The sequence below is a fragment of the Kribbella swartbergensis genome, assembly GCF_054784135.1.
In genome coordinates, this window is sequence record NZ_BAAGPM010000018.1 from 1 (window position 1) to 57,330 (window position 57,330).

Here is a 57,330-nt window from a genome sequence, read left to right on the forward strand (position 1 = left end):
CACCCACCCACCGCACCACCCACCCACCCACCGCACCACCCACCCACCGCACCACCCACCCACCGCACCGCCCACGTTCCGGGGAGTGGGGGTGGGGTGGGCTTTAGAGTTGGTGGATGGTGGTCTTTGGTGGGGTGCTTGGGCTGATTGGGTTGGCGGCCCTGGTGTTTCGGGATGCTGATGTTGCGGGGTTGCCGGCCGTCGGTGTCGGTGTGGGGCTGGTGGTCGTGGGTGCGGCGGTGGCAGGGCTGGGCGTCGTACGGCGGCGGAGGTTGCGACGGAGGCGGCTCGAGCGGGGGGAGCCGGAGCCGATCGGGGATGTGTTCGAGCGGGCTCGGGCGTTGCCGCGGCTGATGCGGGCCGCGCGGGCAGGGACGTATCCGGGGTTGCCCAAGAGCCGGATGGCGCTCTGGGGGCTGGCCGTGGTGTACCTGGTGTCGCCGATCGACATCCTGCCGGAGCTGCTGCCGATCCTCGGGGTGGCCGACGACGCCGGGGTGGCGGTCTGGCTGCTCACGAGCGTGTCGACGGCGACGGGTTTGTACCTTCGCCATGAGCGTGATCAGTTGACCGACCGGCCGAAGTAGCAAGCCAGTCGGCGATGTCCGCGGCGGCTTCGTCGGGGTGCTCCCAGGCGAAGAGCTGCAGCGGATCGGTGGGAGGTCCCGGCTCGGCGAGGCGGGTGGCGGCGGCGAGAAGCCGGCGGGCGGACGTCAGCACGAGCTCGGCCTGGGCGACGGCCTCGGCCGGGTCGTGGAGGGTGACCGCCGACCGGGCGAGGTCGGCGACTTCACAGGCCTGGTACGCCATCGCGACCTGAGCACGGTTCACCGGAACGCCCGCACGAAGAAGACCACTGTCATCAGCACCGCCGTCGTGAGGACGAGGGCGCGCAGGACTGTGGCGGGGAGGCGACGGACCAGATGTGCGCCGAGGTACCCGCCGAGTACGGCGCCGGCGAGCAGCGCGGTGAGCTCCAGCGGCTGCTCCAGTACGTCGGCCGCGAAGAGGAAGATGACCGCGGCGGTGAGGTACACGGCCGCGACCTGGATCACCCGCAGCGGGTTGCCCCTCGCCGGGTCGAGTGACGTGGTCGCGGTCCAGAACGCCAGCATCATCAGCCCGACCGCGCCACCGAAGTACCCGCCGTAGATCGCGAGGACGAACTGTCCGGTCAGAATCACCGCCGGCCCGGGCGTGCCGAGCCGCAGCGCCCGGCTGAGCCGCCGGCCGAACGCGAGCACGATCGTCGCGAACGCCAGCAACCACGGCAGTGCCGCGTCGAAAGATGCCGAGGGCAACCACAACAGCAACCCGGCGCCGAGTGCCCCGCCGGCCACACTGGCCAGGGTGAGCCGGAATGTCGACGGCCGCTGGAAGGCGTGGACGTCTCGCCGGTAGACCCACGCGCTGGTTGCGTTGCCGGGCAGCAGGGCGACCGTCGAGGTCGCGTTCGCGGTGACCGGTGGCATGCCGCCGGCGACCAGCGCGGACAGTGCCACGAAGCTCCCGCCGCCGCCGACCGCGTTGAGCGCGCCGGCCGCGACACCGGCCAGGAGGATCATCAGCACGCTTCGAGCATCACGGCTCGGCCGGCACTCCACAATGCGCGATCCCCGTAGTCAGCCTAAGGCTGAGGCGTAGGCTGGAGCTCATGCGGTACGACCTGGACGACCTCCGGCTGTTCACACACGTCGCAGCAGAAGGCTCGATCACCGCCGGAGCCCGGGTGATGCACCTGAGTCTGCCTTCGGCCAGTGCGCGGGTCAGAGCTCTCGAAGCGCAGGCCGGCGTACCGCTGCTGATCCGCGAACGCCGCGGTGTCCGGCTCACCCCCGCGGGCGCCACCCTGGCTCGCCACGCTCGCGATGTCCTGGCCGAAACCACCCGGCTGGACAGCGCCGTCGCGTCGTACGCCGTCTCCCGGACCGCGCCGATCCGCCTGGTCGCCGGCGGCTCCGCGATGCACCAACTCGTCCCGGCCGCGCTCGCCACGTTCCTGCGCGACCATCCCGAGTACGACGTCAACGTCAGCGAACGCCGGACGATCCGCAGCGTGCGCCTGCTCGCCGCGGGCGAGGCCGATCTGGGTGTCATCCTCGACGACGAACCCACGGATCTGCGGACCGAACCGCTCGCCGACGACTCGCTGGTCGTGATCGGTCAGGCCGGCGGCGTCCTGTCCGGCCGTACCTCGATCGCGTACGCCGAAGTCGCCGAGCATCCCCTGGTCGGTCTCGACCGCGCGTCACCGCTGAGCCAATGGATGGACGACCGCCTCGGTCCGCACGCCCCGGCGCCTCGTTACCGCACCCTCGTCCCGACCCTGCACACCCTGATCACGCTCGCCACCGCGGGCGCCGGTCTCGCGATCGTCCCGCGTCGTGCGGTCGACGCCAACACCGCCGTCGAGATCTGCCCACTCCAGGACTCCTGGTCCACCCGGGCGCATCTGGTCTGTTACTCCGCGACCGCCGCGGAATCCGCCCACCTGCTGGCCGCGCACCTCCACGCGGCGGCTAGCGTGCGGGTATGAACCCTGACGAGGCCGTACCGCTGCAGGCGTTCAGTGCGCTGCTCCACAGCGACAATGTCGCGACTGTCTGCCGGGCGCTGAACATGTACCAGGTGGCCGCGTCGTACACGCGGTTGTCGGGCGGCAACCCGCTGGAGCCGCTCGGCGGTGAGGTGCGGCAGGTCGCACGGCAGGTGCTCTCGCGGCCGCCCCTGACAGGTCACGAGGAACTCCGGGCTGCGTTCGATCACCTGAGCGCACTCAACGTGCTCACGAGTCTGGCCGAAGCCGAGGACGCGGAGTTGATCGCGGAGGTGCTCGAGGCCACCGACGACGCGGACGTCCGTGCGACGGCCCTGCTCGCGGCGGCCGCCGTACCTGCAGCCGACGGGCGATTGCTTCAGGTGCTGGACGCGATGGCGCTGGACGAGTCTCTTGACGAGCGGGACCGAGGCCGTGCGCATGCTGTCCGCGAAAAGCTGACGGGTTCGTAGCCCGGCTCGGATAGCGTGCAGGCATGCGTGCACTGACAGTGGAAGAGGCCCGGCAACGGGCGGCAGACCTCGCAGTCCGGTCGTACCAGGTCGACTTCGACCTGACCGGGACCGGCGAGACGTTCGTCACGACGAGCCGGATCCGGTTCGCGGCGACGAGTGACTCGACCTGGGTGGACGTGAAGCCCGACCGGCTGCTCGCGATCGAGTTGAACGGCGCCGCGCTGGACGCCGGTCTGCTGGCGGAGGGCCGGTTTCCACTGACCGGGCTGCAGGCCGAGAACGAGGTCGTGGTGACCGGGGAGTTCAGGTACTCCGTGGACGGCGAGGGCCTGGTCCGATCCGTCGACGCGGCCGACGGGCGGGTCTACACCTACGGGATGTCGTCGCTGGAGTCCGCGCCGCGGTACTTCCCGTGTTTCGACCAGCCCGACCTGAAGGCGCCGTACACGGTGACGGTGAGGGCTCCTGAGGACTGGGTGGTGCTGGGCAACGGCGCCGCGACCAAGGTCGGCCCGGGGGAGTGGGAGCTGGCCGAGACCAAGCCGCTGGCGTCGTACTTCGTCACGATCGTCGCCGGCCCGTACCACCTGATCAGGAGCGAGTACGACGGCATCCCGCTGGGGCTCGCCTGCCGGCAGTCGCTCGCGGAGCACCTGGATCGGGACGCCGAGGACCTGTTCCGCACCACCGGGCAGGCGTTCGACGAGTACCACCGGCTGTTCCGGCAGCGGTACATGTTCGGCGAGTACTGGCAGGTGTTCGTCCCGGACTTCAACCTGGGCGCGATGGAGAACCCGGGCTGCGTGACGTTTGCGGACCACCTGGTCTTCCGCAGCAAGGTGACCGAGGCCGAGCGCAGTACGCGGGCCCGGATCGTGGTGCACGAGATGGCGCACATGTGGTTCGGCGACCTGGTCACGATGAAGTGGTGGAACGACATGTGGCTGAACGAGTCGTTCGCCGAGTACATGGCCCACCGGGTGTCCGAGGACGCGACCGACTACCGCGGCAGCTGGACCGACTTCGCCTTCGTCCGCCGGTGGTGGGGAATGCAGACGGACCAGAGCAGCTCGACCCACCCGGTGGCGCCGGACAGCCTGAAGGACGCCCGCCAGTCGCTCGACGACTTCGACGGGATCTCGTACGCCAAGGGCGCCGCGGTGCTCAAGCAACTCGCGAAGTACCTCGGTGACGACGTGTTCCTCAAAGGGGTGAACGCCCACCTGGAGGCGCACGAGTACGGGAACGCCGACCTGCTCGAGTTGATCGCCAAACTCACCGAGGCCGGCGCCCGCGACCTGGACAACTGGTCGGAGCAGTGGCTGCGCACCTCGGGCCTGGACACCATCGCGGCCGAACGCACCTCGGCCGGAATCGCCCTGCACCGCAGCAGCCCGGACGCGTCCCGCCGACCGCACAAGCTGAGCGTTCGCGGGTACGACGCCGAGGGCGCGTCCGGCACGGTCGACGTGATGCTCGACGGCGACACCGTGGAAGTTGCCTTGAGCAATGAGGTCGTGGTCCCGGACGCGGACGACGACACCTGGGCGAAGATCCGGCTCGACGCCACCAGCCTGGCGAACCTGCCCGCCGTCCTGCCGAGGATCGCGGACGGCACCACCCGCGCGGTGATCTGGAACTCGGTCCGTGACGCCACCGCGCACGCCGAGCTCGACCCGCGGCAGGCGCTGAGCCTGTTCGCCACCGCGATCCAGCACGAGGACAGCGACATCGCCGTCGGCTCGCTGGTCCGCTGGCTGGAGGAGCGGGTGCTCGGCGGCTACCTGTCGTACGACGAGTCCCGCGCGGTCGTCGCCGATGCCCTGGGCAACAAGCTGGCGACCACGGACCCCGGCAGCAGCCTGCAGCTGGCGACGGTACGCGGCTTCATCGCGACCACGAACGACGCGGACCTGCTCAGCGCCTGGCTCGACGGCGAACAGCTCCCGCCGGGCCTGGAGATCGACGCGGATCTGCGCTGGGCCCTGGTGCTGCGGCTCGTCCGGCTGAACGTGTTCGGCGCGGTGGAGATCGACGCGGAGCTGGCCCGGGACACCTCGACCGAGGGGGTCAACCACGCGGCCCGGTGCCGGTCCGCACTGCCGGCCGGGAAGGAAGCCGCCTGGACCCGGATCATGACCGATCCGACCATCGGGGTGAAGGAACTGCTGGCCGTGGCGGAGGGTTTCTGGCATCCCGGCCAGGCCGACGTCACCGCGCCGTACGTGGAGCGCTTCTTCACCGACATCCACCGGACGGCGCAGATCAGGTCGGGCATGGTGGTGTCGCTCACCGTGCAGCGGATCGTGCCGGAGTTCGTGATCGAGCCCGGCGTACTGGCCCGGGCCGAGGCGCTGGCCGCGGACGAGACCGTCGCCCCGGGCATCCGCCGGCAGACGGCCAACTTCGCCGACAACCTGCGCAAGGCCGTCGCGGTACGCCGTACTTTCGGTTAGTCCGCGAGTCCGGTCAGCGGACCGTCAGCCGCTCGGCCACCGCTTTGCGGGCCTGGTGGATCCGGGCCTTGACCGTTCCCAGCGGTACGTCGAGTTCGTCGGCGATCTCGGCGTACGACAGCGCCCCGAGGTCGCGCAGGACCAGCGGCTGCACCAGTTGCGGATGGCTCGACTCCAGCGCCTCGAGGGCTTCCAGCAGGTCGAGCCGGGAGCCGGCGATCACCGAGGTCGTCCTGGGGTCGACCGCCTCCGGCAGGATCTCGGCGGACTGCTCCACCGAGCGCCGCTTGAGTGACCGGTAGGTCTGCCGGGCCTGGTTGGTGGCCACGACGGTGACCCAGCCGGCGAAGCTGCCGGTGCCCTTGAAGGTGTGGATCTTGTTCGCCACCTGGAGCAGGGTGTCCTGGACCGCCTCCTCGGCGTCCTCGTGGTACGGCAGGAACTTGGCCACCCGCCGCTGCACCTGCGGACGGATCGCCTGCAGGAGTTCCGGCACCACGGACTGGTCCCCCGCCGCGGCCCGGGCGGCGAGTTGCTCCAGGTCCTCGTTCATGCTCCCCCAGGGTGGTTGTTCGCCTGACTGCTGGGCTGTGGTCGACAATAGCCCGGATGGATGTCATCGGCAGGTACCGGCTGCAGGACAAGATCGGCGCGGGCGCGTTCGCGACCGTCTGGCGTGGGTACGACGACGACCTCGACGTTGACGTGGCGGTCAAGGTGCTCGCGGACAACTGGGCGTCGCGCGCCGACGTCCGGGAGCGGTTCCTGTCCGAGGCCCGGTTGATGCGCCGGATCGCCAGCGACCGGGTGGTCCGCGTGTTCGACGTCGGCAAGCTGCCCGACGGTCGCCCGTACTTCGTGATGGACTACGTCGGCGGCGGCACCCTGGCCGAAGTCCTGCGCCACGGCCCGCTGGACCCGGCCGACGCGTTGTGGTGGGGTGCGGACCTGGCCCGGGCGGTCGCCGCGCTGCACAGCGAGGGTGTCGTCCACCGCGACGTCACGCCGGCCAACCTGCTGCTCCGGCCGAACCAGAGTGACGAGGACGGCGGCGGGACGCACCGGATCGTGCTGGCCGACCTCGGTCTGGCGAAGCGCGCCGCCGAGGCGTCCGGACTGACGCAGGCCGTCGGTACGCCGGCGTACATGGCGCCCGAGCAGGGTCGTGGCGACGGTGGTTTCGACGAGCGGGCCGACATCTACGCGGTCGGCGCGGTGACCTACGCGCTGCTGACCGGGCATCCGCCCTACTCCGTGGGTTCGATCACCGACGTTCTCAACCGCGACCCGGACCTGCCGCCGCCGAGCCTGCGCCCGCTGCTGCACGACTCGGTCGGGCAACTGGACGACATCTTCGCTCGCGCGCTGGCGTACCACGCGGCCGACCGCTGGGAGCGTGCCGACACCCTCGCCGAGCGGCTGGAGGCCGAGGCCTACCGGTTGGAGCAGGAGGCGCCGCTGCGCGCGCTGGAACGAACCCAGATCAGCGACGACGACGACCTGCCGACCACCGTCGCCACCGACCCTCCGGTACGACGAAGCCGCCGAGGCCGAGCGTGGTTCCTGCTGTCCCTGCCGCTCGTCTTCGTCTTGGCCGGGGTGGGTGGCTGGTTCCTGTTCGGACGGTGAGACGGGTAGACGTGTGGAGCCATCTGACTGCTTAGAGTAGCTATATGGCTACTCACCGCAGTCTCCTGGTTCTCGCGGTCGCCGTACTGCCGCTGCTGGTTGCGACCGCGGCCGAGGCGGCGCCACCGACCGCGAGCTACGCCTGCCGGGCAGACACCAAGTTCGGCCGGCATCTGCTGTCGCTGCGCCAGGTGGTCGACGCGAAGGCACCGGCCACCGTGCCGCCGAACACGCGGTTCACCATCGCCGTCGACCTCAAGCCGGGATCCCTGCCCGGTGAGGTCAAGGGTTTCACGCTGAAGGAGGTCCGGGACCTGTCGTTGCGGGTGCCGATCCCGGCCAACTCGTCGTACGTGAGCGCCGGACTCACCGGCGGTTCGGGTCTCAACTCCACACCGACCGTGCACCTCGAGCGCGGGGTCGTCGTGATCAAGGTGGCCGGGCCGATCCCCGGTGGTGCCGCCTACCAGCTTCCTTCGCTGTCCGTCCGGCTGAAGTCCGGCCGCCGCGGCTCGGTCATCGAGACCAGGCTCAAGGGCACGAGCTACGACGACCCCGGTCTGACGCTGCAGGCCAAGATCAAGTGGAAGTTCGTCACCATCACTGCCCCCGTCTCCTGCTACCCCGACCCGAACCCGGCGTTGACTCGAACTGTTGTCCGCTAGCGCACCGGATCAGTAGGTGACGGTGATCTTCTGGGCGGCCGGGTCGATGCGCACCTGGCCGCCGTACGGGAGCACGAGTTGCGGGTCGGTGTGACCGATGTCGAGGCCTTTGACGACGACGGCGGACGGGTTGTACTCGGCGAGGGCCCGGTCGACCGCGAGATACTGCCCGGTGACGTAGGCGACGGCCTCGTCCGGGGTGGTCCGCTGCGTGAGCGACCACGACTTCGGACGGCCCCACAGGACCGCGTCGAAGCGCTCGAGCAGCCCGCGTTCACCGAAGTTCCGCAGGATCCGGTAGACCTGTTCCGAGGTCGGCATCTCCTCGCTGGTCTCCAGGAAGAGCACGCCGTCGTACGACTCCACCGGCAGCATCCAGCGGTTCGCGGCCAGCTGCCAGTCGAGGATCTCCAGGCAGCCGCCCCACAGCCGCCCGCTGACCGGTCGTGAGCCGCTCCAGGTCCACCCGGAGCCGGGGAACAGCGGCGGCTCGGTCTCGAGGCTCGCCGGATCCGACCAGTCGCGGTCGTGGTCGGTCCAGCCCTCGGCCGGGGTCAGCTCGAAGTCGCCGGGCGTGAACAGCGCGGCCCGCAGCGAACGCTCGCTGTCCGGGTGCATCGCGCCGCCGCGACCGAACTGCACCATCACGCTACCGCCGTGGTACGCCGGAAGACCCAGCGAGTACAGGAAGTTGAGCAGGTTCGTGTTGTCGCTGTAGCCGAAGAAGGGCTTCGGGTTGGTCCGGAACACGTCGGGTTCGAGGTGCTTCAGGACGGTGAGCTGGTCGTCGCCGCCGATGGTCGCGATCACCGCGCGGATGGACGGATCCGACCAGGCCGCGTGCAGGTCGGCCGCCCGCTGCTCCGGCGTCGTGCCGAGCTTGCGCGTCGTCGGGTACTCCACCGGCTCGAGCCCGAAGTCGCGCAGCCGCCGCAGGCCGAGTTGGTACGGCGCCGGGAAGAGTTCCGGCAACCCACCGGACGGTGAGACGATCGCCACCCGGTCACCGGGCTGGACCATTCAGACTCCGATCGGGTGCCAGACGGTCTTCAGTTCCAGGTACTGCGTCAGGCGGGACAGCCCCGGAGACTCCGACCAGTCCTCCTCGGCGGGACGGCGTACCCGCTTGAGGTTCTCCGCCGCGGCGGCCTCCAGGTCACGGGCCTCGTCCGGGTCCTCGATACCGCACAGGTCGATCGCGTTGACGTCGAGGTGCGACGCCAGCCACGGGCCGATCTCGGACGCGGATCCGGTCAGGATGTTCACCACCCCGCCCGGCAGGTCGGACGTCGCCATCACCTCGCCCAGCGTGACAGCGGGTAACGGACGCTCGTACGACGAGACCGCGACGACCGTGTTGCCGGAGACGATCGCGGGGGCGATCACACTGGTCAGCCCGAGCAGGCTGGAGTCCTGCGGCGCCAGCACCGCGACCACTCCGGTTGCCTCAGGCAACGAGAAGTCGAAGTACGGGCCGGCCACCGGGTTGCTGGATCCGACCACCTGGGCCAGCTTGTCGGCCCAGCCGGCGTACCAGACCCAGCGGTCGATCGACGCGTCCACGATCGCGCGGGCCTTCGACGCCGACAGGCCCTCCGACGAGGCGACCTCGGCGGTGAACTGCTCGTGCCGGCCCTCCATCACCTCGGCGATCCGGTAGAGCACCTGGCCGCGGTTGTACGCCGTCTTGCCGGACCAGCCGGGGAACGCCTTGCGGGCCGCGACCACCGCGTCCCGGGCGTCCTTGCGGGAGGCCTGCGACGCGTTGGCCAGGAACTTGCCCTTGGCATCGGTCACGACGTACGACCGGCCGGACTCGCTGCGCGGGAAGGCGCCGCCGATGTAGAGCTTGTAGGTCTTGCGCACCTCGAGCCTCGGGCTCTGCTTGGGGGTCGAGTCCTTAGTGGGCAAGGTAGGCCTCCAGACCGTGGCGACCGCCCTCGCGGCCGTAGCCCGACTCCTTGTACCCGCCGAACGGCGAGGTCGGGTCGAAGCGGTTGAACGTGTTCGCCCAGACCACGCCGGCGCGCAACTGGTTCGCCATCCACAGGATCCGGGAGCCCTTCTCGGTCCAGATCCCGGCGGACAGCCCGAACGGGGTGTTGTTCGCCTTCTCCACCGCCTCGGCCGGGGTGCGGAAGGTGAGCACCGACAGCACCGGGCCGAAGATCTCCTCACGGGCGATCCGGTGCGCCTGCGACACCCCGGTGAACACGGTCGGCGGGAACCAGTAGCCCTGCGCCGGCAGCTCGCACTCCGGCGACCAGCGCTCGGAGCCCTCGTCCTCGCCGATCTGGGACAGCTCGCGGATCTTGGCCAGCTGGGCCGAGGAGTTGATCGCGCCGATGTCGGTGTTCTTGTCCAGCGGGTCGCCGACCCGCAGCGTGCTCATCCGCCGCTTCAGCCGCGCCAGCACCTCGTCGTACACGCTCTCCTGGACCAGCAGCCGCGAACCCGCGCAGCAGACGTGGCCCTGGTTGAAGAAGATGCCGTTGACGATGCCCTCGATGGTCTGGTCGATCGGCGCGTCCTCGAAGACGATGTTCGCGGCCTTGCCGCCGAGTTCCAGGGTCACCTTCTTGTCCGACCCGGCGACCGCCTTGGCGATCGACCGGCCGACCTCGGTCGAGCCGGTGAACGCGACCTTGTCCACGTCCGGGTGCTCGACCAGCGCCTGACCGGTCCGGCCGGCGCCGGTGACGATGTTCACCACACCGGGCGGCAGGTCGGCCTGCTGGCAGATCTCCGCGAACGCGAGCGCGGTCAGCGGCGTGGTCTCGGCCGGCTTGAGGACGACGGTGTTGCCGGCCGCGAGCGCGGGAGCGATCTTCCACGCCAGCATCAGCATCGGGAAGTTCCACGGGATCACCTGGCCGGCGACCCCCAGCGGCCGCGGGTCCGCGCCGGCACCGGCGTACTCGAGCTTGTCCGCCCAGCCCGCGTAGTAGAAGAAGTGCGCGGCCACCAGCGGGATGTCGACGTCCCGCGACTCGCGGATCGGCTTGCCGTTGTCGAGCGACTCCAGCACCGCCAGCTCACGTGAGCGCTCCTGGATCAGCCGTGCGATCCGGAACAGGTACTTCGCCCGGTCCCGGCCGGCCATCGGCCCCCAGACCTTCTCGAAGGCCTTGCGGGCGGCGCGGACCGCCTTGTCGACGTCGGCCGGGCCGGCCTCGCTGACCTCCGCGAGCACCTCCTCCGACGCCGGGCTGACGGTCTTGAACGGCTTGCCGTCCGTCGCCTCGACGAAGGCCCCGTTGACGAAGAGCCCGTACGACGACTTGATGTCGACGATGGCCCGCGATTCCGGGGCCGGTGCGTACTCGAATCTGCTCATGCTCAGTCCAGCGTGAAGTAGTCGGGTCCGGGGTAGTGCCCGGTGGCCAGCTTGGTGCGTTGCATCAGCAGGTCGTTCAGCAGACTGGAGGCGCCGAAGCGGAACAGCTCCGGATCCAGCCAGTCGGGTCCGGCCGTCTCGTTGACCGTCACCAGGTACTTGATCGCGTCCTTCGCGGTCCGGATGCCGCCGGCCGGCTTGACGCCGATGTGCAGGCCGGTGTCCTCGTGGTAGTCGCGGACCGCCTCGAGCATCACCAGCGTCACCGGCAGCGTCGCCGCGGGCGACACCTTGCCGGTCGAGGTCTTGATGAAGTCGGCGCCGGCCAGCATCGCCAGCCAGGACGCCCGCCGGACGTTGTCGTAGGTGACCAGCTCGCCGGTCTCCAGGATCACCTTCAGGTGCGCGTCGCCGGCCGCCTCACGGATCGCGGCGATCTCGTCGAAGACCAGACCGTACCGCCCGGACAGGAAGGCGCCACGGTCGATCACCATGTCGACCTCGTCGGCCCCCGCGGCGACCGCGTCCTTGGTGTCCTGGACCTTGATCGCCAGGCTGGAACGCCCGCTGGGGAAGGCGGTCGCGACGCTGGCCACGTTGATCCCCGAGCCCTGCAACTCGTGCTTGGCGGTGGCGACCAGGTCCGGGTACACACAGACCGCCGCCACCTGGGGCGCGCTCGGGTCGGCCGGATCGGGGCGCTTCGCCTTCGCGCACAGTGCCCGCACCTTGCCGGGAGTGTCCTGGCCCTCCAGCGTGGTCAGGTCGATCATCCGGATCGCCAGGTCGAGTGCGTACGCCTTGGCGGTGGTCTTGATCGACCGGGTGGCCAGGGTGGCGGCCCGGGCCTCGGCGCCGACCTGGTCGACGCCCGGCAGGCCGAGCAGGAACCGGCGCAGCCGGTCCTCGGACGAGGTCACGTCGGCCAACGAGTCGACGCCGCTGTCGAGTGTGGTCACGTCCGGCAGTCTAAGCCGTGTCCGCCGTGGGCAGGTCACGATCCGTACCTTCGCGGTGGGCCGGTGACCGATAGCCGGTTACGTTGTGCTGGTGAAGCAGAAGTCACCCGAGAGTGAGCAGTATCAGTCCGCCTCGAACCGGATCACCGGTGTGGTCGTGCTCGTGATCGGCCTGGCCGGGCTGCTCGACATCCTGCTGGAGTGGCGCACGCTCACCGGGCTGATGGTCGCCTGCATCATCGGCATCCTGATGGTGCTGGCGTACGTCGGGCTGATCCGGCCGTCGGTCACCCTCAGTCCCGAGCACATCGTGCTGCGTAACCACCTGCGCGACCACACCATCCCGTGGGCCAAGGTGACCGGCGTCGACGTCACCGACATCCTGCGCGTGCACACCGAGGACAGCCGCTTCCGCGCACCCGGCGTCCAACTCGTCATGCGCGACCTGCGGAAGCAGCGGGTCGGCGGCCGCAAGCTCTCACCCGAGAGCTCGATCTCCCGGGCCGAGTTCGTGGTCAACCGGGTCGAGACCCACATGGACCAGTACGGCGAGAGGGCCGACGGCGAGGTGGTCACCACCTGGGCCCGTCCCGAGCTGGCCGTCATCGGCGCGCTGGCGGTCGTCGCCGCACTGACCGCGCTGTTGCGCTGACGGCCGATGCCCTCCCTGTCCCGCCGGGTCCTGCTCCGCACCGGCGTGGCCGCCACGATCACCGGAGCCGCTGTGGTGGCCGGGGTGGAGACCGGAGTGATCCCCGGTCGGGCCCGGATGCACGACGTACTCGGGCTGACCGGTCCGGACGGGGTCGTGCCGGACGTACCGGCCGGGCCGATCGAGTCGGGCACGTTCGAGTCGTTCGGCCGCCGTACGACGGTCGGCTACAGCATCATCTATCCGCACGGCTTCGGCCCGGCCGCTGAGCTTCCGGTCGTCCTCGTCCTGCACGGGCGGGGCGGCGACCACACGTCCGCCGTCAACGACCTCGGCATCGACCGCTACCTGACGGCTGCCGTGCAGTCGGGTACGCCGCCTTTCGCGCTGGCGACTGTGGACGGCGGCCGGGACACCTATTGGCATCGCCGGGCCGGTGGCGAGGATCCCGGGTTCATGCTCGACCAGGAATTCCTGCCCCTGCTGGCCGAACGCGGTCTGAACACCGAGCGGTACGCCTTGCTCGGCTGGTCGATGGGCGGGTACGGCGCTCTGCTCTGGGTCGCGCTGCACTACTGGCAGCGACGCGTCCGGCCGGCGACGCGCGCGGTCGCGGTCGGAGCGCTCAGCCCGGCACTGTGGCGGCGTTTCGAGGACACCACGCCCGGCGCGTTCGACGATGCCCGCGACTTCGAGGAGAGCCAGGTGTTCGGCCGCCGGAGCGGGTTCCGGGATGTTGCCGTGCGCATCGACTGCGGACGGGACGACCCGTTCGCGGAGGCCGCCGCGGAACTGCGCGCGGAGCTGAGGGCCGCGGGCGGCACCCAGTTGGGAGCGCACACCGCCGGCTACTGGCGGCGCATGCTCCCCGACCACCTCGGGTTCCTCGGCGGGAAAGTGTCGGGCTGACGGGAACTGCGGTGTGAATCACGGCGTCAGAGCCCGTGTCCAGCCCGGGATGAACCCCAGGTCGCCCAGGATTGGCTCCGGAAGTTTCCCAGACAACGAGAGTGGAGCACATGGTCAACCTCTCCCGCACCAAGCTGCGTGGCCTGGCGGGCGTCGCCGCCCTGGCCGGCTTCGCAGTCGCGGCGCTGCCCGCTGCCCAGGCCGCGCCGACCGCCGGCACCGCCACCCCGCCGGCACCGGTCATCGGCAAGGCCGCCGAGGCCGTGACCTCGGTGCAGGGCACCGAGACGGCGACGTATTCGACGGCTGCCTACAACAGCCGGACGGCGTACCAGACGGTCCGCTACAACAGGCTCTACAGCACCCCGCCGATCACGCCGTCCAAGTGCCGGGAGGTCAACGTCTCGCTGCGGACGACGGCGGGCGTGCAGTCCTACGTGACCCAGCTCTGGAACTGCATGTACGCCGCCTGGGCCGTGCCGCTGAAGTCGGCCGGTGCGGCGTACAAGGTGAAGCCGACGCTGATCGTGCACAACTACAGCAAGGTCAACACCCACTGCGGCGTGATCAACGGCGCGACCGCGTACTACTGCGGGTACAAGAACGGCCAGATCTACATCCCGGCCTTCGTGATCTCGAACCTCTGGAAGCAGAGCCCGACCTACGCCCGGGCCTACGCGACCAATGTCGTGGCGCACGAGTACGGCCACCACGTCCAGTACCTGACCGGCATCCTGAACGCGTCCTGGTGGCGCCAGCGGGCCTTCACCACCAACAGCGCCCGGCTGGAGGAGAGCCGCCGCCGTGAGCTGCAGGCGTCCTGCCTGGGCTCGGCGTACATCGGCGCGAACAAGCGCTACTACCCGATGAGCGGCGGTCTCTACACCCAGTGGAAGTACCTGGTGGAGCACTCCGGCGACCAGCCGGGCTACCCGCGCGACCACGGTTCGATGGCGAACCACGGCTGGTGGTCCCACACCGGCTTCTACGCGGCCAGCTCGAAGACCTACGCGGGCCGCTGCAACACCTGGAACGCGGCGTCCAGCCGGGTCTCCTGACCCCGGTCCGGCCTGAAAAGCCGGCCCAGCCGACGTAACCCGGCCGCCCGGTACGCGTTGCCGTACCGGGCGGCCGGTGCGTTTTTGCCGACACGTACACGATCTGCGATCGTGTGGTTACTTGTTTCGGGTCCGCACGCCTTACAGTTCTGAGTCGAGCGTCGAACGGCAGGAGTCAAGGACAGTGAACTACGACGAGTTCAACACCGAGTACGCCAAGGTGCTGGACAAGATCAAGAGCGGCAGGTGCGGCTGGTCGGAGCTGTCCGGGCACGTCACCCGGCTGCGTCAGGCGACCGTGGGGATCACGGATCCGATCGAGCGGACCCAGATCGACCACGACCTGGCCGCGCTGAGCCAGATGGTCGACATGTCCCGGCGGACCAACGACAAGGAGGACGTCTGGACGGTCACGTCCGAGGCGATTCGCCAGGCCAGCAGCCAGGAGGGCACGGTCGCGGACCGGATCGCCCGGATCGAGGCGAGCATCAACGAGATCACCAGCCTCGCCAACCGGAACCCGGACGAGCGTGACGCGCTGATGCAGTCGGCCAGCACGCTGCGCATCCTGCACTCGTCGCTGCAGGCGTCGCTGCGCGCCGAAGAAGCCGAAGCCGCAGCAGTTCGCTGAGGCCCGCCGGGGGAGCGACCCGCCAGGTGCTCCCGCGTCATCCGAACGTCAGCCGCCGACCCGAAGGTCGAGCGGCTGACGTTTCGTGCGTTCAGAGACCGCCTAGATGCCCAGCGCGGCCGACAGGGACTGCTTGACGGCGGCCAGATCCTCGGCAGCCTGCGTGCGCGCGGCGGCGACGTCCGAGCCGGTCACCGGGACGACCACCTCGAGGTAGCACTTCAGCTTGGGCTCGGTCCCGGACGGCCGCACCACCACGCGGGCACCGTCGGACAGCGTGTAGCGCAGACCGTCGGTCGGGGGCAGCGTCGCCGAGCCTTCACTGAGGTCGTCCACCCGCTCGACGGCATGACTGCCCAGCGCCGTCGGGGGAGTCGCCCGCAGTCGTGCCATCGCGGTCTTGATCAGCGACAGGTCCTCCACCCGGACGGACAGCTGGTCGGTGGCGTGCAGGCCGTGCTTCATCGCCAGGTCGTCGAGAAGGTCCAGCAGCGTGCGTCCTTCGGACTTCGCCTCGGCGGCCATCTGCAGCACCCGGACCAGCGTCGAGACGCCGTCCTTGTCCTTCACCGCCACCGGGTCGACGCAGTACCCGAGCGCCTCCTCGTAGCCGTACACCAGCCGCGGAACGCGTCCGATCCACTTGAAGCCCGTGAGCGTCTCGACGTACTCGACGCCGTACGACGCCGCGATCTTGCCGAGCACGGACGACGACACGATCGAGCACGCCGCCACCCCGTCGGGCCGTGACGACAGCAGGAACTCGCCGAGCAACCCGCCGAGCTCGTCGCCCCGCAGCATCCGCCAGCCACCGTCGGCCGCGGGATCCGGTACGGCGACCGCACACCGATCCGCATCGGGATCGTTCGCGACCGCGATGTCGGCGTCCATCGACCGGGCCAGCTCGAGTGCCGCGTCGATCGCGCCCGGCTCCTCCGGATTCGGGAACGACACGGTCGGGAAGTCCGGATCAGGGTCCGCCTGCGACGCGACCACGCTGGGTGCGGCGAATCCGGCCCGTGCGACCGCTGCCTCGACCAGCGACCGCCCGACGCCGTGCAGCGGCGTGTAGGCGACCTTCAGGTCCCGCGGCGCGTCGGCAGGCACCAGCTCGGCGATCCGGTCCAGATAGGCGTTGACGAGCTCGTCGCCGATCGTCTGCCAGTCGTCGCCCCGCGGCACCGAGTCCAGCGGCCCGACCGCGGCGATGGCCGCGGCGATCTCCACGTCCGCGGGCGGCACGATCTGCGACCCGTCACCCAGGTACACCTTGTAGCCGTTGTCCTGCGGCGGATTGTGCGACGCCGTCACGACCACACCGGCCACGGCCGTCAGGTGCCTGATCCCGAAGGCGACCACCGGCGTCGGCGCCGGCCGGTCCAGCAGGACGGCGTCCAGGCCGGCGCCGCGCACCACGGCCGCGGTGTCCTGGGCGAACATGTCGGACTTGTGCCGGGCGTCGTACCCGATCAGGACCGGGCCGTCGGTGAGTCCCTTCTCCTTCAGGTACGCGCAGAGGCCGGCGGCCGCGCGGATGACCACGACCCGGTTCATCCGGTTCGGTCCGGCGCCGACGGCTCCGCGCAGGCCCGCCGTACCGAACTCGAGGGTGCCGGCGAAGCGGTCGGCCAGCTCGTCCGTGGCGCCGGTGTCCAGGAGGTGCCGCAGTTCGGCGCGGGTGTCGGGGTCGGGATCTTCGCTCAGCCAGGCAACGGCTGCGGCCCTGAGCCGGACACTGAGGTCATCGTTGACGGTCACCTCCGCACGATAACCGAGCAGGTGAGGCTAGTGACCCGATGAGCGGCAGGGCCGCGCGCGGAGGTCGGCGACGTAGTCGTCGGGGGCGCCCGCGGCCTCGGCCGCCTCGGCCAGGATGCCCAGGTAGCGGGCCGAGGGGAGTCCGCCCTCATAGGCGTTCAGCACGTACATCCAGGCCAGCTGCTCGCCGTCCAGGGTCTGCACCCGGACCTGGATCTTGCTGTAGATGCCCTGGTCGATCCATTCCCACTCGTCCAGCCGCTCGACATCCTTCGGGTGGACGTCGTACAGCGCGACGAAGACCTGGTTGGCCGGGTTCGACGGGTCCTCGACGACGGTGGCCATGGCGCCCTCCCAGCCGAGCTCCTCCCCGCCGAAGGTGAGGCGCCAGCCGGTGAGCCACCCGGTGCCGCGCAGGGGGGAGTACGGGCAGCGCTCGGCCATCAGGTTCGGGTCCAGATTCGCGGCAAACGCGGCGTACAGGCTCACGACGACACAGGATACGGAACAATGGCGTCTCGTGGCGCGAGTTGTGATCATCGGTGGCGGTCCGGGCGGGTACGAAGCGGCCAGTGCGGCCGCCCAGCTGGGCGCGGAGGTGACGGTAGTCGATTCCGACGGGATCGGCGGTTCTGCCGTGCTCACCGACTGCGTACCGAGCAAGACGTTGATCGCCACCGCGGAGGTGATGACCGAGGTCGAGGAGGCGGGCCAGCTCGGTGTCCGGCTCGAGGACGGCGACGACGACCCGGCGAACTCCGTGTGTGTCGATCTCTCCGTCGTCAACCAACGGGTCAAACGGCTCGCCGCGGCCCAGTCCGAGGGCATCGCCCGGCGGCTCGACCGGGACAAGGTGAGGATCATTCAGGGCCGCGGCCGGCTGGACGGGCCGGAGACCGTCGTCGTCGGCGACGAGCGGCTCGACGCGGACGTGGTCCTGATCGCCACCGGTGCGCGGCCGCGGATCCTGAAGGGTTCGGAGCCGGACGGCGAGCGGATCCTGACCTGGGAGCAGGTGTACGAGCTGGACGACCTGCCGGAGCGGCTGATCGTGGTCGGGTCCGGTGTCACCGGCGCGGAGTTCGCCAGCGCGTACGACGCCCTGGGCAGCGACGTCGTCCTGGTGTCGTCGCGGGACCGGGTCCTGCCCGGTGAGGACGCGGACGCGGCCGCCGTCCTGGAGGACGTCTTCAAGCGGCGCGGCCTGACCGTGCTGAGCAGGTCCCGGGCCGAGTCGGTGAAGCGGCGGGGCGACGGGGTCGTGGTGACGCTGACCGACGGCCGGACCGTGGAGGGTTCGCACGCGCTGCTCGCGGTCGGATCGCTGCCGAACACCGACGACATGGGTCTGGTCGAGTCGGGCGTGTCGCTGGGCGACGGCGGCTTCGTCACGGTCGACCGGGTGTCCCGGACGACTGCCCGCGGGGTGTACGCGGCCGGCGACTGCACCGGCGTACTGATGCTCGCCTCGGTCGCGGCCATGCAGGGCCGGATCGCGATGGCGCACGCCCTCGGCGACGCGGTCGCGCCGCTGGACCAGTCGACCGTCTCCGCGAACGTCTTCACCGCCCCGGAGATCGCCACCGTCGGCGTGTCGCAGGCGGTCGTCGACGCCGGCGGTACGACGGCGATCGTGGTGAAGGTGCCGCTGGCCGACAACGCCCGCGCCAAGATGCAGGGCGTCCGGGACGGCTTCGTCAAGCTCTTCTGCCTGCCGAACACCGGCATCGTCGTCGGCGGCGTGGTGGTCGCGCCCCGTGCCAGCGAACTGATCCACCCGATCTCGCTGGCCGTCGGGGCCCGGCTGACGGTCGACCAGATGGCCCAGGCCTTCACCGTCTACCCCTCGGTCTCCGGCTCCATCGCCGAAGCGGCCCGCCGCCTGCACCTGCGGCACTGAGGCGGCGAGGCCCCGGCGACCGGATGGTCACCGGGGCGGCGGGCGTCACTCGCCGAACAGCGGTGCGTTGCCTTCGGCGGTGTCGAGGCCGTAGACGGGGTCCTTGTACGTGCCCGGGACCTTGCCCAGACCCTTGATGACGGTCGACGTGCCGTTGGCATGACCAACGGCGTACAGGTAGGCGGAGCCGGTGTCCTTGTCGATCCCGGTCAGCAGCGTGCTCTGCGCACCGCACTTCTCCGCGACCAGGTGCTCGAAGCCCTGCCAGGTGGACGCGCGGACCTTCTTGACGACGGGCTTCGCCGTGGCGCCGACCGGGATCCGGATCGTGTACAGGGCGCCGCCGCGGGTGTTCGCCAGGAAGGTGTCGTACGTCGCGGTCTCGCTGATCAGCGCCATCGTCTTCACCGCGCTGAAGCCCGGGTAGGAGTTGACCTTCTTGAAGCCGTCGGTCCAGCGGAACAGGACGCCGTCGTTGCGCAGGCCGTACTTGGCGGACCGGATGGTGGGCCCCCAGTAGAACGACTCCTCGAGCGCGATGAAGCCGCCCCACCCGCCGCCGACCCGGGTCACCGTGTTGATCGGCGTACCGTCGGTGTTCTTGCCGTACTGCGCGAAGTACAACGACGAACCCAGCACGACGTAGGCGGAGTCGTAGTACCCGACCGGGTTGAGAATCGTGGTGGTCCAGGTCGTACTGAGCCTGGCGGCGCCGGGAGAGAACATGTGCTGGCCGGTCGACTGCTTGGCGGCCGGCGGCGTCGAGGCGGTCACGACCGCGTGCCCGCGGTCACCGCCGCTGGTGATGGATCCGACCCGCATCTGACAGGCGGCGGTGGTCGCCGCGACCGCCGGCGTACTCGCGGGGACGGTGGCCAAGGTGCCCAGCAGTACGGCGGCCGCCGCGAGCGCGGACGCTCGTGCCCAAGTCATATCGAAGTCCTCTCGGAAGGTGTTGTCGCTCTCCTCGATACGGCCCGGCCCGGAAAGGTTGCGCCCCGGACATGCGAAAGCCCCGGCGACCTGTGTGGTCGCCGGGGCCTTTGACGTGGGTCAGAAGTCGCCGCCGAAGTCTCCGCCGAAGTCCCAGCCGCCGGAGTCGCCGCCGCCGTCGCCCATGTTGAAGTCGCCGCCACCGTCTCCGCCGCCTTCACCACCGGCGTCGGCCTGGCCGGCGTCGTACCCGGCCGCGTAGTCGCCGTACCCGCCGCCGGCGAACATGCCGCCGAGCATGGTGCCGAGGAACATACCGGTCATCACACCGCCGAGCGCGCCGAACATGCCCTGCGCGTACGGCGAGTAGGCCGGGCCGGCCTCCCAGTACGGCACCCGCTGGGGGCCGACCATGACCTTGCGGACGTCCGGCTCGGCACCGGCGCGGACCCGCTCGGCGTCGGCCGCACAGGCCGGCACGTCACGCGGCGCGCCGCCCGGCGGCGCCCAGGTCACGTCCTCGACGGACGGGCCGTGCTGCGGGTTGAAGAAGCAGGACGGCCGGCGCTGCGGCAGCGGCTCGCCGTTCACCCGGGCGCGCACGCAGGCCGCGGCGTAGCGGCCGTCCTCGAGGATCTCGATCACGTGCTTGATCTGCTCGGCCTCGGTGACCTTGCCGACGGCCTCCTTGGCCGACTCGTAGGCGTCCAGGGCGCGCTGGTAGTCCTGCCGGGCCCCGTCGCCGAGGTCCTTGCCGACCATGTCCAGGTCCAGGTCCTGCAGTTCCTCGCCGAACCTGGTGATGTCCTCGTCGGCGGTGCGCTTCACCGACTCGAGCTCAGCGGCGGTGATCTCGTGCTGCTTGCGGGTCTGCAGCTGGGTCCGCCGGTACGACCGGTATGCCAGAACGGCGATCACCACGAGCGCGATGATCAGGATGAGTTCCATGACGGGCCTCTTCTGCCTCTTGGGCTGTGTCGCAGGGCTTTATGCCGAGCCTATCCAATCCCTCAACCCGATGGCGCCACGCAGGGTGACGCCAATCCCGGGAAAGCGGTCACCGACCGCGCATAATCGATTACCGCCGCCCAGCGACCGTTGGACCTCCGCCGGAAGGCAGTGCGATGAGCAAGACCTCCCGACTCCTGACGCTTGCGGTGACGGGGCTCGCCCTCGCCGCTCCCCAGGTCCTGCCGGGTCGGCAGTCCGTCCCTCCCGCCACTCCACCGGTGCCCGATCCGGCCGAGGCGTCGTACCAGGAACTGGCGATCGACGGACCGTCGGTGGCCGCGCGGACGAAACCGTTCGCGATGGTCGGCATCACCTGGCCGTGGAGCGCGCAGCAGGTGTCGGCGAGGGTCCGGGTGCAGCGGGACGGACAGTGGGGCACGTGGGAGACACTTCGGGTCGAGGACGAGCACGCCCCCGACCCGGCGACACCCGAAGGCACCGAACGCTCCGGCACCGAGCCGCTCTGGGTCGGTGCGGCGGAGGGCGTGCAGGCCAGTGTCGTATCCGGCCGCGGTACGCCGATCGCCGATGCGAAGGTCGTGTTGATCCAACCTGGTGTCTTGGCCGCGGACGCCGACGAGCCGGCTGTGCGGAGCGTCGAGCCGGAGGCGACCAGAGCGCCGTACCCGATGCCGGCGATGGTGAGCCGGAAGGCATGGGGTGCCGACGAACGGTTGCGCAGCCACAACGGCAAGGCGTGTGCGCGACCGAAGTACACGACGACCGTGCAGGCGGCGTTCGTCCACCACACCGCCGATCGCAACGACTACACCCGTACGCAGGTCGCGGCGATGGTGCGGGCGATGTACACGTACCACGTGAAGAGCCGGGGCTGGTGCGACCTCGGGTACAACTTCCTCGTCGACCGCTTCGGTCGCGTGTTCGAGGGCCGGTACGGCGGCGCGCAGCTACCCGTGCTCGGCGCGCACACCGGCTCGTTCAACGCGAACTCTTTCGGTGTCGCGCTGATCGGCAACTTCGAGAAGACCGCGCCGACGCAGGCGATGCTGGAGAAGACGGCCCGGGTGATCGCCTGGAAGATGGACGCGAACTACCGGTCACCGCTGGCCACGGTCGTGCTGGCCGGCAGCCGGTTGCCCACGATCTCCGGGCACCGCGACACGAAGGCGACCGCGTGCCCTGGCAACCAGTTGTACGCCAAACTCGGTTGGCTGAAGCAACGGGTCAACGTGCTGATCGGCGGCAGCGTCTCCACGCCGATCTACCGCTTCGCCAAACGCATCGGTTTCCGCACGACAGGTCAGCCGTTCTGGGGTGAGCACCGGACCAGGACCGGTTGGGCGACGTACTTCGCCACCCGTGACGTGTTCCACTCCGTTGCCACCGGCACCCATTCGACCGTCGGCGTGTTCCGGGCCCGGTACCGTCAACTCGGGCCCGACACGATCCTCGGCCTGCCCACCGGTGAATACCGGAACAGCTCGGCCGGTGTGAAGGTGCAGCCGTTCCGCAACGGCGCGCTCTACTGGTCCAAGTCGACCGGCACCCGGCCGGTGGCCGGCCTGATCCATCGCAAGTACGCCGATCTGGGCGCCGAGCGGTCGCGGCTCGGCCTGCCGGTCACCGACATGTACAAGGTCAAGGGCGGTCTGCGGCAGAAGTACCAGCACGGCTGGCTCACGTACAACGCGCACCGCGGCAAGGTCTACGTCCAGTACCGGAGTGCCCGATGAAGAAGCGCGCGATCGCTGCCGTCGTCCTCACGTCCACGCTGGTCAGCGCGACCGCCGAGGCGCGACAGGTCGAGCCCGCCGCCGTACCGGACACCACCATCAGCGGCCGCGGTTTCGGTCACGGTCGCGGAATGTCGCAGTACGGCGCTCAGGGCGCGGCGCTCGCGGGCAGGTCGGTGCAGCAGATCCTCGACTTCTACTACCCCGGGACGACGACCGGCAAGGCGACCGGGAGCATCCGGATCCGGATCAGTGCGGACACCACCGACGGTGTCCGGGTCGGTACGGTCAACCGTCTGAAGGTCCGCGACCTGACCAACGGCAAGGTCTACCCGTTGCCCAAGGCATCGACGCGCGACCAGTGGTCGATCGACCCGTACGGCGACCACGGCACCAAGGTCAGCTCGTTCGACGCGAAGACGCGGAAGTGGACGCTGTGGAAGACGTTCACCGGGATGACGCAGTTCGAAGGCGCGGCGGTGACGGGCCTGATCCTGCCCAGCGGCGCCGTCCGGCGGTATCGCGGCGCACTGCGGGCGATCGACGTACCGGGCGCGCATCTGGACACGGTGAACGTGGTGTCGTTGGAGTACTACCTGCGCGGCGTCGTACCGCGAGAGGCCTTGTCCACTTGGCGTCCGGCGGCGTTGCAGGCCCAGGCTGTTGCCGCGCGCACCTATTCGGTCTTCCACCGGAACCGGGCGACGAAGCGGGCGTACGACCTGTGCGACACCATCTCGTGTCAGGTCTACGGCGGTTACGACTCGGAGAAGGCGTCGACGAACACGGCGATCGCCGCGACCGCGGGGCAGGTCCGGCACTACAAGGGCAAGCCGATCATCGCCGAGTTCTCCTCGTCGAACGGCGGCGCGACCGCGAGCGGGCCGGTCCCGTACCAGGTGACGAAGGTCGACAACTGGGACGCGTACCCGGGCAACGGGAACCCGAACGTGACCTGGACCGTGACCCGGACGGCGGCCGAGGTGCAGTCCGCGTTCGACGTGGGGGCGATCCGGAGCCTGCGGGTGCTCAAGCGCAGCGGCGTCGGGCCGGGCGGCGGCCGGGTGCTCACGGTGGAGGCGGTCGGGTCGAAGGGCCGACGGGTGCTGACCGGCGACCAGGTCCGCGGCCGGCTCCGGCTGCGCTCGTCCTGGTTCGCGTTCGTGCCCAGTCCGCTTGATATACCAAGTGCCCCTGATCAAATCCCCGGTCGCTGAGCCATTGACGCGCTTCCCCTGCGCCGGTTACAACGTGACATCGATGTCAACCGCCACCGCCCAGGAGGAGCAAGGTCGATGCGCAGGAAATTTGGTATATCAACCAGGATCGCGGCCGGTGTGCTGGCGGTCGCCGTACTCGGGACTCTGCACGTGCCGGCGGCCGAGGCCGTGAGCACCCCGGCAGCCCGCGCCAAGGCGTCGTACGAGGCGCTGAACAAGTACTTCGACGCCGGGAACGACCTGCTGCTCGAGGAGTACCCGAACACGCACCCGAACCCGTACGCGTACGTCTGGCCGTACTCGCAGGCGGCGATCGCGGCCGAGAACCTGGCCGGCATCCCCGGCGCCGGCCTGGAGGCCTCGCAGGAGGCCGACCGGCGGATCGCGGCGTACGAGCCGTACTGGAACACGGAGACGACGCCGAAGGGGTACGACTCGTACGTGCGGCCGCCGCTGGGCCACGGCGGTGACAAGTTCTACGACGACAACGAGTGGATCGGCCTGCACCTCGTCCAGCACTACAAGCGGACCGGCGACACCGCGGCGCTGACCCGGGCCCGCGAGATCTTCGACCTCGTCGTGCACGGCTGGGACACCGACCCGACGCACCCGTGCCCCGGCGGGGTCTACTGGACCCAGGCGCCGTGGAGCCAGGACCGCAACACGGTCTCGAACGGCCCGGGTGCGGAACTCGGTGCGCACCTGTACCTGCTCACCAAGAACCGGTCGTACCTGACCTGGGCGTTGCGGATGTACGAGTGGACGCAGAACTGCATGCTCGCGCCGAACGGGCTGTACTGGGACCACATCGACCTGGCCGGCACCATCGAGAAGACCCAGTGGAGCTACAACCAGGGTGTGATGCTCGGCGCCGGCGTACTGTTGTACAAGGCAACGGGTGACCGCCAGTACCTGGAGGACGCCAAGTCGGTGGCGAACGCGTCATTGGCCTTCTACGGTGCCGAGGACCGGTTGTGGAAGCAGCCGACCCGGTTCAACGCGATCTGGTTCAAGAACCTGCTGATCCTCGACTCGGTCGCTCCGGACCACCGCTACAAGCAGACCATGCAGGCGTACGCCGACCGCGCCTGGAACGAGGCCCGCGACCCGGCCACCGGCCTCTACCACTTCGTCGACGGCCCGGTCCAACTCCTCGAACAGGCCGGCATCACCCAGATCCACGCCCTCCTGGCCTGGCCCCGCTCCAAGTACAACCTCCTCGCCTGACCCCACACCACAGGCCCGGTCGCTCCCGCAGGGGGCGACCGGGCATGTGTTTCTTCTCAGGCGGCCGCAGTCGCCGTCTTGATGTTGACCGGGGTGATCGGCGCACCATCCGTCGGCCCGTTCTGCGGGGTGACCCCCGCCTCGGCGACCTTGTCGATCAACTTCAGGCTCGGCTCGTCGATGGTGCCGAACGCGGTGTAATCCGGGCTCAGCCCCGACCCGTCGCCGTACACGATGAAGAACTGACTGCCGTTCGTGTTCGGCCCCGAGTTCGCCATCGCCAGCGTGCCGCGGCCGTACTTCAGCGTCGGGAACACCTCGTCCGCGAAGCTGTACCCCGGCCCGCCGCTCCCGCTCCCGGTCGGGTCGCCGCACTGCAGCACCTGCAGCCCCTCGCCGACGGTCAACCGGTGGCACTTCGTGTTGTCGTAGTACTTCTGCCCGACCAGGCTGAGGAAGTTCTTCACCGCACAGGGCGCGAGCGAGCTGTCCAGGGTGAGCTGCAGGTCGCCGATCGAGGTGTTCAGGCTGACGTTCGACGTACCCGATGCCTTGGTCTTGCCGTCGGCCGGCGGGTTCACCTTCTTGCTGGCCGCCTCGGTGCCCTTCTTGTACGTGCAGGTGACCTCGGCCGGCAACGGGGTCGCCCGCTTCGGCGCCGCCGCGACGGCGGTCGGAATGCTCTTCGGCTTGTTGTCCGGCCCCGCCGACGCCGGCAACTCGGACGGCGAGGCGGCGGGGGAGTCGTCACCGCCGGTACCGACCACGATGAAGACCCCGACGATCACCACGATCACCGCGACGACCGAGGTGATCGTGATCGCCAGATTCCGCCGCTGCCGCCGCCGCTCGGCCTCCCGTTCGGCCTGCCGCCTGGCCTTCCGCGCCGCCAGCTGCTGCTGATGGGTCTTCTTGGACATGCAGAACCCTCCTCACCGAGATGTCTGGAGGGAACCTACAACCCCAACCTGAGAACTGTCTGTTAATCGGCTCGTCCTCAGCCGTCGGACGACTCGGTATGCATGGGTTTCGTCGAGGCGCGGGGTACGAGGGTGGGTTTGAAGGCGATCGACTCGCACGTCTCGCCGGTGAGGCGGCGCTCGAGGAGGGTGAACGCGGCCCGGCCGATGTCGAGCAGCGGTGAACGGATGCTCGTCAGCGAAACCAGGAGGTTCCCGGCCAGCGGCGTGTCGTTGTAGCCGACGACGCCGATGTCGTCCGGCACGCGCAGTCCGTGGTCCCGGAGGGCGCCGATGGCACCGATCGCGGCGAAGTCGTTGGTGGCGAAGATGGCGTCCGGCGCCTGGCCGCGCGCGAGCAGTTCGGCGACGCCGGCCCGTCCGGCATCGGCATCGAACCCTGTCCGTACGACGCGATCGTCGGAGAGCACCAGCCCGTGCGCCCGGAGTCCCTCGCGGAAACCGTCGACCCGGCAGTTCGCCGTGGAGGCGAACTCGGGGCCGGCGATGACCGCCGGATCCCGGTAGCCGAGGCTCGCCAGGTGCTCGGCCGCGAGCAGGCCGCCGTGGGTCTCGTCGGCGAAGGCGCCCACGTGGTCACCGGACGAACGGAACGCGAGGACGAACGGGACGTCCCGTGCGGCCAGCGTCCGGAGCAGCGGGTCGTCGGTCCGGGCGTCGCACAGGATGAGCCCGTCGACGCGCCGGCCCAGCAATTGCTCGGCGCGAGCCTCGCGTTGGGTGGGGTCGTCGAGCGAGTTCGTCACGAACGCCGCGTATCCGCGCTCGGCGGCCGCTTGGTCGATGCCCTCGAAGATGGTCGCGAGCACGAAGTCCTGCAACTGCGGCACGATGACGCCGACGAGTTGCGAGCGCGCGGTACGCAGGCTCGCGCCGTGTGGATTGCGGCGGTAGCCGAGCTCCGCCGCGGTGCGCAGGATGCGCTCGACCGTCTCCGCGCCGGCCCAGCGTTCGCGGTCGCCGGCGCTGCTGTTCAGCACGCGGGAAACCGTCGAGACGTCCACACCGGCGGCTGAGGCGACGGTGCGCAGCGTCGGCGTCTGCTGCCTCGGCATCGGATCGGTGCTCCTTCTCGGCCGGCGTCGGGCGATCAGGCATTGACACTACCCAATCGTTTGCGTACTGTCCTCGACACCGGTTACCCAATCGTTTGGGTAACGCTCCCGAGCGAGAGGATTGGGGATGGCAGAGCTGGCGGCGAGGAGCGGTGTCGCGATCCATCTCGCAACCGGGGACGAACTCGTCGTGACCAACACCCACGGCCAGCAGGTCGTCGACACCTGGGCCTTGGCGGTGGACGACGTGTCCCGGTTCGCGTCCGCACCACATACGTGGATGAACACCGGCCGGCTCACCATCCGGGCCGGCGACGAACTCGTCGACACGACTCGCACCCCGATCCTGGCGTTCGTCGAGGACACCAGCGGCGGTCATCACGACCTGCTGATCCCGAGCTGCGACATCGTCCGGTACCGGCAGCTCGGTGTGGAGGGCTACCACGACAACTGCCGCGACAACTACTTCGCGGCCCTGGCGGCCGCGGGCATCCGCCCGCTGCCCGTCGTACCCCAGCCGCTGAATCTCTTCATGCGGGTCCCGGTCCGGGCGGACGGGTCGATCGGCATCGAGCCACCGTTGGCCGGCCCGGGAGATCGGGTCCGGCTTCGGGCACTGCAGGACGTCGTCGTCGTGTTGTCCGCATGCCCGCAGGACATCGCACCCACGAATGGACTGGGCGCCACCCCGATGCCAGTGGCGTACGACGTGGTTCGGGCGCCGTGATGGGATTCGTCCGCGTCGACGAGCTGGAGCGCATGGACCGCTTCGCGATGCTGTCCTGGACTCTCGCGCCTCGCCCGATCGCGTGGGTGACCTCGCTCGGTGCCGACGGCACGCGAAACCTCGCCCCGTTCAGCTTCTTCACCGTCGCGTCCACCGATCCGCTCGTCCTGATGATCGCCGTCGAGCCACGTGACGACGGCGGTTGCAAGGACACGCTCGCCAACGTGGTCGCAACCGGAGAGTTCGTCGTCCACATCGCTCCGGACGACTTCGTCGCCGAGGTCGCGCGCAGCGCGGAGGACAGCGACCCGTCGTTCGACGAGATCGACGACCTCGCACTGACGACCCTCGACGCGGCGGTGGTCCGCCCACCCCTCATCGACGAGTGCATCGCCGCATTCGAATGCACGCTGCTCGAAACGCGACAGCCAGGGCTCGAGACCCTGGTGTTCGGGACCGTGGTGGCCGCGCATGTCGCGGACCGGCTGCTCGATCCGGACGGTCGCATCAGGTCCGCGGCGCTACGACCTCTCGGCCGTATCGGCTCGGTCTTCACCACAGTCCGGCAGATCGACTCCCGGGGTGCCCGGCGACACGCCGCCCACTCCAGATCCTGACCGGCGAACCCTCTCCCTCGACCACGAGGAGCTTTCATGAGCGACGTCCCGCAGTCCTTCATCGATCGTGCGCCGTTGACGAAGTTCCACCTCAAACTGACGATGTTCTCCGCGGGCGGGCCGCTGCTCGACGGCTATGCCGTGACGATCATCGGCCTCGCACTCATCACCCTCGCTCCCGCGCTCGACCTGGATGCCACCGAGATCGGCCTCGCGGCCGCGGCCGCGCTCGCCGGGATCCTGGTCGGGGGCCTGGTGTTCGGCCGGCTGACCGATCGCATCGGCCGCAAGGTGATGTACATCGCGAACCTGGTCGCGCTGAGCGTGGTCTCGGTGCTCAGCGCCCTGGTGACCGACGCCTGGCAACTCGTCGTACTGCGCTTCGTGCTGGGGGTCATGATCGGTGCCGACTACCCGATCGCGAGCTCACTGCTGGCCGAGTTCGTGCCGAGCCGTTATCGCGGGCGTCTGCTCGGCGCGCTGTTCGCGGCCTTCGGCGTCGGCGCCGCCCTGGCCGCCGGCGCCGGCTGGCTGCTGTCATTCGCCGGCGACGGTGCGTGGCGCTGGATGCTCGCCTCGCCGGCGGTCATCGGCGTCGTCACGCTGGTGCTGCGTCTGAGTGCGCCCGAATCGCCGCGCTGGCTGCTCAGCCGCGGCCGTCGTGCCGAGGCCGAGAAGATCGCCCACGAGATCTGGGGACCACACGTTCGGCTCGACGAACTGGTCGAACCGGCCGTTGCGCCCGCGGCGGCCCTGCTCAACCGCACCTCGATCCGGCGCATCGCCTACGTCAGCATCTTCTTCATCGCACACGTCGTCCCGCTGTTCGCGATCTACAGCTTCGGGCCGACCCTGCTGCATCGCCTCGGCATCGGCACGGAATCGCCGTACCTTCCGGAAGTCATCATCGCTTTGCTGTTCGTCGTCGGCAGCGTGCCGGGCCTGTGGCTGGTCGACCGCATCGGACGTATTCCGCTGCTGACGTTCACCTTCGTGATCATGGCCGCGGCGTTCGCCGTCGTCGCGATCTTCCCCGAAGCGCCGCCGGCGGTCCTGTTCGCGGCGCTGGCCGTCTATGCCCTCGCCTCCGGGGCGTCGAACTTCATCGAGATCATCGTGCCCAACGAACTGTTCCCCACCGCCGTCCGGGCGACGGCGACCGGGATCGTCGTGGCGATCAGCCGGATCGGCGCGGTCGCCAGCACCTTTCTGCTGCCCACGATCCTCACCGACTGGGGGACCGGCGGAGTGATGTGGCTGCTCGCGGGCGTGAACCTCGCCGGCCTGATCGGCACGGTACTGCTCGGCGAAGAGTCGAGGGACCGCGCCCTCGTGGCTGCCGCCGTCGTGGCCGTTCCGGAAAGGCGGCCCGCGTGACGGTCGTTGCCGGGGTGGTGGCAGGCGATCGGACGGCGAAGGCGCTCGCCTCCGCGCGCGCCGCACGGGACATCTTTCTCCAGCTGACGCCTGCGCGGGCCGACCAGGACACCGCACGGGCCACGACGTACGGCGGCCCGCTCGCCGGTGTACCGCTCGCCGTGAAGGACGTCTTCGACATCGCCGGGACTCGGACCTCCGGGGCCTCGCAGTTCCTCGACCGCCGTCCGCACGCACGCCACGATGCCGAAGCGGTACGCCGCCTCACCGAAGCCGGTGCCGTGTGCATCGGGAAGACGACGCTCAGCGAGCTCGCCTACTCGGGGCTCGGTGTCAACGATCGCTTCGGCACGCCGACCCTGCACCGCGACGGACTCGATCACCTCGTCGGGGGCTCGTCGTCCGGTTCCGCGGCTGCCGTCCGAGCGGGCATCGTGCCCATCGCGCTCGCGAGCGACACGTCCGGATCCGCACGCATCCCGGCCGCCTGGGCGGGCATCTTCGGGTTCCGGCCGAGCCTTCGGCGCTACCCGGACGCGGGGATGTTGCCCCTGGCACCCACACTCGACACGGTCGGGATCATGGCCTCCGACCCCGCGGCGCTGCTCACGATGGACACAGTGCTCGCTCGCGATCCTCGGCCGCCGGAGGAGAGCGGCCCGACGACGTTCGTGCTGCCGCACGACGAGTACCTCGAGACCTGCGACGTCGGCGTACTCGAGCGATTTCATGCGGCCGTCGACGCTCTGCGCGCGTACGGGCTCCGGTTCGAACGCCGCCGGATCGAGTCGCTCGACGTCACCCGGACGATCCATGCTCAGCACCTGCCGATCGTCGAGGAAGAAGCCCTGGCGGCCTACGGACCACACCTCGATCGGCATCCCGGGCAGTTCGGGGCGCCGGTCCGCCGGCGGCTCGAGCGTGCCCGGCTGCGTGCCCGAGAGCGCTCGGCCGAGCCGCTCAGGGCGGCGATGCCCGCCTTGCGCGCGGAGTTCCGCCGCGAACTCGGCGGGGCGATTCTCGTCAGCCCGCCGGTCGAGATCGACGCACCTACGCTGCAGCAGGTTCGATCATCGCCGGAGACGGAGGACGCGTTGAACGCCAGAGCCCTCAGACTCACCATGGCCCTGAGCTACCTCGACAGTCCGAGCGCCGTCATGCCCATCACACTCGACCATCCCTCGGCTCCCACGTCCGCGTCCCTACAACTGTCCGCGACCTCCGGGCAGGACCGCCGCATCCTCTCAGCAGTAGCCCAACTCGAGTCCCTCACTCCAACCCCAGCACCGGCTGAGGCCTGACGCTGCCACCAAAGATCCCAGAGCATCTCCGGCGCCACGGAAACCTCGCCATCTGGCCAGCCGCGCGCCACCCCGGCTCAGCTCCAGAAGGTCGCCAGAACCCTCCAAGACCTCCGCTGGCAAGGCCTCCCCGCCCACCGCAACTCCGGACCCAATCAAGCCCTCGCGCCGGCCGACGTCGCATTCGGGGGCAACGATTCGATCAATTTGTATATACAGAGCTGCGGCAGTATATATAGCTGCGGATATCGTCGATGGGGTGAAGACGGTGATCGATGTGGACGACGAGGCGTTGGCGTTGGCGGCGCGGGAGCTGGGGACGGTGACGAAGAAGGACACGGTGAATGCCGCCCTGGCGTTCGTGGCCAGGCGGCGCGAGCGGATCGAGGCGTTGCTGGACGACCCGTACGCGTTCGGCGTCGGTCCGGATATCGACGACCCGGAGGTCATGCGCGGGGCGCGTCGTTGAGCGCAGTCGCGACCGTCGGGCAGCTGTACCTCGTCGACACCTCGGTGCAGGCACGCAGCAAGCACCCGGCTGTGCGCTCGGTCATTGCCGGGCTGGTCGTGGACCGGGCCGCGGCCACGTGTGTCACCGTCGACCTGGAAGCCGGGTACTCGGGACGGAATCATCAGGATGTCAAGACGATCGCCGAGCGGAGGCGGTCGTTGTACGTGACCTTGCCGATCACGGAGTCGGTGGCCGAGCGGGCTCGCGAGGTGCAACTCCGGATGGCGGCTCGTGGAAAGCATCGGGCTGCGGGTGTGATCGACGTACTGACTGCCGCGGTTGCCGAGCAGCATGGAGCGGTGATTCTTCACTACGACGCCGACTTCGAACACATTGCCGCCGTCACGGGGCAGCCACATCTCTGGGTGGCCCCCCGCGGTTCGCTCGACTGAGGGTCGACCGAAGTACGCGCTGCCCCGGGCGCCGCGGCGCGTGTCACCAGCCGGGCACACCGCCGATGGCGGCATCCGCCGGGGGCGGCAACAGAACGACGGCCGCCGGGGGCGGCAACAGAACGACGGCCGCCGCCGCCGGAAACGACCGCCGCCGGAGGCGGCAACAGAATGACCGCCGCCGGAGGCGGCAACAGAATGACCGCCGCCGGAGGCGGCAACAGAACGACCGCCGCCGGGGCCGCCGACGGAACGACCGCCAGAGGCGGGGCGTTTTAGTCTTTGATTTCGCAGAGGGGGGCGCCGGCGGTGACTGTGGCGCCTACTTGGGCGGTGAGGGCGGTGATGGTGCCGGACTTGTGGGCGTTGAGGGGTTGTTCCATCTTCATTGCCTCGAGGACGACGACCAGGTCGCCTTCGGCGACGGTCTGGCCTTCTTCGACGGCGATCTTGACGATGGTGCCCTGCATCGGTGACGTCAGCGTGTCACCGGAAGTCGCCGAGGACTTGCCGGAGCCGCCCGCCCGCCGGGCCGGCTTCTTCTTCGCTCCGGCGCCCGCACCGGCGGCCACCGCGGTCGCGCCGAGACCGGCCGGAAGGACGACCTCTAGACGCTTGCCGCCGACCTCGACGGTGACCTTCTCGCGTTCCGCGGCCTCGGGTGTCTCGGCGACCGGCCCGTCGTACGGCGGGATCCGGTTGTCGTACTCGGTCTCGATCCACCGGGTGTGCACCTTGAACCCGTCGTCGCCGACGAACGCCGGGTCCGACACCACGGAGGCGTGGAACGGGATGACCGTCGGCATCCCCTCGACCACGAACTCGCGGAGCGCCCGCCGCGACCGCTCCAGCGCCTGGGTCCGGTCGCGTCCGGTGACGATCAGTTTCGCCACCAGCGAGTCAAAGGCACCCGGGACCGTCTCGCCCTGGTCGTAGCCGCCGTCGAGCCGGACGCCCGGACCGGACGGGGCGTGCCAGCGGGTCAGCGTTCCCGGGGCGGGGAGGAAACCACGGCCGGCGTCCTCGGCGTTGATCCGGAACTCGATCGAGTGACCGGACACGACCGGGTCGTCGTACCCGAGTTCCTCGCCCTGCGCGATCCGGAACATCTCCCGGACCAGGTCCAGCCCGGTCACCTCCTCGGAGACCGGGTGCTCGACCTGCAGCCGGGTGTTCACCTCGAGGAACGAGATCATCCCGTCCTGCCCGACCAGGAACTCACAGGTGCCGGCACCGACGTACCTGGCCTCGCGCAGGATCGCCTTCGACGCCGAGTACAGCGTCTCCAGCTGCTCCCCGGACAGGAACGGAGCGGGCGCCTCCTCGACCAGTTTCTGGTACCGGCGCTGCAGTGAGCAGTCCCGGGTGGACACGACCACGACGTTGCCGTGGGCATCGGCCAGGCACTGCGTCTCGACGTGCCGCGGCTTGTCCAGGTAGCGCTCGACGAAGCACTCGCCGCGGCCGAAGGCGCTGACCGCCTCCCGTACGGCGGAGTCGTACAGTTCCGGGATCTCCTCCATCGTGCGGGCGACCTTCATGCCGCGTCCGCCACCGCCGTACGCCGCCTTGATCGCGATCGGCAGCCCGTGCTGCTCCGCGAAGGCGACCACCTCGGACGCGTCGGCGACCGGGTCCGGCGTGCCGGGGACCTGCGGGGCGCCGACCTTCTCGGCGATGTGCCGGGCCTTGACCTTGTCGCCGAGGGAGTCGATGGCCGACGGCGGCGGACCGATCCAGATCAGCCCGGCGTCGAGCACCGCCTGGGCGAACGCCGCGTTCTCGGCCAGGAAGCCGTACCCCGGGTGTACGGCGTCCGCACCGGAGCGAGCCGCGACGTCGAGGATCTTCTCGATGTTGAGGTAGGAGTCGGCCGGAGTCGAGCCGTCCAGCGAGTACGCCTCGTCGGCGAGCCGGACGAACAGGGCGTCGCGGTCCTGCTCGGCGTACACGGCGACGCTGCCCAACTCGGCGTCGGCGGCGGCACGGATGACCCGGACGGCGATCTCGCCGCGGTTGGCGACCAGAACCTTGGTGATCTGCTTGCTGTCGGACACAGCTGACTCCCTTCGGCCAGCCCGAGTCTAGGGTCAAGGACCCCTTCGGGGAGACAGGGCGTTTCTCACACCTGGCCCTTGCCGTGGATCCGCGCGCACTGCTCGGCCTCGTACGCCTTGGCCGCGGTCCACGCCTTGCCGAGCAGTTTCTCCAGCGTGTCGCGCTCCGACGGGGTGAGTACCTGCAGGGGCGGGGAGTCGGTACCGCGGATGTCGTTCATCCGCTCGAGCATGGCCCGGCCCTCCGTCGTCACCACCAGCGTCTTGACCCGCCGGTCGTGCGGGTCGACCTGCCGCTCGATCAGGCCGGCCTTTTCCAGCCTGTCGACGAACGGCGTCACGTTCGAAGGGTCGCAGCCGAGCATCGAGGCGAGCGCCCGGGTCGGCACCGGGTGATCGGGATCGAGTTGCAGCAGGGAGCGGGCCAGGGTGTCGGTCAGGCCGAGGTCGGCGGCGAAGCGCTGGTTGTAGTGCCGCGCCATCCACTGCGAGACGTCCATCACCTGCTGGGCGAGCCCGGCCAGTTGATCCCGTTCCGAAGCCACGTCCCGAGTTTAGCCAAGGATCTCGATAGTTGACTTCCTCCAGCATCTGGGCCCTTGGCGGGCTGGGCATAGCACTCCGGCCGGGTCGCGTCTTGGCTGCTGACCGGGAGCGGCGCGACGCCGTGGTGAGGGAATAGGCTCTCCGCGGACGTGCAGGCGAGTCGTGAGGAGTGACGATGACGGGCATTCTCGAGCCGCTGGCCGGTACGGCGCCGGCTGTCTGGGAGAAGCTGGACGACCGGTTCGACGGTATCCGGGGAGACCGGCTGCTCGAGCGGCTGTGGACCGGTGGGCGGTGGGTCGAAGGTCCCGTCTACTCGCCGGCCGGGCGGTACCTGCTCTGGAGCGACATCCCGAACGACCGCATCCTGCGCTGGGACGAGACCTCGTACCAGGTGTCGATTTTCCGCCACCCGGCCGGGAACACCAACGGGCACACGCTCGACACCGAGGGCCGGCTGGTCAGCTGTGAGCACGGCAACCGCCGGGTGACCCGGACCGAGCACCACGGCGCGATCACCGTGCTCGCCGACGGGTACGACGGGAAGCGGCTGAACAGCCCGAACGACGTGGTGGTCAAGCGGGACGGTTCGGTGTGGTTCACGGACCCGGCGTACGGCATCGACACCGACTACGAGGGGTACAAGGGCGAGGTCGAGACCGGCGGGTGTCACGTGTACCGGGTGTCGCCCCACGGGGTGCTGACCCGGGTCGCCGACGACTTCAACCGGCCGAACGGGCTGGCCTTCTCGCCGGACGAGTCGTTGCTCTACATCACCGACTCGGAAGAGGCCACGATGCGGGTCTTCACCGTCAACGGCGACAAGCTGTCCGGCGGTGAGGTGTTCGCCGAGTGCGGCAACGGGATCTTCGACGGCATCCGGCTCGACACCGAGGGCCGGATCTGGGCCTCGGCGGCGGACGGCGTTCACGTCTACCACCCGGACGGCACGCTGCTCGGCAAACTCCTGGTCCCCGAGACCGTCTCCAACCTGACTTGGGGCGGCGCCAAGCGGAACCGCCTGTTCATCACCGCCACCACGTCGGTCTACTCCCTCTTCACCACGGTCAACGGCGCCCCCGGCCCGTACGGCCCACACCGCTGACACCCCGGTACGACGCCCACGGCGTTGGTCCCGGAAAACGCTTGGTCCCCGGACCCGGGATTGCGGCATGCTCCTCGGACATCAAGCAGAAGGAGGAGTCGTGACGACCTCGACCGATCTGGTGCCCGCGCACCTTCGGGAGATCGCCGAAGCGGTGGTGGCCGAAGCTTCCGCGGACAGTCGGCTGCTGGCAGTTGTCGCCGGTGGATCGATCGCCAGCGGGACCAGTGACGAGTACTCGGATCTGGACCTGGTCCTGGTCTGTACCCCGGAGGGGCAGGCGGACTGTCTGGCGGATGCCCATGGTTTCGCTCGCAAGCTCGGGCCGTTGCTCTCGAGCTTCACGGGGGAGCACGTCGGTGAGCCGAGGCTGTTGATCGCGCTGTACGGACCGCCGCTGGTGCATGTCGATCTGAAGTTCGTCACGGCCGAGGACCTGCGGGAGCGGGTCGAGGACGGTGTCGTGTTGTGGCAGCGCGACGAGAGTGTCGACCAGGTGCTCGCCGAGTCCGCGGCCCAGTGGCCGCAGCCGGATCCGCAGTGGATCGAGGACCGGTTCTGGGTATGGGTGCACTACACCGCGGTGAAGATCGGCCGGGGTGAGTTGTTCGATGCTCTGGGTGCGCTGGCTCAGATCCGCTCGGCCGCGATCGCCCCGCTGGCGATCCACGGCCGGACGCCCAAGCCTTCCGGCGTACGGCGACTGGAGACGCTGGTGCCGGAGTTGGTTCCGGAGTTCAGCGAGACCGTGGCCACCGTGGACAGGGAAGGCTGCCTGCGGGCCTTGAAGGCCTCCGTCGAGCTGTATCGGAAGGTACGGGACGGCAGCGGGGCCCCGATCGAACGACGCGGCGCCGCCGAGCGCGCCGTCGTCGACTTCCTGGGCTGACCGACTGACCCGGGTACGACGCCGTCGGCGCCGTACCCGGGATCGGTCAGAAGTTCTTCTGGACCTGGTCGATGACGGTGAAGACGGCCAGGAAGCCGAAGGCCAGGAAGGCGAACAGCATGACCGCAGCGCGGACCGGGCTGATCCGGATGGCCTTCGGGAGCGCGTGGGAGTTCATCCACCACAACAGGCCCGAGTAGACGAACATCATCGTCCCCGCGGTACAGGCGGAGATGACCAGCAGCACCAGCGGCTGGGTCAGACCCGACAGCAGCACGATGATGCCGAAGGCAACCAGGCCCCAGACCAGCCAGAAGTACAGTCTGGACTCGGTGACCTGCGAGTCGCGCAGGTAGCGGGCCTTGATCATGTCCGACGTGAGTCGCGACGTGTAGTCGACGATGCCGGCCGCCGACGCGAACAGCGAGAACGCGCCGATCGCCCAGAACAGGTTGCCGAACCAGCCGCCGACCACGTTCTGCAGCGTGGTGCCCTCGATCTTCAGGAAGCCGATGTTGTTCTGGACGCTCTCGTCGCCGAACAGCGTCGCGTGCGCGAGCATCGAGGTGAACGCGATCGTGAGCACGGTGATCGCCACGAACGTCGCTGCCTGCTCGATGTTGGCGAACTTCCACCAGCGCCGCCAGCGCGCCATGTTCGCCTCGTCGGGCGTGAAGACGTAGCCGTTGGCCCTCGGGTCCGCCTCCTCCTCACCGGTGATCGGGGAGACCAGGCGCGGCACATGGGTGCCCATGCCGAACCCCTTGTCCCGGATCCAGTTGCTCTGCACCAGGTTCTGGCCGCCGCCGGCCCCGGCGTACGCGATCGCGCCCATCATCAGCGCGAAACCGAGCGTCTCCACCGGGAACTGCGGGTTGGTGACCGCGTCGCCGAGCGCGTCGTAGGTCCGGCCCCGGATCGCGAAGATCAGCGCCAGGACGACGAGCAGCCCGACGGCCGCGACCTTGACGAAGATCAGCCGCTCGAGCATCACGTACACCACCGGCGCCAGGGTCAGGATGACGCCGATGAACAGCAGGATGCCGATCGCGATCCAGCGCGGGTCGCCCGCTCCCAGCAGGTAGGTGAGCATCGACGCCGAACTGGTCGCCCAGCCGGGCCACATATTCGCGAAGTACGTCATGATCGCGAAGAACAGGCCCCAGTGCTTGCCGTAGCGGTTGAAGCCGGTCAACGCTGTCTCACCAGTGGCCAGCGTGTACCGCTCGATCTCCATGTTCAGGAACCACTGGATGATCACGCCGACGACCATGCCCCAGAGGAACACCAGGCCGACCTGGCTGGAGATGTACGGCCACAGGATGAACTCACCGGACGCCAGACCGACGCCGGCGCCCACCATGCCCGGGCCGATGATCCGCCAGGTGTTGGTGGGTGGCTCGGGCAGGTCGCGGACCTGCGGGGCGGGCAGGTTCTTGGTCGGCAGTGCGAATCTGCCGTGGTCACTGGATGTGGTCTCTGCCATCAGGCTCCTCACTTCCTCGGCCCCCGCACTCTGTCCGGACGATAGCGAACCCAGTCGGCACAAGCGACCCGACACAGCCGGACTGGCAGACTGCGGTGCATGAGTGGGGTGACCGTGCTGGTGGCGTCGTATGCCGGGGCCGCGAGCGTTCCCGCGCACGTCCGGCTGGCGGGGCTGGCCGGGACGTTGCCGGGGGAGAAGCTGGTACGGCGTGATGCCGCCGGGCCGGTCGTGGTCTTCGAGGACCCGGCCGAGGCGATCGCGGCGGCCAAGACGCTGCGGTCGGCGGCGGCCGGCGTACCGGCGGGTGAGCTGCTGCGGATCGCCGTACACACTGCTCCGTCGACCGGTCCGGCGGTGCGGCATGCCGAACAGTTGCTGGAAGCCGCGAACCCGGGTCAAACGTTGCTGACGGCATCGGTGCCGGTGTCACCGGACGAGGTCACCGACCTGGGCATCCACCGCCTCAGGGATCTAGGCTCCCCCGAACGCATCTTCGAGCTCACTTCAACCTCCGACCCCACCCCCGCGACCCCCACCTCCGCCGCGAGCGGACCGGGGGGTGCTCGTCCCACGTCCGCGCCGAGTGGAGCGTGGGTTGCTGGTCCCACCTCCACCGCGAGCGGAGCGAGGGGTGTTCGTCCCACCGCCGCCCCGAGCGGAGCGAGGGGTGGGCTCCTGCGGTCCTTGGATCTGGTGCCGAACAACCTGCCGGTGATGTTCACCAGCTTCGTCGGCCGGCAGACCCAACTGGCGGCGCTGCGGACCCAACTGTCCGGAAACCGGCTGGTGACACTGACCGGTCCGGGCGGGAGTGGGAAAACCCGCCTGGCCGCACACGTCGCAGCCCAACTCGCCGAACGCTGGCCCGACGGCGTCTGGTGGGTCGACCTCGCCGCCGTCACCGAGAGTGCCCAGATCCCCGAAGCGGTCGCGGCCGCAGTCGGCGTACTGGTCGAGACAGGTGACAGCACGCGACTGCTCGCCGGGCAGCTGAAGACCAAGCGGACCCTGATTTGCCTGGACAACTGCGAGCAGGTGATCGACGGCGTCGCGGAGTTCGTGCTCGCCCTCCAGACGGCCTGTCCCGAGGTTTCGGTGCTGGCGACGAGCCGCGAACCGCTGGACGTCCCGGGTGAGGCGGTCTGGCGGGTGCCGGCCTTGGCGCCGGACGAAGCGATGACTCTGTTCATCGAGCGGGCCGGTTCGGAGTTTCCCGAGTCGGAGAAGGCGATCCGCTCGATCTGCCTCCGTCTCGACGGGATGCCGCTGGCACTCGAATTGGCCGCGGCCTGGGTACGCACGCTGACACCGGAGCAGATCGAGGCCGGCCTGGACGACCGCTTCGGCCTGCTCATCCGCAACACCAGGGGAGTAGCCGCGCGACAGCAGACCCTGGCCGCGTCGATCGACTGGAGTCACGACCTGCTCGACGATGACGAACGGCAGGTGTTCCGCCGGCTTGCCGTGTTCGCGGGCGGTTTCACCCTCGACGCGGCGCAGGCGGTCTGCGGCACGTCCGCCGTACTGGAGATCCTGGCGCGGCTTGTCGACAAATCGCTCGTGGTGGCCGACGGCGGGCGGTATCGGCTGCTGGAGACGATTCGCGAGTACGCCGGTCTGCGGCTGCGCGAATCCGGTGAGCGGGTGCAGGACCTCCATCTCGACTACTTCCTCGCCACGGCCGAAGCGGCTGAGCCGTTGCTGGCCAGTGATCGCGACAAGTGGCGTTCGGTGATCGAACCGGATCGGGAGAACTACCGCGCGGCGCTGGACTACGGATTGTCGACCGATCCCGCGCGCGGCCGGCGGCTGGCGGCCGCACTGCCCTGGATGTGGAACCTGCGGGCGACCGGACCGGAGGGGATCGGTTACCTGAGGCGGGCGATCGAGCTCGCGCCGGACGAGCGGTCGTTGCTGCAGGCCCGTTTGCTGTACGGGTACGCCACGGTGGCGGACACCGTGGATCCGTTCGGATACGACGCTGCCGGCCGGGGACTCGACCTGGCGACCGAGCTGGGTGACGACCGGCTGCGCTCGCTCTTCCTCGCGCTGGTCGCCGTCGGCAGGTTCTTCACCGACTTCCAGGAAGCGTGGGAGCTGACCGAGGAAGGACGGCGGCTGGCCGAAGGCATCGGCGACGAGGTCGCGCGGGACGCCAATGTCGCCCTGCAGTGTGTGCTGCTGGCCTTGTGGGACCGGCACGACGAGCTACCGCCGCTGCTCGACACCGTGATCCCGGGCCTCCTTGCGCGTGGCGAACGCGGCGTTGCTGCCACCGTGCTCCTCGTGCAGTCCGAGAGCCTCGCGGCGACCGGACACCTGCCGCAGGCTGTCGAGGTCGCCGAGCAGGCGCTCGCGACCGCCGAACCGCTGGCCGACTTCCACCGCGTTGGCGTGGCCCGCGGGCAGTTGGCGACGCTCCTGGCCCGATCCGGTCGCCTCGACGACGCCTACGAGGTGATGCGGCCGATTCTGGATCTGGCGGATGCCGCGGTCGTGCCGAACCTCGGCCAGGTCATGGGTCTGCTGTCGTACCTCGGTGGTGACAACGAGTCCGCCGTCGAGTGGATGCGACGGGACGTCGACCCGGATGGGCCGCTGGCCGAGACGTACGTTCCGGCGATGCTCCTGCCGACGTACGCCGCCGCACTCCACAACCCGCCGGACGTCCTGGAACGCGCGGTGGCGCTGGCCCGTCGCTACAACCTGCCAAGGGTCCTTGCCGATGCGCTCGATCAACTCGGCCGCGAACTGATCGCCGAGCAGCCGGACAAGGCGGCGGAGATCCTGCACGAGGCGTTGACCATCAGGGTCGACCGCGGCCTGCGGACCTACATCGTCAACAGCCTGGAATCCCTTGCCCTGCTGGCGAATCACACCAACCGCGCCACCGACGCGGTCCGTCTCGCCACTGCGGCGGCCGCTGCGCGCTCCGACCTCCAGTACGCCGCACCACCCGATCGGCCGGAGTTGCCGACCACGGACGAGACGCCGCTGACGATCGAGGAGGCCGTCGAGTACGTACGCCGTACGCGTGGAGCACGTGGACGGCCGTCGTCCGGGTGGGCTAGCCTCACCCCGACCGAGCGTGAGGTGGTCGCACTGGCCGTTGAGGGGTTGAGCAACCCGGAGATCGGGGCGCGGCTGTACATGAGTCGCGGCACGGTGAAGACGCATCTCGCGCACGTGTACGCCAAGCTCGGTGTCGCCAACCGCACCGAACTCGCGTCGCTCAAGAGGTCTTGAGCATCTCCACGGCCTTGGCGATCCGGCGTTCCCGGGTCTCCGGCTTCTTGGCCTCGTTGATCGCGTTCACGTGCTCGCGCCGGTGGCTGTAGCTCAACTTGTCGAACGCCTCCCGAAGCCCCGCGCCGTCGAGCGCGGCGGCAAGATCCGTCGGTACGTCAACGGTCCGCTCGGACGTATCCCGTTCGACCGTCACGGTGACCGAGTCGCCGTCCCCCTTTCCCAACTGCTCCCGGATGCTCTTCAGCAGCCCGAGCACCATGCACCCACCCATCGACGCAATCGATCCACGGTAGTCGAGCCCGTCGAACGAAGCCCGCACCGGAATCCGCCCACCCCCACCAAGCGCAACCACCACCTCCCCCGGCACCTCCACCCAAGCCCCACCCCCGTCATTCACCACAACCGTCCCCTCAAACGTCTCCATCCCCCCAAGGTACAAAGGCGAGAAGGGTTGACGTGTATCTGAGTGGAGGGACGGAATTCGCCGCTCTGCCAGCTGTGCTCGTGACGACCCGCCGGACCGGCATGTCCCACCACCTCCAGCTCTCGACCATTCGCTGAGCCCGGCAATCGTCGCCGGGTTACTGGTGCTCTATGAGTTGCTGGTCCGTTTCTTCCCCCGCCAGGTGGTACCGGTACGTGGCATATCCCGCCAGACCTTCGTGTGGTGGTCGCATGGTGTTGGTCGTGCTGGGGAGGGGTGCTGGTAGCGGTTGAGTGGTGAAACCGCCCACCACCGGTGTGGAGTCGGGCAGCGCTCGGGGCCGGGGCCGGCACCCCCAGCTGCGGTGCGAAGAGACCGCGGGCACGCGGCCGAGAGAGTGATCAGCTTTGGTCGGTCAGGAGTTTCGAGGCGCCGTCGACGAGGATCCTGGCGTGCCGAACGGCCTTCTTCGCTTGCTCGGGGTTGACGAACATCATTCCGTAGTATGCGTTGTCTTTGAGGTCGAGCAGTTGGGTGAGCGCACGTGACATCGCTTTGCCGTCGGAACCGGCTTGCGACACAAGGGCGAGCGCCTGGCGGTGGTCTTGGCCGCGTGATCGGTACCCGAGCGCAGTGCAGCAGGCGGCATCGGCTGCGGCGATCCCGGCGAGCACTGCAAGGGCCGCGGAGACGTGGTCGGTGGCGAGGTTGTTTTCCTCGCTCTCGACCAGCTCGGCAACATCGAGGAAGGCCCGAGCCTGGTTCAATCGGACGTGGGCCTGTGCCCGGTTGCAATCCTGGGTTCGACCTTTGGTCGGGCTCATTGGCTCATCACGTTCCTGGTGATCTCGGTGTGGAGGCGGCGGAACTCGGAACCGTAGACGGTGATGCAGTCGCGGAGCCACTCGTTCACGATCGGCTCGCCAGTTCGGAGATGGTTGGCCAGCTCGTCGGTGCTGATGGCGTAGGTCTGCAGGAAGTTGCCCGTCCACTCGTGGACCTGCTCGGCCAGCAGCGCGATCTGGTCGGGCAGGGCGGTCGATGAGTCGTCCGCCGTATGCACCACGAGAAGGTCGACGTCGCTGTCGAGGTCAGCATCGCCTCGGGCTACTGAGCCAAAGACGCTGGCATGGACCGGGAGTTCCTCCCATTTCTGGACAGCCTCGGCCATGCTGCGGATCAGCTTTCCGCGTAGCGAGACGAGCTCCAGGACGGCGGCCGCGGCCAGGTGCTTGCGGTTCAGCACGTACAGGCGGCTCGGGCCTGCGGCTGTTGCCGTGACGAGACCGGTGTCGACCAGCCTGGTCAAGACCTTACGTACGCCGGATTCGCTGCCGGTCTCGGCAAGCTGATGGACCCGGCGCCCCGTCAAGGGCTGGGTCGTGCGGGCGAGCGCCGCCAGCACAGGACCGTCCAGGGTCGGGACCACCGTGCTGATTGGCCGAGCCAGGTCCATCTCAGCTCCCGTCTCACAAAAGTAGTGATATGAAGACTATAGTACGGATGATCGCACTATAGTGGGGGAATCCGCTCTTTAGTGCAACCGGAGGTGTCCTGGGCGCGGTTGTGCTGCCGGAGCTGTCTGAATCCGGCTCGCCTGTGGTGCGTCCGGCAGTGTGGACGAGGTGGCGTGGGTTCCATCGGCAACCCGCGTCAGGCTTCGACGCCTCGGCAGCCATGCGCCACCACCTCGCCACGCCCAGGAACCTGAGCTACCAAACCTCCGACACTTCTTACATGCTCCGTATCTGCATGGCAGTAAAGACAACTGCGGCGCCGATGAGGATCGCACAGGCAATAGGCATTGATCGATTCCCCAAACCTGGCGCCGGCGGCAGGGTGTTGTCGATGACCGCGCGTCGAGCGCGCTCGTTTCCAGTCGCCGTGCGATCACCGTGCAAGTTCTCGGTGGTCCGGCACCTCACGGGGCGGTCGATGAAGCGCGATAGCGCGCACGATTGGGCGGGTGGGAGCGGCTGCGGGCGAGCGATAGCGAGCGTAGCGGTCGCGTGGGAAAGTCCTTCCTTCCTTTCCTTCCGCCCTCCTGTCTGCCTTCCTCTACCTCGCCAACTTGCTGGGCCACCAGACTTTTTTGCCGATGTCGTAGGCGAGGGCGGGGACGAGGAGAGAGCGGACGACGGTGGTGTCGAGGAGGACGCCGAAGGCGACCATGAAGGCGATCTGGACCAGGAACAGGATCGGGAGTACGGCGAGTGCCGAGAACGTCGCCGCGAGCACCACGCCGGCCGAGGTGATCACGCCGCCGGTGACGGCCAGGCCGATCAGGATGCCGGGTCTGGTGCCCTGCTCCTGCGATTCCTCCCGGACCCGGGTCATCAGGAAGATCGAGTAGTCGATACCGAGTGCGACCAGGAAGACGAACGCGTACAGCGGGATGCTCGGGTCCGCGCCGGGGAAGCCGAACACGTGGTTGAACATCAGTGCGCTCACCCCGACGGTGGCCCCGAACGAGATGACGTTCGCGACGACCAGCAGGACGGCCGCCACGATCGAGCGCAGCAACAGCATCAGAACGAGGAAGATCACCGCCAGGATGGCCGGGATGATCACCCGCAGATCGCGCTCGCTGGCGTCCAGCACGTCCAGGTTGATCGCGGTGGTGCCGCCGACCAGGATCTCGGGGCTGACCTTGTCGAGTTCGGTGCGCAGGTGCTCGACCACCTTCGTGGCCTCCGGTGAGTCGCCCGCGACCTGCAGGGTGGCCTGGACCAGTACCTTGCCGTCGACGACCTTCGGCGGTACGCCGGGAGCCGCCGAGGCGGACGCCGTACCGACACCGTCGACCTGTGCTGCGGTCCGGACGACCTGGTCGGCCTGGGCGACCGGGGTGAGGATCTGGACCGGCGTGCCGGCGCCGGCGTCGAAGTGCTTGGCGAGTTCCTCCTGACCGGTGACGGACTCGACCTTGTCGAGGAAGATGTCTTCCTGCGCGATGCCGCTGGCCTTGAACGTCGGCAGGAACGCGGCACACGCGAGCAGCGCCAGCGCGGTGACGGCCCAGACCTTGCGCGGGCTGCGGCCGACCAGGCCGGACACGCGTCCCCACAGGCGGCGGCCGCCGACCTGGTCGCGGGCGTGGACGTGGTCGACGCGGGGGATCGACGGCCAGAAGATCCGCCGGCCGAGGGCGAGCAGGACCGCGGGCAGGAAGCTCATCGAGGCAACCAGGGCACCGGCAATACCGATGGCGCCGACCGGGCCGAGGCCTTTGGTGCTGCCGAGTTGGGAGAGCAGCAGGCAGAGCAGACCGAGGATGACGGTGGCCGCGCTGGCCGCGATCGGCTCGATCGACGCCCGCCACGCAATCCGCATCGCCTGATACTTGCTGGTGTAGTCGTGCAGCTCCTCTTTGTAACGGGAGACGAGCAGCAGCGAGTAGTCGGTCGCAGCACCGACGACGAGGATGAACAGGATGCCCTGACTCTGCCCGTTCAGTTCGAGTACGCCGTTCTTGGCCAGCGGATACACCACCAGCGCTGCGAGGGCGAGGCCGAAGACGGCGGTGAGCAGGACGGCGATCGGCAGGATCGGGCTGCGGTAGACGAACAGCAGGATGACGAACACCACGGCGAGCGCGACGCCGAGCAGGATCCCGTCGATCCCGCTGAAGGCGACGACGAAGTCCGCGAACACGCCGCCCGGGCCGGTCACGTAGACCTGGACACCGGTCGGGGTGAGGTCCTGTTTGATCTCGGTCCGCATCGCGTCGGCCGCGGCGTACAGCACCGTCACGCCCTCGGTGACCACTTCGTCGGCGCGGTCACCGTCCAGTTCGACGGTGAGCAGCAGCGCCTTCCGGTCTTCCGACGGGATCACCGTCTTGGCCGGTGAGGCGAGGTAGTCACCGATCGTCTTGCCGTTGCCGAGGTCCAGCGTCGGCACCTTGCCGAGGAACGCGTTCGCCTCGGCCAGATCGGCCGGGGTGATGCCGGCGTCGCGTTCGATCAGGACGAAGTACGGCAGGGCGGTGGAGTCGACGAACTTCGCGGCCTCGTTGCTGACCACCGTGGACTCGGCTTGTTCGGGCAGGAAACCGGCGTTGTCGTTCTCCTGGACCTCGCTCAGCTTCCCGACCGTCGGGCCGCCGAGCGAGGCCAGCACCAGCCAGCCGATCAGTACGGCGGCGATCGCGGCCCGCCACGCCCAGCGTCCGCCGGTCCGCCCGCCCCGGCCCGCGGCACCGCTGTCCGGACCTGCCTCGCCGGTGGTCTGCTCAGTCTGTTTCACCGTCGTCCCCTCGCCGGTCGCACCCACCCAGAACCTGCCCCAGAGCCGGCCCCGGAGCCAGCACAGTACCCAGCCGGCGGGTTTCTTCTCTCACCGCCCGTCGATGGGTGTGCGCGAGCCGTTTCGGCGGCGTAACAACAAGATGACTACGTGGAAACACCCCGGTCATAGCGTCCTGGCCTAATCAGTGAGGTCGGATGATCGGAGACTTGCGATGACGCTCGAGGCACGACCGGGAGCCGTCACCACCCGCGACGGAAGCGGCGCTGTGGGGACGGTCGAGGCGCCGCGGCGCGGACGCTGGATCGATGTCTGGGATCCCGAGGACGCCACGTTCTGGGCCGAGAAGGGCCGGGCGGTCGCACGGCGCAACCTGTGGCCGTCGATCTTCGCCGAGTTCCTCGGCTTCTCCGTCTGGCAGCTGTGGAGCATCGTGGTCGTCTCGATGCCGAGGGCCGGCTTCACCTACACCACCGACCAGCTGTTCTGGCTGGTCGCGCTGCCCAGCCTGGTCGGCGCGACCCTGCGGCTGCCGTACACGTTCGCCGTACCGCGGTTCGGCGGCCGGAACTGGACCATCGTGTCCGCGCTGCTGCTGCTGATCCCGACCGCCGGTCTGTCCTACTTCATGACCCGGCCGGACACGCCGTTCTGGCTGATGGTCCTGGTCGCGGCCACCGCGGGTGTCGGCGGCGGCAACTTCGCCAGCAGTATGACGAACATCTCGTTCTTCTACCCGGAGAAGGAGAAGGGCTTCGCGCTCGGCGTGAACGCGGCCGGCGGCAACCTGGGTGTCGCGGTGGTCCAACTGGTGGTGCCGGTGATGATCGTGCTGGGCGCCGGCCTGTCGCTGAACCGGGCCGGGCTGATGTGGATCCCGCTGATCCTGCTCGCCGCGTTCCTGGCCTGGAAGCTGATGGCCAACCTGTCCGTCGCGAACTCGTCGTTCCGTACGTCGATCGCGGCGGCGAAGCGGCCGCACACCTGGATCATCTCCTTCCTCTACATCGGCACGTTCGGCTCGTTCATCGGCTTCGGCGCCGCGTTCCCGCTGCTGATCAAGACCACGTTCCCGGACATCACGCTGTCCCACGTCGCCTTCCTCGGTGCGCTGGTCGGCTCGGTCGCCCGGCCGTTCGGCGGCAAGCTGTCCGACAAGCTCGGCGGCGCCTGGGTGACGGTCTGCGCCTTCGTGGTGATGGGCCTGGGCATCCTGTCGGCGATCGCGTCGCTGAACGCGGGAAGCTTCACCGCGTTCCTGATCAGCTTCCTGGTCCTGTTCGTCGCCAGCGGCGCCGGCAACGGGTCGACGTACCGGATGATCCCGGCGGTGTTCCGGCTGACCACGCCGGGGGACCCGGGCCGGGCCCGGCGGGAGGCGGCGGCCTGCATCGGCATCGCCTCCGCGGTCGGTGCGTACGGCGGCTTCCTGGTCCCGCGCGGGTTCGCGATGTCCACGAGCAGCTACGGCTCGCTGATCCCGGCGCTGTACGTCTTCTGCGGCTTCTACGTGGTCTGCCTGCTGGTGACGTACTTCTGCTACCTGCGCAAGGGTGGCCCGCTCAGCCAGGAGCGCGTGTGACCGTATTGAATGCCGCGCTGCCGCGCGGCCGGTCATGGGGCTTTGGCTCCCGGCCTTCCCTCGTCGCTCCGGTCGCTTCGCTCCCTCCGCTCCTCAGTCCAGGCCGGGAGGCCCCATGACCGGAGTCCCCACCCATTGTCCGTACTGCGCTCTGCAGTGCGCGACCTCGCTGCACCCGGTCGACCGGCCGGGTGCGGTGGAGGTGCGGCCCCGCGACTTCCCGACCAACAAGGGCGGGTTGTGCCGGAAGGGCTGGACGGCTGCCGAGGTGCTGACCGTGCCGGACCGGCTCACCACCCCGCTGGTCCGGGACGCGGCCGGCGACCTGGTGCCGGCCACCTGGGACGAGGCCCTGGACCTTGTCGCCGATCGGATCAAGGCGTTGCAGGCCGAGCACGGCAACGACGCGATCGCGGTCTTCGGCGGCGGTGGGCTGACCAACGAGAAGGCGTACGCGCTGGGCAAGTTCGCCCGGGTGGCGCTGCGAACCGCGAACGTGGACTACAACGGCCGGTTCTGCATGTCGTCCGCGGCAGCCGCGACGAACCGCGCCTTCGGGATCGACCGGGGGCTGCCGTTCCCGCTGGCCGACGTGGCCGGAGCCGGCGCCGTCCTGCTGGTCGGCAGCAACATCGCCGAGACGATGCCGCCGGCGGTCTCACACCTGCAAGGCGTACGCGACTCGGGTGGGCTTCTGGTCGTCGACCCGCGCCGTACGGCGACCGCCACACTGACCGAGGACGGCGCCGGCATCCACCTCCAGGCGACCCCGGGGACGGACCTGGCCCTGGTGCTCGCGCTGACCCACGTCGTACTGCAGGAGGGTCTCGCCGACACGGCGTACCTGGCCGAGCGGACCGACGACCCTGATGTGCTGTTCCGTTCGACCGCCTCCTGGTGGCCCGAGCGGGCGGAGCGTGTCACCGGCGTACCGGCCACGACGATCCGGCGGGCGGCGCGGGCGTTGGCCTCAGCGGCACCCGTGCACGGCGGCGCTGGTGCGTTCATCCTGACCGGCCGCGGCGCGGAGCAGCACAGCAAGGGCACCGACACGGTGACGGCCTGCATCAACCTGGCTCTGGCGCTGGGACTGCCCGGTCGGCTTGGCAGCGGGTACGGCTGCATCACCGGTCAAGGCAACGGCCAGGGCGGCCGGGAACACGGCCAGAAGGCCGACCAGCTCCCTGGCTACCGGAGCATCGCAGACCCGGCCGCACGCGCTCACGTCGCGTCCGTCTGGGGCGTGGACCCCTCGAGCCTTCCGGGTCCGGGGAAGAGCGCGGTGGAGCTCATCAACTCTCTCGGTACTGCGGGTGGCCCGAAGGCCCTGCTGGTCCACGGCAGCAACCTGCTCGTGTCGGCTCCACGACTGGCCTCGGTCCGGGAGCGTCTTGCCGCTCTGGATCTGCTGGTCGTGGCGGACGTCGTACCCTCCGAGACCGCTCTGCTGGCGGATGTCGTCTTCCCCGTCACGCAGTGGGCCGAGGAAGAGGGCACGATGACCTCGCTCGAGGGCCGGGTGATCCGCCGTCGGGCCGCCATCACGCCGCCGGGTGAGGTGCGCAGTGACCTGGCGATCTTCGCGGGATTGGCCGAGCGCCTCGGCAGCGTGCCCTTCTCGACCGATCCGGCCGAGGTGTTCGAGGAGTTGCGGCTCGCCAGCAAGGGCGGCAAGGCCGACTACTCCGGCATCACCTGGGACCGGATCGACGCGGGCGAGGCGCTCTACTGGCCGGTCCCGTCCGAGGGACACCCGGGTACGCCGAGGCTGTTCGCGGACTCCTTCAGTACGCCGGACGGCCGCGCGCACGTGGTCGCGGTCGACCACCGGCCGGTCGCGGACGACCTGAACGAGACGGCGCCGATCTACCTGATCACCGGCCGGCTGCTGCAGCACTACCAGAGCGGTGCCCAGACCCGCCGGGTGGTGGAGCTGGACGAGGCCGAGCCCGAGGTGTTCGCCGAGATCCACCCGCGGGTCGCCGCCCAGCTGGGCATCGCCGACGGGCGCCCGGTCCGGCTGCGCACCGCTCGCGGTTCGATGGTTCTTCCGGCCCGGGTGACGCCCGACGTCCGTCCGGACACGGTGTTCGTGCCGTTCCACTACAGCGGTGCCGGCGCGGTCAACGAGCTCACCAACGACGCGCTCGACCCGGTGTCCCGGATGCCCGAGTTCAAGGCCTGTGCCGTCGAAGTCACAGCTGTGCTTTTGGCCGCGCCTCCGGCGGCGGCGGGGTCATGGGGCTTTGACTCCCGGCCTTCCCTCGTCGCTCCGGTCGCTTCGCTCCCTCCGCTCCTCAGTCCAGGCCGGGAGGCCCCATGACCGACCGCGTGGTGATCATCGGGGGCGGCATGGCGGGCCGGCGACTGGCCGGGCTGCTTCCGTCGTACGACGTGACCGTCCTCGGCGACGAGGGTTCGTACAACCGCGGCAGGCTGACCGAGTACGTCGCCGGTCGCGCGGCCGAGCCGGTCGTCGGCTCCGAAGAGGTCTCGACTGCGGCCCGGGTGGACCGCTCGCGGCGTCTGGTCACGGACACGTCCGGTGCCGAGTGGCCCTACGACCGGCTGGTGTTCGCGACGGGTGCGACGCCGGTCGTTCCGAAGGGTGTCCCGGACGCGGCCGGGATTCACACGCTGCGGTCCGCGGCCGACGCACGGGCGATCGTCGAGGAAGCTTCGCGGGTACGGCGTGCCGTCGTGCTCGGCGGAGGAGTGCTCGGTGTCGAGACGGCGTGCGCACTGCGTGAGCGTGGTGTCGCGGTGACGCTGGTGCACGACGGCGAAGCCCTGCTGGACAGGACGATCCGGCTCACCGCCGGCCGCCGAATCACCCGGGCGGTCCGGGAACTGGGCGTCGAGGTGCTGCTCAACACGACCCTGGAGGGGACCGAGCTGCGGGACGAGCGGTTCCGGGCGCTGCGGCTGCGCGGCGGCCGGCAGGTCTTCGGCGAGTTGCTCGTCGTCGCGTGCGGCGTGAAGCCGCGGACCAACCTCGCCGCCGGCCTACCCATCGGGCCGACCGGCGGCATCGTCGTCGACCGGACGCTGACGAGTCCCGGCGACCCGCGGGTCCACGCGATCGGCGACTGCGCCGAGATCGACGGCCTCGTCACCGGCACGGTCGCGTCCGCCTGGTCGCAGGCGGAATCACTCGCGGCCGGGCTGGCCGGCCGGGACGGCCTGGGCGACGGGCCGGTCGAGGCGGCCACGCCTGCGCCGGACTACGACGTCGTGCGGCTGACCGCGGGCGGACTCGATGTGCTTGTCCTCGGCAACAAGGACGAGGACGGCGAGGTGGTGCGGCTCGAGGACGGCGAGCGGTACGTCCGCGCCGTACTGCGGGACGGCATCGTGCGATCGGCCGTCGCGGTCGGCGCTCCAGACGTGGCCGCCGAACTGGTGCTGCTGGCGGACCGCGGTACGCCGGTCGCGGCCGAGGGGCTGCTGGCGGCTCCCGACGTACCGAAGAAGAAGGTGGCCACCGTCTGCCGGTGCAACGGGGTCACCAGGGCCGCGATCGAGGCGGCCTGGCGGGGAGGTGCCGACAGTGTCGCCGGCATCGCCGCGACGACGCGGGCGACGACCGGGTGCGGCAGTTGCACCGGCGCCGTCGGCGATCTGCTCGACCGGTTCCGCCGCGGCGAGACCGAACCAGTTCCAGCCAGGAGGGCGACGATGACAGAGCTGAACAAGGCCCGGCACGTAGTGGTGGTGGGCGGAGGAATGGTCGCTCACCGGTTGGTCGAGGCGCTGCGTTCCCGCGACACCGGGACCGAGTGGCGGATCACCGTGCTGGCCGAGGAACCGCGGCTGCCGTACGACCGGGTCGCGCTGACCAGCTACTTCTCCGGCCGCGACCCGCACGACCTCTCGCTCGGTGACCCGGAACTGTGGGACGACCCGGCGGTGACGTTGCGCAAGGGTGTGCAGGTCACGTCGTTCGACCCGGCGGCCAAGACCGTGACGACCGCGCGCGGCGAGCGGATCGGGTACGACGAACTGGTCCTGGCGACGGGGTCGTCGGCGTTCGTGCCGCCGGTGAAGAACAACGACGCCCAAGGCTGTTTCGTCTACCGGACCGTCGACGACGTGGCCGCGCTGCGGGTGTACGTCGAGCGGCTCAAGAGCGAGGGCAAGGACGTCCACGGTGTCGTGGTGGGCGGCGGTCTGCTCGGTCTCGAGGCCGCCGGCGCGCTCCAGGCCCTCGGCGCGGCGACCAAGGTGGTCGAGTTCGCGCCGCGGCTGATGCCGCTGCAGGTGGACGAGGGCGGCGGTGCCGCGCTGGCCCGGCTGATCGAGGGACTCGACGTCGAGGTGCTGGTGTCGACGCAGTGCACCCGGGTCAAACTGACGTCGCAGGGCGCGGCCCGGGCGATGGCCGTTGCCGATGGCCCCGATCTGCCGGCCGACGTGGTGGTGTTCGCGACCGGCGTCCGGCCGCGGGACGAGCTCGCCCGCGAGGCCGGTCTGGACATCGGCGAGCGCGGTGGTGTCGTGGTCGACGACGCCTGCCGGACGTCGGTGCCCGGTGTCTGGGCGATCGGTGAGGTCGCCTGTATCGAAGGCCGGGTCTGGGGATTGGTTGCCCCCGGCTACACGATGGCCGAGATCGTCGCCGACCGGCTGCTCGGCGGTGAGGCCACGTTCCCGGGTGCGGACACCTCGACAAAGCTGAAGTTGCTCGGTGTCGACGTGGCCAGCTTCGGCGACGCCTTCGGTACGACGGACGGCGCGCTCGACATCGTGTACGCCGACCCGATCGCGGGTGTCTACAAGAAGCTGGTTCTGTCCGACGACGCCCGGACCCTGCTCGGCGGCATCCTGGTCGGCGACGCGTCGGCGTACTCCGGCCTCCGCCCGATGGTCGGCCGCGAGCTCGGTGCGGACCCGGCGGCGTTCCTGCTGCCCGAGGGTGCCGGGCCGGTCAAACTCGAACTCCCGGACGACGCGCCGGTCTGCTCCTGCAACAACGTCTCGGCCGGCACGATCCGGTGCGCCGTACGGGACGAAGGCTGCACCGACATCAAGTCGGTGTGCGGCAAGACCAAGGCCGGCACCAGCTGCGGTTCCTGCCTGCCGATCGTGAAGAACCTGCTGAACTCCGAGCTCACCAAGGCCGGCGTCGAGGTCAGCAAGGCGCTGTGCGAGCATTTCGCGCTGTCCCGGGCCGAGCTGTTCGACGTGGTCCGGGTGACCGGGCTGCGGACGTTCAGCGAGATCGTCGAGCGGCACGGCACCGGCCGCGGCTGCGACATCTGCAAGCCGGTGGTCGCGTCGATCCTGGCCAGCCTGGACCCGGCCGGTCACGTGCTCGAAGGCGAGCGGGCGACGCTGCAGGACACCAACGACCACGTGATGGCCAACCTGCAGAAGGACGGCACGTACTCCGTCGTACCCCGGATCCCGGGTGGCGAGATCACCCCCGAGGGCCTGATCACGATCGGCGAGGTGGCCCGCGACTTCGGCCTCTACACCAAGATCACCGGCGGCCAGCGGGTCGACCTGTTCGGCGCCCGGATCGAGCAGCTGCCGGCGATCTGGAAGCGGCTGGTCGACGCCGGCTTCGAGTCCGGGCACGCCTACGGCAAGGCACTGCGGACGGTGAAGTCGTGTGTCGGCTCCACCTGGTGCCGGTACGGCGTCCAGGACTCGGTCGGGATGGCGATCGCGCTGGAACTTCGCTACCGCGGGCTGCGGTCGCCGCACAAGCTCAAGCTCGGGGTGTCCGGCTGTGCCCGCGAGTGCGCCGAGGCGCGCGGCAAGGACGTCGGCGTGATCGCGACCGAGAAGGGCTGGAACCTGTACGTCGGCGGCAACGGCGGGATGACCCCGCGGCACGCCGAGCTGCTCGCCTCGGACCTCAGCGACGAGGAGCTGTTCCGGGCGATCGACCGGTTCCTCATGTACTACATCCGCACCGGCGACCGGCTGCAGCGGACGTCGGTCTGGATCAGCGAGATCGAGGGCGGACTCGACCACGTCCGCGACGTCGTCCTGAACGACAGCCTCGGGATCGCCGCGGACCTGGACGCGGCGATGGCCAAGCACGTCGACTCCTACGTCGACGAGTGGCGCGCCACCCTCAACGACCCCGACAAGCTGGCCCGGTTCGTCTCGTTCGTGAACGCACCGGACCAGCCCGACGCCGACCTGCGATACGTGGTCGAGCGCAACCAGCCGCGGCCGGCCACCCCGGCGGAGCGCGGACAGCTGGAGCCGGTGCTGCTGGCCGGCCCCCGATTGGAGGTACGCCGATGAGTCTCACTGCGATGAGCCGGACCGTGGTCTGCCGGTACGACGTGCTGCTGCCGGAGCGTGGGGTCGCCGCCTTGGTCGGCGACGTGCAGATCGCGCTGTTCCGCACTCACGACGGATCGGTGTTTGCCGTCGGCAACCAGGATCCGTTCAGCGGAGCCAACGTGATGTCGCGCGGCATCGTCGGCACCCGGGGCGACGTACACACGGTGGCCTCGCCGATGTTCAAGCAGGTCTTCGACCTGCGCACCGGTGTCTGCCTGGACGACCCCTCGGTGTCGTTGCCGGTGTATCCGGTGGAGATCGTCGACGGACAGGTGCTCGTCGGTGAACAGTAAGCCGGGGCCGTTGAGCGGCTGCACGATCGCGATCACCGCGCACCGTCGCGCGGAGGACCTGATCGCCGCGTTCGAGCGCCGGGGTGCGAAGGTGCTGCACGCGCCGACCCTGCAGATCGTGCCGGTCGCCGACGACCACGCGCTGATCGAGGCGACCCGGCGGGTGATCGCGAACCCGCCGGACGACGTCGTCGTCACCACCGCGGTCGGCTTCCGCGGTTGGGTCGAGGCCGCCGACACCGCCGGGCTCGCCGCCGACCTGCTCGGCACGCTGGAGCAGGCGCGCATCCTCGCCCGCGGTCCGAAGGCCCGGGGCGCCATCCGGGCTGCCGGGCTGGTCGAGCACTGGTCGGCCCGGTCGGAGACGACGGCCGAGGTGGTGGAGTGGCTTCGCGACCAAGGGGTCGAGGGCCGGAAGATCGTCGTACAACTGCACGGTCTGTCGGACCCCGGTCTGCAGGAGGCGCTGCGGTCCGCCGGCGCGTCGGTGCGCGGGCTCGAGGTGTACCGCTGGGGTCCGGCGCCGGATCCGGCACTGGTCGAGCGGATGATCGGGCAGATCTCGTCCGGTGCGGTGGACGCGGTCGTGCACACGTCGGCGCCGGGCGCGCAGGCGATGCTGGACGCGGCGGCGTTGTCCGGTCAGCACGACGCTCTGGTCACGTCACTGCGGACGGGACGGGTGCTGAACGCGTGCGTCGGGCCGGTGACTGCCGCGCCCTTTCACGCGCTGGGACTGGAGCCGTTGGTCCCGGACCGGTTCCGGCTGGGTGCGTTGATCCGGATCGTGACCGATCGGCTCACCGACGACAACGCGCGCTCGATCGAGACCGAGTTCGGGCAACTGGTGATTCGTGGTGGTGCCGCGGTCCTGGACGGTGTGGTGCTGCCACTCGGCCCGGGGCCGCGCGCCGTACTGGCCGCTCTCGTCGCGGCCGGTGGTGATGTGGTGTCGCGACCGGAGCTGCTCGCGGTGCTTCCTGGTGCTGAGGACGTACACGCGGTGGAGGTCACGGTGAACAGACTGCGTACGGCGGTCGGCCGGCCGGAACTGGTCCGGACGGTGGTACGACGGGGCTACCGCCTCGCGGTCGAATCGGCCGGGGTGGCGTCATGAGTGAGGAACTGGATCGCCGGCGTGCGGACCGGATCCGCCGGCTGACGACCGGCGTGCAGCCGCGTGGGGTCGACCTGATCGCGGCGGCGCACGGTACGGCGGACCCCCGGGGCATCCGCGAGGTCCGCGAACTGGTCCGCCTGATGGCCCGGCGGCGCCCCGACGTACCGGTCTCCCTGGGCTTCGTGGACGTGGACGTCCCGGCGCTGCCCGCGCTGGTCGGGCGTGTGGTTGCTGAGAGCAATCAAGCGGTCGTGGTGCCGTTGCTGTTGAGCAGCGGTTACCACGTGTACGTCGACGTCGCGGCCGAGGTCGACCGCCGGCCCGGCCGGGTCCAGGCGGCTCCCGCCCTGGGTCCGGACCCGGTGCTCGCGGAGATCCTCGCCGACCGGCTCGGTGACCTCGGTCGCGTCGACCGTGTGGTGATGGCCGCGGCCGGATCCTCCGACCGCCGTGCCCTCGACGACTGCTCGGAAACGGCGGCCCTGCTGTCGGCGCGGGTCGACCGCCCGGTCGACGTCGGCTACGTCTCCGGTGCCGGCGAGCACCTCACGTCGGTCCTGGCCCGCACACCGGGTCGCGTGGCCGTAGCGACGTACCTGCTGGCCCCCGGCTTCTTCGCCGACAAGGTCCGCCGCCTCGCGGGAGGCCACTTCGTCAGCGGCCCCCTCGGCGCCGACCCCCGACTGGCCGACCTGGCCCTGACCCGCTACCAAGCCACCCTCCAAGCCTCAGCCGTCGCCGTCTAGCTGACTTCCGTAGAGTGGTGGGCATGCCGCCACATGACTACCGCCGTACCTTCCGGACCGCCGACTGATGGTCGAGTATCGCAACGCCGCCGCGGCCGATGCCGAGGACGTGATGAAATTCTGGGCTTCTGCCGCTGAGGACTCGCACCGCCCGCCGGACTCGGCCGACGCCGTACTGCGCCTGATCGACCGCGACCCGGCCGCGCTGATCCTTGCCGTCGACAACGACATGGTCGTCGGCTCGGTCATCGCCGGCTGGGACGGCTGGCGCTGCCACCTCTACCGGCTGGCGGTCGCCCCGACCCACCGCCGCCAAGGCATCGCCCGCCGGCTGGTCGCGCTGGCCGAGGAGCGCTTCACGTCTTACGGCGGCACCCGGGCCGACGCCATGGTGCTCGACGACAACGCCGAGGCCCACGGCATCTGGACCACCGCCGGCTACGCACCCCAGCCCGAATGGTCCCGCTGGGTCAAACCCCTCAGCTAGATACCTCTCACCCCTCCACGACGGGTCAGCGGGCGCGGAGGGTCTTGAGGTCGGCCTTGCAGCGGGCTTCCACTTCGGCCAGTTCGCGGAGGGTTTCGTCGATGTCGCGGCGGCGTTGTTCGAGTTCGGCTCGGCGGGTGGTGATCTGGTCGAGGAGGTAGACGAGTTGCCCTTCCTCACCCGGTTCGGCGTCGTACATGTCGACGATGGTGGCGATCTCGTCGAGTGAGAAGCCGAGGCGCTTGCCGCGCAGGATCAGGCCCAGGCGGACCTTGTCGCGCGGGTGGTAAACCCGCACGGTACCGCGGCGTTCCGGGGTGAGCAGGCCGCGGTCCTCGTAGAACCTGATCGTGCGCAGGGTGACGTCGTACTCGGCCGCCAGTTCGGCGATCGACCAGGTTTGCGCGGGCACCGGGATATTGTGCACGCACCCCAGCGTGCTTTACGTTTACGTAAGCGTCAAGCACGAGGGAGTGCGTCATGTTCGAACTGTCCGAGGAGCACCGCGAGTTCCGGCACAGCGTGCGCGACTTCGCCGAGGCGGAGATCGCCCCGCACGCCGCGGAGTGGGACCGCAAGCACTACTTCCCGGTCGAGGTCGTGCAGAAGATGGGCCGGCTGGGGCTGTTCGGGCTGACCGCGCCGGAGGAGTACGGCGGTTCCGGCGGCGACTTCACCAGCCTGTGCGTGGCGATCGAGGAGATCTCCCGGGTCGACCAGTCGATGGGCATCACGCTGGAGGCCGCGGTCGGGCTCGGGATCAACCCGATCCTCACCTTCG

51 protein-coding genes (1 of these 51 only partly in view) are annotated in these 57,330 nt (G+C 69.6%); 31 read left to right on the forward strand and 20 right to left on the reverse strand.

Annotated features, from left to right (window positions below; genetic code table 11):
• Window positions 1-116 precede the first annotated feature (116 nt).
• Entirely contained in the window at window positions 117-587 is a 471-nt protein-coding gene (locus ACYVOK_RS15345; protein WP_460663078.1) for a YkvA family protein, read from the forward strand.
• A 240-nt stretch (window positions 588-827) separates the two neighbouring features.
• Here ACYVOK_RS15345 and ACYVOK_RS15350 read toward each other — a convergent pair whose 3' ends face one another.
• A complete protein-coding gene (locus tag ACYVOK_RS15350; protein WP_460663707.1) occupies window positions 828-1,565 on the reverse strand; it encodes a sulfite exporter TauE/SafE family protein in 738 nt (245 codons plus the stop codon).
• 89 nt (window positions 1,566-1,654) lie between these two features.
• Between ACYVOK_RS15350 and ACYVOK_RS15355 the strand changes: the two genes are divergently transcribed.
• The 3 genes from ACYVOK_RS15355 to pepN are packed head-to-tail and all read left to right on the forward strand — an operon-like array spanning window position 1,655 to window position 5,468.
• A complete protein-coding gene (locus ACYVOK_RS15355; RefSeq protein WP_460663079.1) occupies window positions 1,655-2,536 on the forward strand; it encodes a LysR family transcriptional regulator in 882 nt (293 codons plus the stop codon).
• On the forward strand, window positions 2,533-3,009 hold the full coding sequence (locus ACYVOK_RS15360) for a hypothetical protein (protein ID WP_460663080.1): 477 nt from the start codon (window positions 2,533-2,535) through the stop codon (window positions 3,007-3,009). The genes ACYVOK_RS15355 and ACYVOK_RS15360 overlap by 4 nt, the downstream gene beginning before the upstream one ends.
• 23 nt (window positions 3,010-3,032) lie before the next feature.
• Window positions 3,033-5,468, forward strand: a complete 2,436-nt coding sequence (gene pepN / locus ACYVOK_RS15365; protein WP_460663081.1) for an aminopeptidase N — start codon at window positions 3,033-3,035, stop codon at window positions 5,466-5,468.
• Window positions 5,469-5,481: 13 nt separating this feature from the next.
• Here the strand turns inward: pepN and ACYVOK_RS15370 are convergent, their stop codons facing one another.
• Complete coding sequence (locus tag ACYVOK_RS15370; protein WP_460663082.1) at window positions 5,482-6,021, reverse strand: RNA polymerase sigma factor; 540 nt, start codon at window positions 6,019-6,021, stop codon at window positions 5,482-5,484.
• A 56-nt stretch (window positions 6,022-6,077) separates the two neighbouring features.
• On the opposite strand from ACYVOK_RS15370, the gene ACYVOK_RS15375 reads away from it, so the two are divergent.
• Complete coding sequence (locus tag ACYVOK_RS15375; protein WP_460663083.1) at window positions 6,078-7,097, forward strand: serine/threonine-protein kinase; 1,020 nt, start codon at window positions 6,078-6,080, stop codon at window positions 7,095-7,097.
• Window positions 7,098-7,141: 44 nt separating this feature from the next.
• Entirely contained in the window at window positions 7,142-7,762 is a 621-nt protein-coding gene (locus ACYVOK_RS15380) for a hypothetical protein (RefSeq protein WP_460663084.1), read from the forward strand.
• 9 nt (window positions 7,763-7,771) lie between these two features.
• On the opposite strand, the gene ACYVOK_RS15385 is transcribed toward ACYVOK_RS15380, so the two are convergent.
• From ACYVOK_RS15385 to deoC, 4 genes are read right to left on the reverse strand one after another with little or no spacing between them, the layout of a single operon-like run.
• Window positions 7,772-8,782, reverse strand: a complete 1,011-nt coding sequence (locus ACYVOK_RS15385; protein ID WP_460663085.1) for a S66 family peptidase — start codon at window positions 8,780-8,782, stop codon at window positions 7,772-7,774.
• Window positions 8,783-9,673: an aldehyde dehydrogenase family protein gene (locus ACYVOK_RS15390; RefSeq protein WP_460663086.1), complete on the reverse strand. Its 891-nt coding sequence runs from the start codon at window positions 9,671-9,673 to the stop codon at window positions 8,783-8,785.
• On the reverse strand, window positions 9,663-11,099 hold the full coding sequence (locus ACYVOK_RS15395) for an aldehyde dehydrogenase family protein (RefSeq protein ID WP_460663087.1): 1,437 nt from the start codon (window positions 11,097-11,099) through the stop codon (window positions 9,663-9,665). Before ACYVOK_RS15395 ends, ACYVOK_RS15390 begins: the two co-directional genes overlap by 11 nt.
• A gap of 2 nt (window positions 11,100-11,101) precedes the next feature.
• A complete protein-coding gene (gene deoC, locus ACYVOK_RS15400) occupies window positions 11,102-12,058 on the reverse strand; it encodes a deoxyribose-phosphate aldolase (RefSeq protein WP_460663088.1) in 957 nt (318 codons plus the stop codon).
• 91 nt (window positions 12,059-12,149) lie between these two features.
• Here deoC and ACYVOK_RS15405 point away from each other — a divergent pair, with 91 nt between their 5' ends.
• The 4 genes from ACYVOK_RS15405 (at window position 12,150) to ACYVOK_RS15420 (ending at window position 15,308) form a co-directional block, all read left to right on the forward strand.
• Window positions 12,150-12,710 carry a PH domain-containing protein gene (locus ACYVOK_RS15405; protein WP_460663089.1) on the forward strand — a complete coding sequence of 187 codons (561 nt, stop codon included), beginning with the start codon at window positions 12,150-12,152 and terminating at the stop codon, window positions 12,708-12,710.
• Window positions 12,711-12,716: 6 nt separating this feature from the next.
• Window positions 12,717-13,619 carry an alpha/beta hydrolase-fold protein gene (locus ACYVOK_RS15410; protein WP_460663090.1) on the forward strand — a complete coding sequence of 301 codons (903 nt, stop codon included), beginning with the start codon at window positions 12,717-12,719 and terminating at the stop codon, window positions 13,617-13,619.
• Window positions 13,620-13,729: 110 nt separating this feature from the next.
• Window positions 13,730-14,677, forward strand: a complete 948-nt coding sequence (locus ACYVOK_RS15415; protein ID WP_460663091.1) for a neutral zinc metallopeptidase — start codon at window positions 13,730-13,732, stop codon at window positions 14,675-14,677.
• Window positions 14,678-14,861: 184 nt separating this feature from the next.
• A complete protein-coding gene (locus tag ACYVOK_RS15420) occupies window positions 14,862-15,308 on the forward strand; it encodes a hypothetical protein (protein WP_460663092.1) in 447 nt (148 codons plus the stop codon).
• A gap of 102 nt (window positions 15,309-15,410) precedes the next feature.
• Here ACYVOK_RS15420 and ACYVOK_RS15425 read toward each other — a convergent pair whose 3' ends face one another.
• A complete protein-coding gene (locus ACYVOK_RS15425; protein WP_460663093.1) occupies window positions 15,411-17,066 on the reverse strand; it encodes a phospho-sugar mutase in 1,656 nt (551 codons plus the stop codon).
• A gap of 27 nt (window positions 17,067-17,093) precedes the next feature.
• The gene (locus ACYVOK_RS15430; protein WP_460663094.1) at window positions 17,094-17,555 is read right to left on the reverse strand and encodes a gamma-glutamylcyclotransferase; all 462 of its coding nucleotides are present in this window, start codon (window positions 17,553-17,555) and stop codon (window positions 17,094-17,096) included.
• Between the two features lie 31 nt (window positions 17,556-17,586).
• On the opposite strand from ACYVOK_RS15430, the gene ACYVOK_RS15435 reads away from it, so the two are divergent.
• Window positions 17,587-18,966, forward strand: coding sequence for an NAD(P)H-quinone dehydrogenase (locus ACYVOK_RS15435; RefSeq protein WP_460663095.1), 1,380 nt, complete (start codon window positions 17,587-17,589; stop codon window positions 18,964-18,966).
• A 45-nt stretch (window positions 18,967-19,011) separates the two neighbouring features.
• Here ACYVOK_RS15435 and ACYVOK_RS15440 read toward each other — a convergent pair whose 3' ends face one another.
• Entirely contained in the window at window positions 19,012-19,899 is an 888-nt protein-coding gene (locus tag ACYVOK_RS15440) for a hypothetical protein (RefSeq protein WP_460663096.1), read from the reverse strand.
• Window positions 19,900-20,019: 120 nt separating this feature from the next.
• Entirely contained in the window at window positions 20,020-20,847 is an 828-nt protein-coding gene (locus tag ACYVOK_RS15445) for a hypothetical protein (protein WP_460663097.1), read from the reverse strand.
• Window positions 20,848-21,023: 176 nt separating this feature from the next.
• On the opposite strand from ACYVOK_RS15445, the gene ACYVOK_RS15450 reads away from it, so the two are divergent.
• From ACYVOK_RS15450 to ACYVOK_RS15460, 3 genes are all read left to right on the forward strand, one after another.
• Window positions 21,024-22,604, forward strand: coding sequence for an N-acetylmuramoyl-L-alanine amidase (locus ACYVOK_RS15450; RefSeq protein ID WP_460663098.1), 1,581 nt, complete (start codon window positions 21,024-21,026; stop codon window positions 22,602-22,604).
• Window positions 22,601-23,821 (forward strand): SpoIID/LytB domain-containing protein, encoded by a 1,221-nt coding sequence (locus tag ACYVOK_RS15455; RefSeq protein ID WP_460663099.1) that lies wholly within the window; start codon window positions 22,601-22,603, stop codon window positions 23,819-23,821. Before ACYVOK_RS15450 ends, ACYVOK_RS15455 begins: the two co-directional genes overlap by 4 nt.
• Window positions 23,822-23,899: 78 nt before the next feature.
• On the forward strand, window positions 23,900-25,051 hold the full coding sequence (locus ACYVOK_RS15460; protein ID WP_460663100.1) for a glycoside hydrolase family 76 protein: 1,152 nt from the start codon (window positions 23,900-23,902) through the stop codon (window positions 25,049-25,051).
• Between the two features lie 56 nt (window positions 25,052-25,107).
• Here the strand turns inward: ACYVOK_RS15460 and ACYVOK_RS15465 are convergent, their stop codons facing one another.
• A complete protein-coding gene (locus tag ACYVOK_RS15465) occupies window positions 25,108-25,971 on the reverse strand; it encodes a peptidylprolyl isomerase (protein ID WP_460663101.1) in 864 nt (287 codons plus the stop codon).
• A gap of 77 nt (window positions 25,972-26,048) precedes the next feature.
• Window positions 26,049-27,086: a LacI family DNA-binding transcriptional regulator gene (locus ACYVOK_RS15470; protein ID WP_460663102.1), complete on the reverse strand. Its 1,038-nt coding sequence runs from the start codon at window positions 27,084-27,086 to the stop codon at window positions 26,049-26,051.
• 127 nt (window positions 27,087-27,213) lie between these two features.
• Between ACYVOK_RS15470 and ACYVOK_RS15475 the strand changes: the two genes are divergently transcribed.
• The 6 genes from ACYVOK_RS15475 to ACYVOK_RS15500 all read left to right on the forward strand — a co-directional run bounded on the left by ACYVOK_RS15475 (window position 27,214) and on the right by ACYVOK_RS15500 (window position 32,011).
• Entirely contained in the window at window positions 27,214-27,813 is a 600-nt protein-coding gene (locus ACYVOK_RS15475; protein WP_460663103.1) for a DUF1989 domain-containing protein, read from the forward strand.
• Complete coding sequence (locus ACYVOK_RS15480) at window positions 27,813-28,430, forward strand: flavin reductase family protein (RefSeq protein WP_460663104.1); 618 nt, start codon at window positions 27,813-27,815, stop codon at window positions 28,428-28,430. The genes ACYVOK_RS15475 and ACYVOK_RS15480 overlap by 1 nt, the downstream gene beginning before the upstream one ends.
• A gap of 36 nt (window positions 28,431-28,466) precedes the next feature.
• Window positions 28,467-29,807 (forward strand): MFS transporter, encoded by a 1,341-nt coding sequence (locus ACYVOK_RS15485; protein WP_460663105.1) that lies wholly within the window; start codon window positions 28,467-28,469, stop codon window positions 29,805-29,807.
• Window positions 29,804-31,108 carry an amidase family protein gene (locus tag ACYVOK_RS15490; protein WP_460663106.1) on the forward strand — a complete coding sequence of 435 codons (1,305 nt, stop codon included), beginning with the start codon at window positions 29,804-29,806 and terminating at the stop codon, window positions 31,106-31,108. Before ACYVOK_RS15485 ends, ACYVOK_RS15490 begins: the two co-directional genes overlap by 4 nt.
• 259 nt (window positions 31,109-31,367) lie before the next feature.
• A complete protein-coding gene (locus tag ACYVOK_RS15495) occupies window positions 31,368-31,577 on the forward strand; it encodes a type II toxin-antitoxin system VapB family antitoxin (RefSeq protein WP_460663107.1) in 210 nt (69 codons plus the stop codon).
• Window positions 31,574-32,011, forward strand: coding sequence for a PIN domain-containing protein (locus tag ACYVOK_RS15500; RefSeq protein ID WP_460663108.1), 438 nt, complete (start codon window positions 31,574-31,576; stop codon window positions 32,009-32,011). The genes ACYVOK_RS15495 and ACYVOK_RS15500 overlap by 4 nt, the downstream gene beginning before the upstream one ends.
• Window positions 32,012-32,286: 275 nt before the next feature.
• Here ACYVOK_RS15500 and ACYVOK_RS15505 read toward each other — a convergent pair whose 3' ends face one another.
• Both ACYVOK_RS15505 and ACYVOK_RS15510 read right to left on the reverse strand, forming a co-directional pair.
• The gene (locus tag ACYVOK_RS15505) at window positions 32,287-34,068 is read right to left on the reverse strand and encodes an acetyl/propionyl/methylcrotonyl-CoA carboxylase subunit alpha (RefSeq protein ID WP_460663109.1); all 1,782 of its coding nucleotides are present in this window, start codon (window positions 34,066-34,068) and stop codon (window positions 32,287-32,289) included.
• A gap of 65 nt (window positions 34,069-34,133) precedes the next feature.
• The gene (locus tag ACYVOK_RS15510) at window positions 34,134-34,613 is read right to left on the reverse strand and encodes a MarR family winged helix-turn-helix transcriptional regulator (RefSeq protein WP_460663110.1); all 480 of its coding nucleotides are present in this window, start codon (window positions 34,611-34,613) and stop codon (window positions 34,134-34,136) included.
• Window positions 34,614-34,789: 176 nt separating this feature from the next.
• Between ACYVOK_RS15510 and ACYVOK_RS15515 the strand changes: the two genes are divergently transcribed.
• Together ACYVOK_RS15515 and ACYVOK_RS15520 are read left to right on the forward strand one after the other, a co-directional pair.
• Window positions 34,790-35,719 (forward strand): SMP-30/gluconolactonase/LRE family protein, encoded by a 930-nt coding sequence (locus tag ACYVOK_RS15515; protein ID WP_460663111.1) that lies wholly within the window; start codon window positions 34,790-34,792, stop codon window positions 35,717-35,719.
• Between the two features lie 100 nt (window positions 35,720-35,819).
• The gene (locus ACYVOK_RS15520) at window positions 35,820-36,608 is read left to right on the forward strand and encodes a hypothetical protein (RefSeq protein WP_460663112.1); all 789 of its coding nucleotides are present in this window, start codon (window positions 35,820-35,822) and stop codon (window positions 36,606-36,608) included.
• A 46-nt stretch (window positions 36,609-36,654) separates the two neighbouring features.
• Here the strand turns inward: ACYVOK_RS15520 and ACYVOK_RS15525 are convergent, their stop codons facing one another.
• Entirely contained in the window at window positions 36,655-38,094 is a 1,440-nt protein-coding gene (locus ACYVOK_RS15525) for an Nramp family divalent metal transporter (RefSeq protein ID WP_460663113.1), read from the reverse strand.
• A 99-nt stretch (window positions 38,095-38,193) separates the two neighbouring features.
• On the opposite strand from ACYVOK_RS15525, the gene ACYVOK_RS15530 reads away from it, so the two are divergent.
• Window positions 38,194-41,343, forward strand: coding sequence for a helix-turn-helix transcriptional regulator (locus tag ACYVOK_RS15530; protein WP_460663114.1), 3,150 nt, complete (start codon window positions 38,194-38,196; stop codon window positions 41,341-41,343).
• Here the strand turns inward: ACYVOK_RS15530 and ACYVOK_RS15535 are convergent.
• The 4 genes from ACYVOK_RS15535 to ACYVOK_RS15550 form a co-directional block, all read right to left on the reverse strand.
• The gene (locus tag ACYVOK_RS15535) at window positions 41,330-41,770 is read right to left on the reverse strand and encodes a YdeI/OmpD-associated family protein (protein WP_460663115.1); all 441 of its coding nucleotides are present in this window, start codon (window positions 41,768-41,770) and stop codon (window positions 41,330-41,332) included. The two genes, ACYVOK_RS15530 and ACYVOK_RS15535, sit on opposite strands and share 14 nt — an antisense overlap.
• A gap of 401 nt (window positions 41,771-42,171) precedes the next feature.
• A complete protein-coding gene (locus ACYVOK_RS15540) occupies window positions 42,172-42,594 on the reverse strand; it encodes a hypothetical protein (RefSeq protein ID WP_460663116.1) in 423 nt (140 codons plus the stop codon).
• Complete coding sequence (locus tag ACYVOK_RS15545; protein ID WP_460663117.1) at window positions 42,591-43,226, reverse strand: nucleotidyltransferase domain-containing protein; 636 nt, start codon at window positions 43,224-43,226, stop codon at window positions 42,591-42,593. The genes ACYVOK_RS15540 and ACYVOK_RS15545 overlap by 4 nt, the downstream gene beginning before the upstream one ends.
• 602 nt (window positions 43,227-43,828) lie before the next feature.
• Window positions 43,829-46,018 (reverse strand): MMPL family transporter, encoded by a 2,190-nt coding sequence (locus ACYVOK_RS15550; RefSeq protein ID WP_460663118.1) that lies wholly within the window; start codon window positions 46,016-46,018, stop codon window positions 43,829-43,831.
• A gap of 214 nt (window positions 46,019-46,232) precedes the next feature.
• On the opposite strand from ACYVOK_RS15550, the gene ACYVOK_RS15555 reads away from it, so the two are divergent.
• The 7 genes from ACYVOK_RS15555 (at window position 46,233) to ACYVOK_RS15585 (ending at window position 56,549) form a co-directional block, all read left to right on the forward strand.
• A complete protein-coding gene (locus ACYVOK_RS15555) occupies window positions 46,233-47,600 on the forward strand; it encodes an MFS transporter (protein WP_460663119.1) in 1,368 nt (455 codons plus the stop codon).
• Window positions 47,601-47,715: 115 nt separating this feature from the next.
• Window positions 47,716-49,923: a molybdopterin oxidoreductase family protein gene (locus tag ACYVOK_RS15560; RefSeq protein ID WP_460663120.1), complete on the forward strand. Its 2,208-nt coding sequence runs from the start codon at window positions 47,716-47,718 to the stop codon at window positions 49,921-49,923.
• Window positions 49,920-53,861: a nitrite reductase large subunit NirB gene (gene nirB, locus ACYVOK_RS15565; protein WP_460663121.1), complete on the forward strand. Its 3,942-nt coding sequence runs from the start codon at window positions 49,920-49,922 to the stop codon at window positions 53,859-53,861. Before ACYVOK_RS15560 ends, nirB begins: the two co-directional genes overlap by 4 nt.
• The gene (gene nirD / locus ACYVOK_RS15570; RefSeq protein WP_460663122.1) at window positions 53,858-54,196 is read left to right on the forward strand and encodes a nitrite reductase small subunit NirD; all 339 of its coding nucleotides are present in this window, start codon (window positions 53,858-53,860) and stop codon (window positions 54,194-54,196) included. Before nirB ends, nirD begins: the two co-directional genes overlap by 4 nt.
• Entirely contained in the window at window positions 54,186-55,313 is a 1,128-nt protein-coding gene (locus tag ACYVOK_RS15575) for a uroporphyrinogen-III synthase (RefSeq protein WP_460663123.1), read from the forward strand. Before nirD ends, ACYVOK_RS15575 begins: the two co-directional genes overlap by 11 nt.
• Entirely contained in the window at window positions 55,310-56,062 is a 753-nt protein-coding gene (locus tag ACYVOK_RS15580; protein ID WP_460663124.1) for a sirohydrochlorin chelatase, read from the forward strand. Before ACYVOK_RS15575 ends, ACYVOK_RS15580 begins: the two co-directional genes overlap by 4 nt.
• A 67-nt stretch (window positions 56,063-56,129) precedes the next feature.
• The gene (locus ACYVOK_RS15585) at window positions 56,130-56,549 is read left to right on the forward strand and encodes a GNAT family N-acetyltransferase (RefSeq protein WP_460663125.1); all 420 of its coding nucleotides are present in this window, start codon (window positions 56,130-56,132) and stop codon (window positions 56,547-56,549) included.
• Window positions 56,550-56,574: 25 nt separating this feature from the next.
• Here ACYVOK_RS15585 and ACYVOK_RS15590 read toward each other — a convergent pair whose 3' ends face one another.
• A complete protein-coding gene (locus ACYVOK_RS15590) occupies window positions 56,575-56,961 on the reverse strand; it encodes a MerR family transcriptional regulator (RefSeq protein WP_460663126.1) in 387 nt (128 codons plus the stop codon).
• 68 nt (window positions 56,962-57,029) lie between these two features.
• On the opposite strand from ACYVOK_RS15590, the gene ACYVOK_RS15595 reads away from it, so the two are divergent.
• A protein-coding gene (locus ACYVOK_RS15595) for an acyl-CoA dehydrogenase family protein (protein ID WP_460663127.1) crosses the window boundary here: on the forward strand, window positions 57,030-57,330 show its start. It continues 863 nt past the right edge of the window; only the first 301 of its 1,164 coding nucleotides appear in the window; it begins with the start codon at window positions 57,030-57,032; its stop codon lies beyond the right edge, outside the window.

Coding starts and splice junctions, on each gene's coding strand:
- pepN (WP_460663081.1), top strand. CDS start 3,033: ATGCGTGCACTGACAGTGGAAGAGGCCCGGCAACGGGCGGCAGACCTC.
- ACYVOK_RS15485 (WP_460663105.1), top strand. CDS start 28,467: ATGAGCGACGTCCCGCAGTCCTTCATCGATCGTGCGCCGTTGACGAAG.
- ACYVOK_RS15475 (WP_460663103.1), top strand. CDS start 27,214: ATGGCAGAGCTGGCGGCGAGGAGCGGTGTCGCGATCCATCTCGCAACC.
- ACYVOK_RS15580 (WP_460663124.1), top strand. CDS start 55,310: ATGAGTGAGGAACTGGATCGCCGGCGTGCGGACCGGATCCGCCGGCTG.
- ACYVOK_RS15450 (WP_460663098.1), top strand. CDS start 21,024: ATGAGCAAGACCTCCCGACTCCTGACGCTTGCGGTGACGGGGCTCGCC.
- ACYVOK_RS15410 (WP_460663090.1), top strand. CDS start 12,717: ATGCCCTCCCTGTCCCGCCGGGTCCTGCTCCGCACCGGCGTGGCCGCC.
- ACYVOK_RS15545 (WP_460663117.1), bottom strand. CDS start 43,226: ATGGACCTGGCTCGGCCAATCAGCACGGTGGTCCCGACCCTGGACGGT.
- nirD (WP_460663122.1), top strand. CDS start 53,858: ATGAGTCTCACTGCGATGAGCCGGACCGTGGTCTGCCGGTACGACGTG.
- ACYVOK_RS15375 (WP_460663083.1), top strand. CDS start 6,078: ATGGATGTCATCGGCAGGTACCGGCTGCAGGACAAGATCGGCGCGGGC.
- ACYVOK_RS15455 (WP_460663099.1), top strand. CDS start 22,601: ATGAAGAAGCGCGCGATCGCTGCCGTCGTCCTCACGTCCACGCTGGTC.
- ACYVOK_RS15465 (WP_460663101.1), bottom strand. CDS start 25,971: ATGTCCAAGAAGACCCATCAGCAGCAGCTGGCGGCGCGGAAGGCCAGG.
- ACYVOK_RS15445 (WP_460663097.1), bottom strand. CDS start 20,847: ATGGAACTCATCCTGATCATCGCGCTCGTGGTGATCGCCGTTCTGGCA.
- ACYVOK_RS15535 (WP_460663115.1), bottom strand. CDS start 41,770: ATGGAGACGTTTGAGGGGACGGTTGTGGTGAATGACGGGGGTGGGGCT.
- ACYVOK_RS15415 (WP_460663091.1), top strand. CDS start 13,730: ATGGTCAACCTCTCCCGCACCAAGCTGCGTGGCCTGGCGGGCGTCGCC.
- ACYVOK_RS15460 (WP_460663100.1), top strand. CDS start 23,900: ATGCGCAGGAAATTTGGTATATCAACCAGGATCGCGGCCGGTGTGCTG.
- nirB (WP_460663121.1), top strand. CDS start 49,920: ATGACCGACCGCGTGGTGATCATCGGGGGCGGCATGGCGGGCCGGCGA.
- ACYVOK_RS15385 (WP_460663085.1), bottom strand. CDS start 8,782: ATGGTCCAGCCCGGTGACCGGGTGGCGATCGTCTCACCGTCCGGTGGG.
- ACYVOK_RS15350 (WP_460663707.1), bottom strand. CDS start 1,565: ATGATCCTCCTGGCCGGTGTCGCGGCCGGCGCGCTCAACGCGGTCGGC.
- ACYVOK_RS15355 (WP_460663079.1), top strand. CDS start 1,655: ATGCGGTACGACCTGGACGACCTCCGGCTGTTCACACACGTCGCAGCA.
- ACYVOK_RS15515 (WP_460663111.1), top strand. CDS start 34,790: ATGACGGGCATTCTCGAGCCGCTGGCCGGTACGGCGCCGGCTGTCTGG.
- ACYVOK_RS15395 (WP_460663087.1), bottom strand. CDS start 11,099: ATGAGCAGATTCGAGTACGCACCGGCCCCGGAATCGCGGGCCATCGTC.
- ACYVOK_RS15380 (WP_460663084.1), top strand. CDS start 7,142: ATGGCTACTCACCGCAGTCTCCTGGTTCTCGCGGTCGCCGTACTGCCG.
- ACYVOK_RS15555 (WP_460663119.1), top strand. CDS start 46,233: ATGACGCTCGAGGCACGACCGGGAGCCGTCACCACCCGCGACGGAAGC.
- ACYVOK_RS15540 (WP_460663116.1), bottom strand. CDS start 42,594: ATGAGCCCGACCAAAGGTCGAACCCAGGATTGCAACCGGGCACAGGCC.
- ACYVOK_RS15345 (WP_460663078.1), top strand. CDS start 117: ATGGTGGTCTTTGGTGGGGTGCTTGGGCTGATTGGGTTGGCGGCCCTG.
- ACYVOK_RS15440 (WP_460663096.1), bottom strand. CDS start 19,899: ATGACTTGGGCACGAGCGTCCGCGCTCGCGGCGGCCGCCGTACTGCTG.
- ACYVOK_RS15525 (WP_460663113.1), bottom strand. CDS start 38,094: ATGGCAGAGACCACATCCAGTGACCACGGCAGATTCGCACTGCCGACC.
- ACYVOK_RS15480 (WP_460663104.1), top strand. CDS start 27,813: ATGGGATTCGTCCGCGTCGACGAGCTGGAGCGCATGGACCGCTTCGCG.
- ACYVOK_RS15530 (WP_460663114.1), top strand. CDS start 38,194: ATGAGTGGGGTGACCGTGCTGGTGGCGTCGTATGCCGGGGCCGCGAGC.
- ACYVOK_RS15585 (WP_460663125.1), top strand. CDS start 56,130: ATGGTCGAGTATCGCAACGCCGCCGCGGCCGATGCCGAGGACGTGATG.
- ACYVOK_RS15360 (WP_460663080.1), top strand. CDS start 2,533: ATGAACCCTGACGAGGCCGTACCGCTGCAGGCGTTCAGTGCGCTGCTC.
- ACYVOK_RS15470 (WP_460663102.1), bottom strand. CDS start 27,086: ATGCCGAGGCAGCAGACGCCGACGCTGCGCACCGTCGCCTCAGCCGCC.
- ACYVOK_RS15560 (WP_460663120.1), top strand. CDS start 47,716: ATGACCGGAGTCCCCACCCATTGTCCGTACTGCGCTCTGCAGTGCGCG.
- ACYVOK_RS15370 (WP_460663082.1), bottom strand. CDS start 6,021: ATGAACGAGGACCTGGAGCAACTCGCCGCCCGGGCCGCGGCGGGGGAC.